The sequence below is a fragment of the Pseudomonas sp. lyk4-R2A-10 genome (genome assembly GCF_030209075.1).
In the GTDB taxonomy this organism is placed as follows: domain Bacteria; phylum Pseudomonadota; class Gammaproteobacteria; order Pseudomonadales; family Pseudomonadaceae; genus Aquipseudomonas; species Aquipseudomonas glycinae.
Window position 1 is genome coordinate 115,344 of record NZ_JARVSR010000010.1, and the last position, 54,266, is coordinate 169,609.

Below are 54,266 nucleotides of genomic sequence, written 5' to 3' on the forward strand. Positions count from 1 at the left end.
GTCGTACCACTCGAACACCGTGCCGAGGGACGACGCAAAGATGACCTTGCGTTCCTCTCGGCTGACGCTGTGGTGCGGGGCACTGCCGGTGGACATGCTGTCGAGTACTGCCATGGGTGTTCTCCGTCGTGCTTGTTTTTGTAGGCCGGAGCACTTCATCAACGTCGCGTACCCAAGGCCTGTGGCGGATGCCGGTTCAGGTATTTCGTGGAGCGTGCACAGAATCACGACCTCGCGGGAGGGCGGGGTTTCATTGAGCATAATTGGGATTGGGGGGATATCCAGTGGCGGGGATTGATCGACTGCTGCGGGGGCGGCAGGAGAGACCTGCCGCCAAGGGCCTTATTCCGTTGGCACAACGTTATCCAGTACCTGATTCACCGCCAGTTCCGCCAGCATCACGATTTGCGCGATGCCCTGCGCGGTTTTGCGGTGGGGGCCTTGGAGGAGGTCGACGAAGTTGTTGAGCATGACGTTGGCCGAGCCCAGGGTTTCGACGGCGTCGGCGAGCAGGGATTCGTTGTTGCTGGCCGGGTTGGCCTGGTAGAGGCGGTTGGGGTAGTAGGGCGCGGCCATCATGTGGGCTGATATCGGGCCGAGGTGGTAGTCGAGGGCGCGGTTGGCGGCTTCGTTGAATCTCTTGGAGTCAGGGCATTCGTAGGGGGAAGTTGGGTCGGTGATGCTGGACGGTTCGGTGACCGGAGGATTCGGCGTTACTTTGAACATGGTGATGTGCCTCGTTGAGGCTGCAACCGTCTCGCTGCTAAACGGAAGGTGGCAGCTGTGCGCAAGTTAGCAGACCGGTCATCACCAAACCCGGCGCACCCGAAGGTGCCATGCGCACAGCCACCGCAAAATGCAGGTAAAAACCTGACAAGGTGAGATGTGCAACCGTGGTAGATGAACCGGGCTGCTAAACCCGATCACTGGAAATCAGTGACCCGATCCAAGTTACCGACCGCCCCCAAGGCGCACAAGCCGGCGGATTCTGGCGTAGCGGTAGGCTCTGGCGCAAGGATTTGTAGGCATCCGGAAGCATTCCGACATGTCTTTAAACGGCGTGATTCAAACCTGTTTATCGATCCTCACCCAAGGAGGAGAAGCCTGACGCTTTACGCCCCAAAGCCATTCGTCGCCCGCCTCGCACTCATCACGCCGACGCTCGCTCAAAAGCTGCATGACCAAAACCATCAACACCCAAGACTTGCACATCGACCTGCATCCGCTGAACGAATCAGCCCTGTTCAAATGGCTGCTCGCCAGTTTCCTGATGGGTAAACCAATCCAAACGGGCAGGGTACTGTTTTGATTGCGTCGTCGATCTTCATCGGTTGCGCCGGCTGGAGCCTGCCCCGCGAATACTGGCCGGACTTCCCGGAGCAGGGCACCCACCTGCAACGCTATGCCGCGCTGCTCAATGGTGTGGAAATCAACAGCTCCTTTTACCGTCCGCACAAGCTGCAAACCTATGCCCGATGGGCCGAGTCGGTGGCGGACGGATTTCGCTTCTGCGTGAAGATGCCAAAGTCGATCAGCCATGAGCGACGCCTGCGGGACTGTGAGCGTGAGCTCGACGCCTTTCTCGAACAGTGCTCGGGGCTGCGCGATCATCTGGGTTGCCTGCTGCTGCAGTTGCCGCCGTCGCTGACGTTTGACGAAGCGCTTGCAGAGGCCTTTTTCATCGGCTTGCGCCAGCGTTATTCCGGGGCCGTGGTGTTGGAGCCGCGCCACGCATCCTGGGCCGCCGCCGAACTGTTGTTGATGGCGTATCGCATCGCACAAGCGGTGGTCGATCCCTCGCGCATCAGCACCGACACGGCTCCGTGCGGCTGGCCGGGCGTGCGCTACTGGCGGCTGCACGGTTCGCCACGGATTTATCACAGCCCCTATGATTCGGCGTATCTGGAAACGCTCGCCGGCGATTTGCAGGTGGCGGCTGTCGATGGCATCGATACCTGGTGCATTTTCGACAACACCGCCAGCGGCGCGGCACTCGGCAATGCGCTGGAGCTGCGGCGGATACTGGCGCAGGGCTGACACACCGCGTCGGGACTTCCCACCGGCGACCGGGTCTGTAAACTGGCCGCCCGAAACGGCGCGCGATGGCGCCGTCCTCACTGCCAGCGAAGGACTTTCTCATGGCCAACCAAGACATCACCTACACCCCGGATCCGGATGCAGACTCGATCTCTTCGGACGTCACCGAATTCAACGGCATCCTGATGTCGACCCAGATTCCGACCCGTGCCGACGGCAGCCTGGAACTGGGCGACGTCACCGCGCAAAGCGAATGCACGTTGCAGGCGCTGAAAGTGGCGCTGGAAAAGGCCGGCAGTTCGATGGATCGGGTGCTGCACCTGACCATTTATCTGACCGACATGGCTGATCGTGCTGCGTTCAATGAGGTGTACAAGCGCTTCTTCGCCAAGCCATGGCCGGTGCGCGCGGCGGTTGGCGTGGCGGCGCTGGCGGTTGAAGGGATGAAGGTGGAAGTGACGGCGATGGCCGCCAAGGCCTGACTTCAGCCCTGCTGAAAACCCTGTGGGAGCGGGCTTGCCCCGGGCGGCGATCCGACGATAGCGTCCTGTCAGCCAATACACCTCTAGCTGATATACCGCTATCGCTGGCAAACCAGCTCCCACAGGGAATGCGGTGCTAACGGCATTGTTGGCAACTGCCACCCGGCAGCACAGGCGTGCCGCCCACGCGTTTCGCGGCTACAATGCGCGCCTCGACCGTGACAGCCTGACTAAAAACTATATATGTCCTTGCCCAAACATCACCTGGAACTGCTCAGCCCCGCCCGTGACGTGGCCATCGCCCGCGAGGCCATCCTGCATGGCGCCGACGCGGTGTACATCGGCGGCCCGAGCTTCGGTGCGCGCCACAACGCGTGCAACGAGGTGAGCGAAATTGCCGAACTGGTGGAATTTGCCCGTCGCTATCACGCGCGCATCTTCACCACCATCAACACCATCCTGCACGACAACGAACTGGAGCCGGCGCGCAAGCTGATCCATCAGTTGTACGATGCCGGCGTCGATGCGCTGATCGTCCAGGACCTGGGCGTGATGGAGCTGGACATTCCACCCATCGAGCTGCACGCCAGCACCCAGACCGACATCCGCACCCTTGAGCGGGCGAAGTTCCTCGATCAGGCCGGTTTCTCGCAACTGGTACTGGCCCGTGAACTGAACCTCAAGGAAATCCGCGCGATCGCCGATGAAACCGATGCCGCCATCGAGTTCTTCATTCACGGCGCGCTGTGCGTGGCGTTTTCCGGTCAGTGCAACATTTCCCACGCGCAGACCGGGCGCAGTGCCAACCGGGGCGACTGCTCCCAGGCCTGCCGTCTGCCGTACACCCTGAAAGACGAAAAGGGTGGCGTGATCGCCTACGAAAAACACCTGCTGTCGATGAAGGACAACAACCAGAGCGCCAACATCCGCGCACTGGTCGAGGCCGGTGTGCGTTCGTTCAAGATCGAAGGTCGCTACAAGGACATGGGCTATGTGAAGAACATCACCGCCTATTACCGCCAGCGCCTGGACGACGTGCTCAACGACCGCCCGGACCTGGCCCGCGCCTCCAGCGGTCGCACCGCGCATTTCTTCATGCCGGACCCGGAAAAGACCTTCCACCGTGGCAGCACCGACTACTTCGTCAGCGAGCGCAAGATCGACATCGGCGCGTTCGATTCGCCGACCTTCACCGGTCTGGCGGTGGGCGTGGTCGAGAAAGTCGGCAAGCGTGACATGCAGGTCATCACCCACGAGCCGCTGTCCAATGGCGACGGCCTCAACGTGCTGGTCAAGCGCGAAGTGGTGGGTTTCCGCGCCAACATCGCCGAAGCCAAGGGCGAGTTCGAGGAAGAGGGCGAGAAGCGCTACCGCTACCGCGTCGAGCCGAACGAAATGCCGGAAGGCCTGTACAAGCTGCGCCCGAACCATCCGCTGAACCGCAACCTCGACCACAACTGGCAGCAGGCCTTGCTCAAGACTTCTGCCGAGCGTCGGATCGGCGTGAGCTGGCTGGCGAAGCTGCGTGAAGAGCGTCTGGAACTGACCGTGACCAGCGAAGAGGGCATCAGTGCCAGCGTTGCGCTGGAAGGCCCGTTCGGCGTCGCCAACAAACCGGAACAGGCGCTGGACACCTTGCACGATCTGCTCGGTCAGCTCGGCACCACCGAGTACCACGCGACCTCGATCAAACTGGATGCGCCCCAAGCGTTCTTCATTCCGAACTCGCAGCTCAAGTCGTTGCGCCGTGAAGTGATCGAAGCGCTGACCGCCGCGCGCGTTGCCGCTCATCCGCGCGGTTCGCGCAAGGCCGAGACCACGCCACCGCCGGTGTATCCGGAGGCGCACCTGTCCTTCCTGGCCAACGTCTACAACCAGAAGGCCCGCGACTTCTACCACCGTCACGGCGTGAAGCTGATCGACGCGGCGTACGAGGCACATGAAGAGGCGGGTGAAGTGCCAGTGATGATCACCAAGCACTGCCTGCGGTTCTCCTTCAACCTGTGCCCGAAACAGGCCAAAGGCGTGACCGGCGTGAAAACCAAGGTCGCGCCGATGCAGCTGATTCACGGCGATGAAGTGCTGACCCTGAAGTTCGACTGCAAGCCGTGCGAGATGCACGTGATCGGCAAGATGAAGGGCCACATCCTGAATCTGCCGCAGCCGGGCAGCGTGGTGGGGCATATCAGCCCTGAAGACCTGATGAAGACCATTCCTCGGGCTCCACACTGATTAGCAGGCAATAAAAAACCGGTGACGAAAGTCACCGGTTTTTTTATGCCTGCCAGAAACTCAACTGGCTTCGTAGCGCGATCCCGTTGCCGGCGCCGCTTCGCCGCTCAACGCATCGACCATCGGCGGATGGTCCTGCGCGGCCTGACGCAGATCCTCGGTCACTCGCAGCTCTGCGCCGGTTGGCGAGAAGGTCGCTGCCGCCGCAAACGGTGCCGGATTGGCCGGCACCGGACGCTTGCCGCGACGCCAGAAGAAGAACGTCACCATGGCCAGGTTGACCAGCGCGAAGGCCCAGAACAGGCCGGTTTCGCCATGGGCATTCATCGCCGGCGAGATCAGCAGCGGGCTCATCGCCGAGCCCAGCGAGTTGATCAGCAACATGCCCTGAATCATCGGCACCAACGTTTCGACCGGCGCACGGTCGGCCGCATGGCTGACCGCAACCGGGTACAGCGCGAACACGCCGCCACCTAACAGGAACAGCATCGCCGCGAGCAGGGCCGAGGACAGCGGCACCAGCACGATCACCAGCGACAGAACGGTGCACGCGGCGCAGAGCACGGTGAGCACTTGCAGGCGATCCTTGCGGTCGGACCAGCGCCCGACCGGGTATTGCAGCAGCATTGCGCCGAGGATCGTCCACGCCATCATGCTGCCGACTTCGCCCACGTTCAGGCCGATGCGTTGCAGGTACAGCGGCAGCAGGGTGTAGATCGCCGCGATGGTCACGCCGGAGCCGAAGCAGCCGACCAACCCGGTGGGCGAAACGCCAAGCAAGGCCCGAGGCTTGAGCGGTTCGACCTGTTCCAGCAGCGGCGAAACCCGCGGCAGGATCACGATCGGCAGCACCGACAGGGTTGCGAGCATGCCGGCGACCATGAACGGCGCGGTGTCGCCCAGCCCGGTGATTTTCCCCAAAAACGCCTGACCCAGCACGCCGGCGCCGTAGAGGACGATCATGTACAGCGCCAGCAGGCGGCCGCGAATCTTCGCGTCACCGGCCAGCAGCAGCCAGCTCTCGATCACCAGAAACACGCCGACCGTGGCCCAGCCGTTGATCAGGCGCAGCACGACCCAGCCCCAGGTGTCATAAAACAGCCCTTGCAACAGGATGGTCGCGGCGATCAGCGAGGCGAAGCTGCTGTAGGCGCGGATGTGGCCGATGCGCAGGATCAGCCGGTCGTTGAAGATCGCGCCCAGCGTCAGGCCGATGAAATAGGCCGAGGACACGATGCCGATCATCGTCGCCGATTCGCCGGCAGCGCCCAAACGCAGGGTGGTCAAAGAAGACAGAAAGCCGTTGCCCAGCGCAACAATGAACAGCCCGAGCAGGGGCGCCAGCGCCATGGCCAGCAAACGCGGTGTCATAAAAACCTCAAGTGATCGAACAGCGGAACGTGCGCCTCTGCGCATGCGAGTGCCAAGCCGAAGTGTGTTGAAGACAAACGACCGCCGAACGGGCAGGGCGATTGAGCCTGGCGCACTTCGTGAAAGTGGCCGGCTGTTCAAACCTGAGGGTTGTCATGGCTGCGGGCAGGCGCCGGTCGGGCGACTGCAAGAGGAGGCGCGATTTTAAGCCTTGTGTGGCGTTTGCCAAGGTTCCGGGCCTGCGACGTTGGGACGCAGGCCGGATCGATAACCCCAGGGCATTGACTGATCGTTCCCACGCAGAGCGTGGGAACGATCAAGGTCAACGGCGTGGGAGCGATCTCTGGATGGGTGCTAGCGTCGTTTGCGAGTAATTTGCTGCGGCGCCGGTTAGCATGGCGCCATAACAACGAGACGATGGACCCCACCTTGATCGAACGACGCCAATTCAGCGGTGGCATGAAAGGCAAGAACCTTCGCTACCTGAACGAGCCCGCCAGCGGGCCGGGACGCATGACCCGCACCGGGTTCGTGCTGCTGGAGCATTTTTCCCTGCCGGCCTTCACTCAGGCGCTGGACACTCTTGTCACCGCCAATCTGCTGCGCCCCGGTCTATTTTCCACGCGCACCTTTGGCCTGAGCGACGGCGAAGTGATCAGCGATCTGGGGCTGGTGATCCGCCCGGACTCGCGTCTGGAAACCAGCGTGTTGCAGGAACTGGATCTGCTGGTGATCTGCGGCGGTTACCGCACGGAATTGAAGGCGAGCGACGAGTTCATCAACCTGCTGAAAATGGCCGCCGAGGCCGGCGTGATACTGGCCGGGCTGTGGAACGGCGCGTGGTTCCTGGGTCGGGCAGGGGTGCTGGAAGGCTACCGCTGTGCGATTCACCCGGAGCATCGGCCGGCGCTGGCGGAGATTTCCAAGGCGACCCAGGTCAGCAGCGAACCCTACGTGATCGACCGCGACCGGCTGACCGCGTCCAGTCCGTCCGGCGCGTTCCACATGGCGCTGGACTGGATCAAAGGCCTGCACGACAAGGCTCTGGTGGAAGGCATCGAAGACATTCTGGCGTTCGAGGAGTCGCGCTACCGGCGGATCAAGCCGACCGAGAACCTCTGCGTCAGCGCGCCGTTGCGTGAAGTGGTGAAGCTGATGGACGCCAATCTGGAGGAACCGCTGGAGCTGGAGCAACTGGCGGTATATGCCGGGCGTTCCCGGCGTCAGCTGGAACGGCTGTTCAAGGAACAACTGGGCACCACGCCGCAGCGTTATTACATGGAGCTGCGCATCACCGAGGCCCGGCGTCTGCTGCAACACACCGAACTGTCTCAGGTGGACGTGCTGGTGGCGTGCGGATTCGTGTCGCCGAGCCATTTCAGCAAGTGCTACAGCGCCTATTTCGGTTATCGCCCATCCAAAGAAAAACGGCTCGTCAAATGACGAGCCGTTTGGCGTGCCGCTTCAGAGGTGATCGGCGTCGATGATCGCCTGAGCGAAGGCTTTCGGGTCTTCCTGCGGCAGGTTGTGACCGATGCCACCGTTGATCAGGCGGAACTGGTATTTGCCGGTGAAGCGTTTGGCGTAGTCCTCGGGCGCCGGGTGCGGTGCGCCGTTGGCATCGCCTTCCAGGGTGATGGTCGGCACGCTGATCGACGGTGCGGTGGCGAGTTTCTGTTCCAGTGCCTCGTACTGGCTTTCACCCTGCACCAGGCCCAGACGCCAGCGGTAGTTGAACACGGTGATGGCGACGTGATCCGGGTTCTGCAACGCCTTGGCACTGCGGTCGAACGTGGCGTCGTCGAAGGCCCATTTCGGTGATGCCAGTTGCCAGATCAGCTTGGCGAAATCATGGGTGTTCTTGGCGTAGCCTGCTTCACCGCGATCAGTGGCGAAGTAGAACTGATACCACCATTGCAGTTCGGCCTTGGGCGGCAGCGGGTTCTTGCCGGCGGCCTGATTGCCGATCAGGTAACCGCTGACCGACACCAGCGCCTTGACCCGCTCCGGCCACAGCGCCGAAACGATGTCAGCCGAGCGCGCGCCCCAGTCGTAGCCACCGAGCACGGCTTGCTTGATCTTCAGCGCATCCATGAAATCGATCACGTCACTGGCCAGCGCCGCCGGCTGACCGTTGCGCACGGTCTTGTCGGACAGGAAATGCGTGTCGCCATAACCCCGGGCGTACGGCATCAATACCCGATAACCCTTGGCCGCCAGCAGCGGCGCGACGTCGTCGTAGCTGTGAATGTCATACGGCCAGCCGTGCAGCAGAATCACCACCGGGCCATTGGCCGGGCCGGTTTCGGCGTAGGCCACGTCCAGCAGGCCGGCCTTCACATGCTTGAGCGGGCCGAAGGGCAGATCGGCCTTGACGCTGGCGGCTTCGGTCTTGACCGGCTCGGGGGCTGCGGTTTGTGCCTGGGCGAAGGCGCCGAATTGCAGCAGCGCGGTGGCTAGAATCGACAGGCCCAGCAGGCGACGACGGTTTTTCCCGGTGGTGACGGTGGCGTGTGGTGCGTGCTTCATGGCAAGTCTCCTTATGATCGGCGAGGGCCGGGTTCTGGCTGAACCCTTCGAATCTGGAGCCCATTAAAGACTGGCCACGTATCTGCGCTGTTTCCGTTTCCGATGGCTGATGCGCGGGCATGTATCCGGGAGGCGTTCGTACACACTGCGATACAAACCAGCGGCCAACAAAAAGCCCCGAATGTTCGGGGCTCTCGCTGACCTTGGGCTTCAGGCCTGAGTGACGTGCTTGGGCCCGGCCAGTGCCCAGGCGATCAGCCCGAACAGCGGCACAAATACGATCAATACGATCCAGACGCCTTTGTTGCTGGCTTTCCCCTCACTCTTGCGCACCCGGTTGATCGCCCACAATTCGATGAGCAAAAGCACGACGGCCAGTACGATCCACGTGGTTTCAATTTGCATGAGCTACCTCCTGATGGTCTCTGGCTTAGGCGGGCCGTGGCACTCAGGGTTCATTAAATTTGCTGGATGGCCTGCCTGGCTCACGTGCACAAATGTTCTAAACCCATCGGCAAAGTCGCGGTAACTTAGACGTCCTTGACGAACAACCACTGCCTTCGGAGCCTTGCGTGGACAAACGCAACTGGATCGACTTGTCTCAGGATGCCGACACCGGGATCGAGTCGATTCGTGCCCATTTCCAGGGCCATGCCTACGATCCGCACTGGCATGACAGCTTTCTGGTGGGCGTCACCGAGCAGGGCGTGCAGCAGTTTCATTGCCGGCGCGTGCGCCATCTGAGTACGCCAGGCAAGATTTTCATGCTGGAGCCGGGGGAGATCCACGACGGGCACGCGCCGACGGAGGAGGGCTTCACCTATTCCATGCTCTACCTCGACCCGCACTGGCTGGAGCGTGAATTGCGCGTGCTGTTCGAGCATGCGCCGGATAACAGCCAGCTCGGGTTCACCGATACCCTGAGTCAGGATTCGCGCCTGTCCACGGCCATCAATCAGGCCTTCAACGCCCTGCATCAAGGCGACTTGCGCATCGTGCGTCAGACCGCCATCGACACCTTGCTCGGCGCGCTGACATCCCACCTCGACTGGCGCAAGCGTCAACCGTTCGATCCGCGCCTGCCACGCGTGGCCCAGGTGGCGCGGGACTATCTGCATGCTCATGCCTTTGAGGACATCGGGCTGGACGACCTGGCCCAAGCCTGCGGGGTCGATCGCTTTCGTCTGACCCGTGCATTCAAGGCCGCTTTCGGACTGGCGCCGCATGCGTATCTGATCCAGTTGCGCCTGGCCCGCGCCCGCCAGTTGCTGGCGCGTGGCGAAACCCCCGCCACCGTCGCCAGCGCCCTCGGTTTCGCCGATCAAAGCCATCTCGGGCGCTGGTTCCGCCGTGCCTATCACCTGACACCGGCGGATTACCGCAAGCGCTGCTCAAACCTTCCAGACTGAACCCCGCGCAACCGCGACCATGGTCTCCTGTTTTGATTCGGGAGTCCTGTCATGGAATCGTTGCTGCCTTTTCTGCTGTTTTCATTCGTTGCCTCGATCACCCCGGGGCCGACCAATATTCTGGTGATGAGCCACAGCTCGCGACGCGGTCTGACGGCCACCGTGCCGATCATCTTCGGCGCGTGTGTTTCGGCGGCGCTGGTGGTGTTGGTGGTCGGACTCGGCGTGGGAGAAACCTTGTTGCGCTATCCCCTTGTGCAACAGGCGATGGCCTGGGCCGGGGTGTTGTGGCTGAGCTGGCTGGCGTGGCAGATCTTTCGCAGTACGCCGCCGTCGCTGGACTCGGCGACAGCGGCTGATGACGGCCTCAGCGTTGTCGGTGCCGCGGGCCTGCAAATGATCAACCCCAAGGTCTGGATGATGGCCGTGGCGGTGGTGAGTGTGTTTGGCGGCAACGGCGACGACAGCGCGCGGATGCTGCTGTTGTCGGCGGTTTTTCTAATGGTCTGCCTGCCGTGCATGACGGCGTGGGCGCTGCTGGGCGTGGGCAGCGCGCGGTTCTTTGGCTCGCCACGGGCGTTTCGGCGCATGAATGCCGTGCTGGCGGTTTTGTTGTTGCTGTCGGCCTGGTTGGCGGTGTTGGTCTAGGCATCGCGGTTGGTCACATAAATTTGAAATGCCCGCCGTTGCCCCCCAGAATCGCGCCCCGATCCGGCCACCAGCGCCGGGCGTTCAGAGTGAAAGGGGTTGCGGTTGAACGAACAGACATTGTCCATGCGCCTGGAGCGGGTGGCGGCGCACGTGCCCGCCGATGCGCGGCTGGCCGATATCGGCTCGGATCACGGTTACCTGCCGGTGGCCCTGATGCGCCGTGGCGCGATCGCGGCGGCGGTGGCGGGCGAGATGGCCGAGACGCCGTTCCGTTCGGCGCAACGCACCGTGCGCGACAACGATCTTGAGCAGCAGATCACCGTGCGCCTGGCCAATGGCTTGATGGCCGTCGAACCGGAAGACGGGATCACGGCAATTACCGTGTGTGGCATGGGCGGTGAAACCATCCGCGACATCCTCGAAGCCGGCAAGGCGCGCCTGAGCGGTCGCGAACGCCTGATCCTGCAACCCAACGGCGGCGAGCAACCGCTGCGCCAATGGTTGATGGACAACGACTACCGAATCCTCTGTGAGGAAATCCTTCGGGAGAACCGCTTCGACTACGAAATCATCGTGGCCGAGCGGGGCGGGCCGGTTTCCTATACCGCCGAGGAACTGTACTTCGGGCCGCTGCAGTTGCAGGCACGCAGTCCGGCGTTTGTCAGTAAGTGGCAGCACCGGCTGCGGCACAAGCAGCAGACATTGGCTAATTTTGGGCGGGCACGGCATGGCGTTTGCGAGCGCAAGGTGCAGGATCTGACGCAGCAAGTGCGCTGGATCACTGACGTGCTGGGGTGAAGCACGCCCAACGCTGATATCATCCAACCACTTTCAAGCAGGCCAAAAAACACCATGAACCGTCAGAAAAAACTGCAACAGCTCTTCAAGGAAAAATCCAGAAAGGCCAACGCCAAACTGGCACCCAAGAGCAACAAGCCGAGGTACATCAGTAAGGCGGATCGTTTGAAACTGGCGACTGAAGTGGTTCCAGAGTCAACTGACACCCCTGAGGCCTGATCAAGCAGGCGCGCAGCGGTACAGGCCCCATCAGGTTTTTCCTCAGGTACTCGGCGGTTTCGCCAGCTCAATCCCCGCTGCCCCCAGCCGCTTGAGAATCTCGAACAACAGATCACTCTTGGTCGTCCCGACAATCCTCGGGCTCGCAACATAGCCGGTCACCGTCAACGTAATCCCGTCCGGCGTCAGCTTGCTGAAGCGCACGAACGGCGCCGGTTTCTCGAGGATGGTTTCGTGTTCCTTGTAGGTGTCGAACAGCAGGTTCTGCACCTGTTCGGGGTCGATGTCCAGCGGGAACATCAGCTCCAGCGTCGCCACGCCTTGGGCGCTGCCGCCGAGGGTGACGTTGCGCAGGTTCTGCGAGATCAGTTGCGAGTTGGGCACGATCACGATCGAGCGATCGCTGAGCTGGATCTCGGTGGCGCGCACGTTGATCCGGCGGATGTCGCCCTCGACGCCGCTGATGCTGATCAGGTCGCCGACCTTGACCGGCCGTTCGGTGAGCAGGATCAGCCCGGAGACGAAGTTCTTCACGATCTCCTGCAAGCCGAAGCCGATGCCCACCGACAGGGCGCTGACGATCCACGCCAGGTTGGTCCACTGCACGCCCAGCGATGACAGGGTCAGCAGGATCACCACCGCATAACCGATGTTGGAAAACAGCGTGCTGAGTGAGGCGCACATGCCCGGGTCCATGTCGGTCTTGGGCAGGAACTCGTTGTCGAGCCAGCGGCGCAGGGCGCGGATCAGGTAGATGCCGATCAGCAGCGCCAGCATCGCGTTGAGCAAATGGCCGGGGACGATGTTCAGTTTGCGCAGGCCGGCGCCGCCGAGGATCGTGCCGATGTTGTTGGCCAGTTGGCCCAGGGTGGTGCCGATCCCGCCGACAAACAGCGTGATGACGGCCAACAGCAGCAGCGCAGCCCGACCGAAACCGGCCAGCAGGGTCGAGGCCTGTTCGAGACGCCGGTCGCCGACCCCCAGCAGCTGTTTCAGCGCCTTGCCGCTGGAGTGGCGGGGCGAGAAGAAGTACTCGCAGCTGTCCTTGAGCAACTGCATCAGCAGGTAAAACCCGGAAAACACGATAAACGCCCAGACCAGTTCGTAGGTGATGAACCGCGCCAGCGACACATACCCCGTCAGCAGGGTGCCGAACGACAGCACCATGGCCAGGGTGGCCACGGTGTAAATCACCCCGGCAAACGTGTTGCCCGCCACCTGCGTATCCCCGGCCGCCGCCAACACTTTGCGCACTTTACCGACGCGCATCAGCAACGTTGTGACGATGACCAGCACCACCAGCGCAATGATGCCTCGGCCTGCGAGCACGATCTGGCTGCTCATGCCGGAGGCATTGCTGACCTGCACCGCCGTCACCAGCACCAGCAGCGCGGCGGCGAGGATCCGCGCAAATGGCTGCAGCGCGTTTGCCACCTCGTCAGCCACCGCCGGCAAGCGCCACGACGGATGCTCGGTGGACAGCAGGGCGCGGCTGAGCCCTGTGATCAACACGCAGGCATAAACCACTTTCCCGAACTCATCGGAAAATGTCGCCAGCATCGGCGGCAACGGCACGTGACGGGTGCAGGCGTAATAGAGCAGTTGCAGGGCGATGGCGGTGGTCGCGAGTGTCGCCAGTGCCGAGGCGAACGCCAGTGAACTGCGGCGCAGTCGACCCTCCGGCATGCGGTGGATGCACACCCACGCCAGCCAGCGATCGGCCAGCCGCCGGCCCAGCGTCCAGACGACGAAGGCCAGCACCACCAGCAGGGCGGTGTAAAAACGCTGGCCGGGTTGCCAGGCTTCGGCACCGGTCTGTTGCACCTGTTCGACGAAAAAGCGCAGACGCTGGCGGTCGTCCGCTGACGGATTGACAAGGGGAGCCCAGAAACCGGGATTCAGAATGCTGTCGGTGCTGAGCGTCAGTTCGCTTTCGAGCAAGGTGCGGCGGATACCGGCGATCTGGGTGATCAGCTCCGTGGCGCTTTGCTTGAGGATGGCGAGGTTCTTCAACGCCGTATCGACTTTGGTTTTTTGCTCGATCAATGTCGCCCGCTGCGCCGCGATATCGGCTTGTTCGGCAGCGACCGCTTCGGCCGGCGCGGCACCGAGCACGCCCAGTTGCACGGCCATTTGCGCCTGCTGCGGCAACAGCGACGCCGACAGCCGATCAATGTCCAGAATGAACGTCTGCACCCGATCCTGCGGGCCTTCGAGCTGGTTGTAATTGTTGGCGGACGAGATCTGCTGCTTGAGTCCGTCGAGGCGCAGTTGCAAGGCTTGCAGATCGCTTTGCGAGACGCCGGGGAGCGGGGCGCCGGTGCTGACATCCGCTGTGCCGGACAGGTCGGCGGCCGACACCGCCACGAACCCCGAGCCGAGCAGGATCAAAGCGATGAACATCAATGACTTCAATGCATTACGCATGGGACTGGGCGATTCCGGTTGATCACACAAGCATTGAGGTTAGGTGATCGGGCGCCTGCTGCATCATTTTCTGCTGCTAATCCTGGCTTAATGCGTGTCCGGTGAGATCGCCGGGCGGCCGATTGTAGGCGCCCGTTTTCACGACTAGACTCCCGGCCATGAAACGCTATCTGCGGTTTTGTCTCGTTTTCCTGATCAGCCTGGCGCTTCCCCTCAGCGGGATGGCGGGCGTGCAGGCACCGACAGAACCGTGCCCGATGCAAATCATGGGCATGGCGATGATGGACGGCATGAACATGGATTGCTGCAAGGACATGAAGAGTCCTGCCGACCATGGTTCCCCCTGCAAACCCGGCCAGGAGTGCAAGACCGGCGGCCTGCTGCAAGTCGCGATCCTCAAGCCGCCCGTTACCGTGTTCAGTCCCGTCACGCATTCGTTCTTCAGTGATTCCCTGCCCGTAGCGGCCCCGTCCGGGGTCTGGCGACCGCCCCGCACCTGATTCCTGTCTCCCCTTGAAGCTCATTCCGCCCAGGCGGAGTGATTTGGCTGTGCGCGTGTTTTACGCCGCGCGCAGTGGACGATCACAGGAATCGTAAACATGACATTCAAGTGCAATTGCACGGGTTGGCCTCTGGTGGCCGGCCTTGCGGCAAGCGTGCTCGCGTGGCCGGGTTTCGCCACCGCGCTGACACTCGATCAAGCGCTGCGGCTGGCCGAAAACAATGCGCCGTCGCTGACCGCACAAGATCAGAAAATCCAGGCCGCCAGCAGCGCGGCCATTCCGGCGGGCGAGTTGCCCGATCCCAAGCTGTTGCTCGGTTTGCAGAACTACCCCGTGGGCGGCCCGGATCGCTGGAGCGTCGATCAGGACTTCATGACCATGCAGATGGTCGGTTACCGGCAGGAGATGCCCAACGCAGACAAACGCAAGGCGCGCATCGAAGTTGCCGACGCCGCTATTGAGCGCGCGGCGGCCGAGCGCAGGGTCGAGCGTTTGAAGGTGCGTCAGGCGACAGCGCTGGCGTGGATCAGCGGCTATTCGGTCGAGCGTAAGGAAGCGCTGTTCCGGGATCTCTTCAAGGAAAATCGCCTGCTGAGTGAGACCGTCCGGGCGCAGATCGCCGGTGGCCGCGCGCAACCTGCCGACGCGGTGACGCCGAAGCAGGAAGCGGCCCGACTCGCCGAGCAACAGGACAACCTGACCCTCGAGCGTACTCTGGCCCGAGCCGCGCTCAAACGCTGGATCGGCAGCGCCGCCAACGACAAGCCCGAGGGCGGTTTGCCCGTGTGGCCGGTCGATGCCTCGACCTTCAATCATCAACTGCAACACCATCCCGAACTCGCTGCTTTCGCGCCCATGACCCGCGAAGCCCAGGCCAGGGTGCAAGAGGCGGTGTCCGAGAAAAAGTCCGACTGGAGCTGGGAGGTAGATTACCAGCACCGGGGGCGCGAGTTTGGCGACATGGTCAGCGTGCAGTTTTCCTGGGATCTGCCGCTGTTTCCCGAGACGCGGCAGAACCCGAAAATCGCCGCCAGACAGGCCGAGGTCAGCCAACTGCAAGCCGAGCGCGAGGCCCTGTCCCGCGAGCACACCGAACAACTGGAAAACCAGTTGGCCGATTACCAGCGCCTCGATCGGGCCGTACGCCGCACCGAAGAAAGCCTGGTGCCGCTGGCCAGAGAGAAAGTCGATCTGAGCCTGGCCAGTTATCGCGCCGGCCAGGGCGATTTGAACGCGGTGGTCAACGCCCGCCGCGAACTCATCGAGGCCCGCCTCAAACAGATCGACATGGAAGAACAACGCGCGCTGACCGCTGCGCGTCTGCATTTCGCTTATGGGGAGACCAGCCTGTGAACCGTAAACAATGGAACGGCGTGTGGCTGGCCGGCCTCGCGCTGGCGGTGGGCGTGGGTGGCGGTTACGGATTGGCTTATCAGCGAATGAACGGAGTAGCGGCTTCAGCCCCAGCCCCAGCGCCGAGCACTGAGCCCAAGGCCTTGTACTGGTATGACCCGATGTACCCGCAGCAGAAGTTCGACAAACCGGGCAAGTCACCCTTCATGGACATGCAACTGGTGCCCCGATACGCCAGCGGCGAGGAGGGCAGTGCGACCGTCAGCATTGATCCGGGGCTGAGTCAGAACCTCGGTCTGCGTGTGGCGCCGGTCAGTCGCGGCGCCTTCACCTCAAGCCTCGATGTGAGCGGTGTGCTGGGGTTCAACGAGCGCGATGTCGCGGTGATCCAGGCGCGCACCAATGGGTTTGTCGAGCGGGTTTACGCCCGTGCGCCGGGGGACGTGCTCACGGCTGGCACGGCGTTGGCAGACATTCTCGTGCCGGAATGGACGGCGGCCCAGAGCGAGTTTCTGGCGCTCAGACGCAGCGGCGATGCCGACCTGATCGCGGCGGCGCGCCAGCGCTTGCGGCTGACCGGGATGCCAGCAAGCTTGATTGCTCAAGTGGAGCGCAGCGGCAAGGTGCAGTCCGAACTGACGGTCACCAGCCCTTTGGGCGGTGTGCTGCAAGCACTCGACGTGCGGGCGGGCATGACCGTGGCGAGCGGTGAAACCCTGGCGCGGGTCAACGGGCTGAACAGTGTCTGGCTCGCTGTGGCGGTGCCGGAATCGCAGACCGGTTCGGTTGCCGTGGGGCAGGCCGTCGAAGCACGCCTGCCGGCCTTTCCCGGCAGAGTGTTCAACGGAACGGTCAGCGCGATTCTGCCGGACACCAACCCGGACAGCCGAACCCTGCGCGTCAGGGTTGAGCTGACCAATGCCGACGGTCGATTGCGGCCGGGGATGACGGCGCAAGTGCGGTTGAACCGATCGACCGGGCAAGACAGTTTGTCGGTGCCCAGCGAGGCAGTTATTCGCACCGGCAAGCGGGCATTGGTCATGCTCGCCGAGGACGCGGGGCACTATCGCCCGGTGGAGGTGCGCCTCGGTCAGGAAAGCGACGGCAGAACGGTGATCCTCGAGGGCCTGGCAGAAGGGCAGAGCGTCGTGACGTCCGGCCAGTTCCTGCTCGATTCGGAGGCCAGTCTCAAGGGCATCGTCGCCGAGCCGCTTGAATCGGGCGGGAACGTTTTGGGGAGCCAGCCATGATCGCCGCGCTGATTCGCTGGTCCGTCGCCAATCGTTTTCTGGTGCTGCTGGCGACGCTGTTCGTCACGGGTTGGGGCGTGTGGTCGGTGCAGAACACACCGATCGATGCGCTGCCGGATCTGTCCGATGTGCAAGTGATCATCCGCACGCCGTACCCCGGACAGGCGCCGCAGATTGTCGAGAATCAGGTGACCTATCCGCTGACCACCACCATGCTCTCGGTGCCGGGGGCGAAAACCGTACGCGGTTATTCGTTCTTCGGTGACAGCTTCGTTTACGTGCTGTTCGAAGACGGCACCGATCAATACTGGGCGCGCTCGCGAGTGCTGGAGTACCTGAGCCAGATCCAGAGTCGCCTGCCTGCCGGCGTCAAACCGGGATTGGGTCCGGATGCGACCGGCGTCGGCTGGATCTATCAGTACGCGCTGGTGGATCGTAGCGGCGGGCATGATCTGGCGCAGCTTCGGGCGTTACAGGACTGGTTCCTCAAGTTCGAGCTCAAGACCCTGCCCGACGTCGCCGAGGTCGCTACCGTTGGCGGCATGGTCAAGCAGTATCAGGTGCAGCCCGATCCGGTGCGGCTGGCCAGTTTGGGTATCACTCTGGCGCAGGTGCGCGAAGCCATCGGCAAGGCCAATCAGGAAACCGGTGGCGCGGTGCTGGAAATGGCCGAGACCGAATTCATCGTGCGCGCTTCCGGCTACCTGAAGACGCTTGATGATTTTCGGGCGATCCCGTTAAAGCTCGGTGCTGGCGGGGTGCCGGTAACTCTCGGCGATGTCGCAACGGTTCAGACCGGGCCGGACATGCGTCGGGGCATCACCGAGCTGGACGGCCAGGGCGAAACCGTCGGCGGTGTGGTAATCCTGCGCAGCGGCAAGAACGCCCGCGAGACCATCGCGGCGGTCAAGGCCAAACTCGATGACATGAAAAGCAGCCTGCCGCCCGGCGTCGAGATCGTCACCACCTACGATCGCAGCAAACTGATCGATCACGCCGTGGAAAATCTCAGCCACAAACTGCTCGAAGAGTTCATCGTCGTCGCGCTGGTGTGCGGGATCTTCCTCTGGCATTTTCGCTCTTCGCTGGTGGCGATCATTTCGTTGCCGGTGGGCGTGCTGATCGCCTTCATCGTGATGCGTTATCAGGGCTTGAACGCCAACATCATGTCGTTGGGCGGGATCGCCATCGCCATTGGTGCGATGGTCGATGCGGCGGTGGTGATGATCGAGAACGCCCACAAGAAAATCGAAGCGTGGCACGCGGCCAATCCGGGGCAGGCGCTCAAGGGCGAGCGCCATTGGCAGGTGATGACCGACGCGGCAGCGGAGGTGGGGCCGGCGCTGTTTTTCTGTTTGCTGATCATCACGCTGTCGTTCATTCCGGTGTTCACCTTGCAGGCCCAGGAAGGGCGGCTGTTCGGTCCGCTGGCGTTCACCAAGACCTACGCCATGGCAGCAGCAGCGGGACTTTCTGTGACGCTGGTACCGGTGCTGATGGGCTACTGGATTCGCGGGCGGATTCCGGATGAGCGCCACAATCCGCTCAACCGCTGGTTGATCCGGATTTATCAACCGGCGCTGGATGCGGTGTTGCGCCGGCCGAAATTCACTTTGCTGGTGGCGCTGTTGGTGTTTGTCAGCGCTGCCTGGCCGATTTCGCAGCTCGGTGGCGAATTCCTCCCGCCGCTGGACGAGGGCGATCTGCTGTACATGCCTTCGGCCTTGCCGGGTTTGTCGGCGCAAAAAGCCGCGCAACTGTTGCAGCAGACCGATCGGCTGATCAAGTCAGTGCCCGAGGTCGAGCATGTATTCGGCAAGGCTGGTCGTGCGGAAACCGCTACCGACCCGGCACCGCTGGAAATGTTCGAAACCACGATCCAGTTCAAGCCCCACGATCAATGGCGCCCAGGCATGACCCCGGAAAAACTCGTGGAAGAACTGGATCGCGTGGTGCGCGTGCCGGGCCTGACCAACATCTGGATTCCACCGATCCGCAACCGCATCGACATGCTCGCCACCGGGATCAAAACTCCCATCGGCGTGAAAGTCGCCGGCAACGATCTGGCCCAGATCGACGCCGCGACCCAGGCCGTCGAGCGGGTGGCCAAAGGTGTGCCCGGCGTCAGTTCGGCACTGGCCGAGCGCCTGACCGGTGGCCGCTACATCGACGTGGATATCGACCGCAACGCCGCCGGCCGCTACGGGCTGAACATCAGCGATGTGCAATCCATCGTCTCCGGTGCCATTGGCGGGGAAAACATCGGGGAAACCATCGAGGGGCTGGCGCGGTTTCCGATCAACATCCGTTATCCACGAGAGTGGCGTGATTCGCCCGGCGCGCTGGAGCAATTGCCGATCTACACGCCTTCCGGCAGCCAGATCACCCTCGGCATGCTGGCGAAGATCAAGGTCACGGACGGCCCACCGATGCTCAAGAGCGAGAATGCCCGGCCTTCCGGTTGGGTGTACATCGACGTGCGCGGGCGGGACATCGCTTCGGTGGTGGCCGATCTGCGTCGCGCCGTCAATGAACAGGTGAAATTGCAGCCCGGTATGAGCCTGAGCTATTCGGGGCAGTTCGAGTTTCTGGAACGGGCCAATGCGCGGCTGAAACTGGTCGTGCCGGCCACGCTGCTGATTATCTTCGTGCTGCTCTATCTGACGTTCGCTCGCTTCGATGAAGCGCTGCTGATCATGGCCACGTTGCCGTTCGCATTGAGCGGCGGTGCGTGGTTCCTGTATTTGCTGGGCTACAACTTGTCGGTCGCGACCGGTGTGGGCTTTATTGCACTGGCCGGGGTTTCGGCCGAGTTCGGCGTGATCATGCTGCTTTACCTGAAGAACGCCTGGGCCGAGCGCGAAGAACTCGGTGATCACTCCGAACGCGGGCTGGTCGCGGCGATTCGCGAAGGCGCTGTGCAACGCGTGCGCCCCAAGGCGATGACCGTGGCCGTGATCATCGCCGGCCTGTTGCCGATTCTGCTGGGCAGCGGCACCGGCAGCGAAGTCATGAGCCGCATCGCCGCGCCCATGGTCGGCGGCATGGTCACGGCGCCGCTGTTGTCCCTGTTTGTCATACCGGCGGCGTATCGCCTGATGCGCCGTCGACGGTTGCCCGCTGAAAACAAGTCACCTCAAAGCGACGATGCTTCCATCCAGCCGTAACCCGGCGACGAAAAAAAAACCGGTGCGAACGTTCGCACCGGTTTTTTATTGTGAGGTCTGGTCATCAGATCGACCGCTGATTGACCCGCTGCATCAACTCTTCTGCCGATTCCTTGCGCTCCGAGTAGCGATCCACCAGTTCCGGGCGATCACGCAGCAACAGCGTGAATTTCACCAACTCTTCCATCACGTCCACCACCCGGTCGTACAGCGCCGACGGTTTCATGCGGTTGCCTTCGTCGAATTCCAGATAAGCCTTGGGCACCGATGACTGATTGGGGATGGTGAACATGCGCATCCAGCGGCCGAGCACGCGCAGTTGATTGACCACGTTGAACGACTGCGAGCCGCCGCAGACCTGCATCACCGCCAGGGTCTTGCCCTGGGTCGGGCGCACCGCACCGAGGGCCAGCGGCACCCAGTCGATCTGCGCCTTGAACACCGCCGACATGGCGCCGTGGCGTTCCGGCGAGCACCAGACCTGGCCTTCGGACCATTGCATCAGCTCGAGCAGTTCCTGGACTTTCGGGTGATCGCCCGGCGCATCGTCCGGCAGCGGCAGGCCCGAAGGGTTGAAGATTCGCGTCTCGGCACCGAAGTGCTCCAGCAGGCGGGCGGCTTCTTCGACCAGCAAACGGCTGAAGGAGCGCGGGCGAGTCGAACCGTACAGCAACAGGATGCGCGGCTTGTGGGCGCCTTCGTCACACGTGGTTGTTTGAACCAGTGAAGGATCGAGGTTGGGCAAGTTGGTCATGTTAGCTCCGGTTACAGCGTGCTGATGCGGTCGAGCTCGCGCTTGAGGGCATCACGGTCAAGTTCGGCGAAGGGCAGGGCGAGGAAGGCCCGGCAGCGGGTTTCGATTTGGGCGAGGGTGGCGCGGAAGGCGGCATCAATGGTGCGTTCATCGCCGACCACATCCGACGGATCTTCCAGCCCCCAATGGGCTTTCAGGGCCGGGCCGAAATACACCGGGCAGGCTTCACCGGCGGCCTTGTCGCACACGGTGATGACGATGTCCGGCGGATTGTCTTCGAAGGCCTCGTTGCCCTTGCTGCTCAACCCGGCGATGGAAATGCCGGCCGCCTGCAACGTGGTCAGGCTGCGCGGCAGCACCTGGCCCTTGGGGAAACTGCCGGCACTGACTGCTTCGAAACCGGCCGGCGCCAAGTGATTGAACATCGCCTCCGACAGAATGCTGCGGCAGCTGTTGGCGGTGCACATGAATAGAACGCGCATGATGATTCCTCTTTCCAGACAGGCGTTAAACGCTCAGGCGCAGGGCCAGGGCAGACAAGGTGATGAACAGAATCGGCAGGGTCAGCACCACGCCGGTCATGAAGTAATAACCCCAGGTGATGCGGATCCCTTTGCGCTCCAGCACGTGCAGCCAGAGCAGCGTTGCCAGACTGCCGATGGGGGTGATTTTCGGGCCCAGGTCCGAGCCGATGACATTGGCGTAGATCATCGCCTCGCGTATCACGCCGACGGCATCACTGGCCTGGATCGACAACGCGCCCACCAACACTGTCGGCATGTTGTTCATCGCGGACGACAGCAGGGCGGTCAGAAATCCCGTACCCAGCGCCGCGGCCCAGAGCCCGGTACCGGCCAGATAATTCAGTGCCGTCGCCAGATAATCCGTCAGCCCGGCGTTCTTCAGCCCGTACACCACCAGGTACATGCCGAGCGAGAAAATCACGATCTGCCAAGGGGCTTCGCGCAGCACGCGCCGGGTCGAAATCACATGACCCCGCGCCGCCACCGCGAACAGCAGCGCCGCGCAGACTGCGGCAATCGCACTGATGGGAATGCCCAGCGGTTCCAGGGCGAACAGACCGATCAGGAGCAGCCCCAACACGATCCAGCCGACCCGGAAAGTCAGCCCGTCGCGGATGGCCAGTCGCGGATCCTGCAAGTCATCCAGTGAGTAATGTGTGGGTATGTCACGCCGGAAGAACCAGTACAGCACCCCCAGAGTGGAGGCCACGGCAACCGCGTTGACCGGCACCATCACCGAGGCATATTCGCTGAAGCCAAGGCCGAAATAATCGGCGGAAACGATGTTGACCAGGTTGGACACCACCAGTGGCAGGCTCGCGGTATCGGCGATGAAACCGGCCGCCATGACGAACGCCAAAGTGGAAGCCGCCGAGAAGCGCAGGGCGAGCAGTATCGAAATCACAATCGGCGTCAGGATCAGCGCCGCGCCATCGTTGGCAAACAGCGCAGAAACGGCCGCGCCCAACAACACCGTAAAGACGAACAGACGCCGGCCATCGCCCTTTGCCCAACGGGCGACGTGCAACGCGGCCCACTGGAAAAAACCGGCTTCGTCGAGCAACAGGCTAATGATAATGACGGCAATGAACGTCGCGGTCGCGTTCCAGACAATGCCCCACACCGTGGGAATATCGCCCAGGGTCACAACCCCGCTGAGCAGCGCCAGCACCGCGCCGAGCGTCGCACTCCAGCCGACACCCAGCCCCTTCGGCTGCCAGATGACCAGCACAATCGTGAACAGAAAAATAGCAAAAGCAAAAAACATGGGAATCCCGAAAGCCTGAGGCTTAGCAGCAAGCGGAAGTATTGAGCGGGCGATCGCCCATGGCCGCCAGCCGCGCGCTGTTTTCTTCCAGCCAGGCGGTGTTGGCGGCGAGCGTGGTATCGAGCAGAGTGCGAATCCATGCGGGCAAATCAGGGTTGAGCCGGTAATAAACCCACTGGCCCTGACGACGATCCAGCAGCAGACCGCATGTGCGCAGCTGCGCGAGATGGCGGGAGATTTTCGGCTGACTGTCGTCCAGCGCGCAGACCAGTTCGCAGACACACAGCTCACCTTCACGGGTGATCAGCAGTGTGGCCCGGGCGCGGGTTTCGTCGGCGAGGCATTTGAAAACGGAGGCGGGGTTGAGCATGACGATGTCTTCAGTACATATGGTTGTCCGAATATACGGATATCCATATGTGCTGGGCAAGCCTTAGTTTGATGAGGTGGCAGCTCTCGACCGAAGGTGTGTTTAGCGCAGGCGCCTCAACGCTTGCTGAACGCCAACCTCGCAGCAAACAACACGAAAATCATCCCGGTGGTGCGATCCATCCAGCGAATCACCTTCTCGCGCCGCAGGAACCCGGACAGTGGCTGCGTCGCGCCAATCAACACCAGCGACCAGATCAGCCCGAGCACCACATGAATGCTCACCAGCCCGAACGTCCACGGCACCAGCGGCTGACCTTGCGGAATGAACTGCGGCAGAAACGACACGTAGAAAATCCCGATCTTCGGATTCAGCACATTCCCCAGCATGCCCTTGAAAAACCAGTTCGCCCCCGGCTTTCCGTCGGCCTCGGCCGGTGCCAGCGAACGACGAGGGCGCAGCAGCATGTTCAACCCCAGCCACGCCAGATACGCCGCGCCGCAATACTTCAACAGGTTGTAGGCCAGCTCCGACACCGCAATCAACGCCCCCAACCCAAACGCCACCGCCGCGCCCCACAACAGACAACCGGCGTTGATCCCCAATGCTGCTCGCAACGCCTGCTGTTTGCCCTCGACGGTGGCGGTGCGCAGCACCAGCGCGGTGTCGAGACCGGGCGTCAGGGTCAGCAGCGTGGCAGCGAAAGTGAAGGCGAGGAGATTGTCGGCGATGGACATGGCGCGTAGGTTCCCGGTACTGGATGCGGGAACGGTAGCGGTTTCAGGCAGGGGGATCCAGCAGGGAAATCAGGCGCGGTTCGATGTGGTCGGGTTGTATCTCGAGGATCGCCAGCGTGACCGGCAATTTGAAACGCCGAGGGCCGGCGCTGCCGGGGTTCACGTAGAGACGATCACCGCGCCATTCGATGCGGGGTTTGTGGGAATGGCCGGTGATGATGAGCTTGATGCCCGGATCGAGATCGGCGGGGACGTCGGCGATGTCGTGGACGAGGAGTGCTGGCCAGCCGTTGAGGATGAAGGTCAGGAGGTCGGGGAGGTTTTCGGCCCACGGGCTGTTGAGATCGTTGTTGCCGCGCACGGCGTGGACGGGGGCGATTTTTGCCAGTTGGGCGAGGATGTCCGGGTTGCCGATGTCGCCGGCGTGGACGATCTGGTCACAACCCTGGAGCGCGGCAAGGGCTTCGGGGCGCAGGAGGTTGTGGGTGTCGGAGATCAGGGCGGTTTTCATGGATATCTCCGTTGATGTTTTGAAAGACGAATTGTTGGTTCGGTTATATATGAAGCCATTTAACGGTATCAAATAATTTGAACCGCTTCAGGACGCTCTCGCCTAATGATCAGCTTGTGGAAAATTTCACAGGCAATGTGCCAATACCGGCACTTCGAGAGGTGGTCGACGTGGCTAAAGAAGAGAAGAAAAATAAAGGTGAGTCCTCGAAAAATGCCAAGGAATTGAAAGACAAGAAATCGTCCCCAACGAAAAAGTCAGCGGCTGCCTCGGCTCTTGCCAAATCGCCCGAAAAGAAAGACAAGAAAAAAGATGCCGAACCAAAAAAATCTGCAAAAAAAACTGACAGCAAGACAACCAAGGCTAAAAAGTCAGACAAAGCAGAAAAACCGGCGAACAAGAAAAAGTGATATCAGCTAGGGCTACTCGCCCTAGCGTCCTACGCTTGTATTTCCAATCATTATTACCTCTCGCAGCAATTGCCGATTACTGACTCACTTCCGCTATTTGCAATCACCTCACCCCCTACTCATGCAGAGTGCATGCTTATATTTTGCCATCACATTGCGCAACTCCTTGATATTTAATGCCATTTAAAAGCTGTGATGCTGGCACAAAATATGCGAGATCTGTCCGGAATAACGCGAGAATTGCCGACCTTGATCGGCGAACAATCATCCGTGATAGAGGCCTGAAATGAACGCCATCGACCTTCTGAAAACTGACCACGAAAAAGTTAAAGGCATTCTGAATCAACTCAGTGAATCCACCGATCGCGCATTAAAAAAGCGTGCGGAGTTGCTGGACAAGCTTGAACTGGAAATTACCATTCATACTCAGCTCGAGGAGCAGATTCTGTATCCGGCTTTCAAGGAGGCAGGCGATAAGGAACAGGATGAGATGTACTACGAGGCGAAAGAAGAACACCGCACGGTAGATTCACTGGTATTGCCTGACCTGAAATCCACCGATCCTTCTACACCTGAGTTTGCCGGCCGCGTGAAGGTGGTCAAAGAGCTTCTGGAACACCATATTGAGGAAGAGGAAACTGAGATGTTTCCTCAGGCCAGAAAGCTGCTGGGCAAGGCAAAGCTCGAGGAGCTGGGCAAGGAAATGGAAGTGATGAAGGCTTCACTCAAGAAAAGCCTCGGCGGGGCGAATATGGCAGCCTGAACAATTAGATGATTCTGCTGCGTAATCACAAGCCCGGCTCAATGCCGGGCTTATCTATTTCAGCCCCTGCGCGAGGGGAGGTCGATGTGATCAGGCCACCTGGATGTACACACCCCAAAAGCCGAGCAGCACCCAGAATGACGCGAAAATCCACGGCGTGCGCACCGAAAACAGCAGTGCCTTGCGATAGCCTTTGTGCGTTGACTCGCGCTCATAGAACAGAGGGAATTCGTCATAAGCCATACCCATTACGGGCTCGCTGCGTAACAGTTCACTCTGTTTGTAGTACCAGTGGTCGATGATGTCGTAAGCGGCGCGGATGAACAGTAAGCGAGCGCAAGGGAGAGGACTGGACGGGTACATCGACGAGGCATTATGAGGTGCGCTCATCAGTCCTGCAGAACCGTTGAGCGCGAAGTGATTTCAGTCGCCTGCGAGGTTTTCTCGAACCCACTGTTCTGCGCTGGTGACCTGAATGGATTGCTGCTCGTTGAACGTGCCAGCTTTCGGCCAGGCCACGCCTCTGCCTTGTGCAAACACGGCGCGATACTTTTTGATGTGGTGGGTGGGATCTTTTTCGAGTTCCAGGATCAGGTGCTCGACAGTCCAGACGTTGCGTTTGAACGGACGTTCCAGCACCCGTTCAAGGATGCTCGCCACTTGTCCGTAGGTCACGGTGTCACCGGAAAGGTAGACGATCTGATTGCGAAAACGAGGTTCGAAGAAGACGATTTCGGCGGTCAACCTGCCGATGTCTTGCGGTGTCGTGAGCGTCACGCTGTTGTCGAGACTGCCCAATGCGTTCACGGCGTCGTTGTCGAAGTCCACGACCTCAAATACCGGCTCGAACAGGAAACTGGTGAACATGCCCGTCGAGATGATGACCCACTCGGTTTTATCCTGGGCGCGAAGCAACTCGCGCACATCGAGCTGAGCATCAAACAGGTCCTGAGGACTGCCTCGCCCGATCACTTCGAAATCCACACCAAACTGCCATGGGAAGTAGCGCTTCACGCCGGCCTTGAGCGCTGCGGTGGCAAGCTTCATCGGCGTTTCCCGACCCGCGACCATGCCTGCACAGCCGATGACGGTATCGAATCGTGCGAAAACTTCAGCCAGTTGATCGATCGAATCGCTCACCAGATCGGCGGCGACCATTTGAATACCCAGACTCCGCAGCTCATCGATTTCTGCCTTTTTCTCGGGCACCTGAGTACCGATGGTTGAGGCTCTGAGAAGGACACTGATTGTGGAACCGGGTGCGCGTTTTGCGACCTGTGCGAGATTGCGCAAAACCGGCAGGCCGAGTTCGCCGGCGCCCAGTACGAGAATCGATTGGGGGGAAAGCGGTATGACTTCGGTCATGATGTCTCCTGAAACCTGCTGTCTGTAAGATGGGCAAATACTTGCACCATTCGCCAGCACCAGTAAGAAGGCACACGTGTGATACCGGGAGGAGAAATGACCGACCAAGAGACTCTTGGCCAGGCAGAGAGGATCTGCCAGACGCTCAGAGACGATGATGATGGCGTCCGGCGAGAAGTCCTCACGCATGCCGGCAGTCGCTGGTCGTTGGGCATCCTGCACGCGCTGGGTGTGTACGGCACGATGCGCCATGCCGAGATCAAGCGACAGATGAGGGGCGTGACTCAGCGCATGTTGACCAAGACGCTGCGCTCACTGGAGCGTGATGGTCTTCTGATTCGACGGGAGTTCGGTGAAGTTCCGCCACGTGTCGAATACGAGCTGACGCCACTGGGCATGGGACTTTTGGTCCGTATGTCGCCTGTGTGGACGTGGGTGGTCGAAAACGTCGACGACATTCGCAAGGCACGTCGTGCTTTCGACAGTCAGGTTGACCAAAAACCTTCATGGCAAGTCCCTACGCCCATGGCGGTCGATTCAGAGGTGCCTTAGGACGCTATTGTCCTGCCTGACTACGACGACTCACCGCGAGCATAAACCTCACAACTCGATCGCCCATGTCTGACTCACCAGCTCTTTGCCGAAGCTGTGAATCGGCTCTTCCTCGACCAACTCAAACCCCGCCCGCTGATACAACCGGCGGGCATCCACCAGATTGCTGGTGGTCCACAAAATCATCTTCTTGTAACCGACATCCCGGGCAAAACGCAGACATTCTTCGACCAGCCGATTGCCGATCCCCAGGCCCCGCGCGCTGGCATCCACGTAGAGCATGCGCAGTTTCGCGGTGGTTTCGTCGTGGCGGATGACGAATACCGAACCCACCACCTTGCCGTCCTTTTCCGCGATCCAGCAGCGCTCGCCGCTGGGGTCGAATTCGCGCAGGTACTTGGCAACAACCTCTGCCACCAGCGCTTCGAACTCTGAATTCCAGCCGTATTCACGGCTGTAGATTGCGGTCTGTTGATGCACCACCAGGCCCATGTCACCGGGCTGCGGATCGCGCAACAGATAGGTCGTCGACTGGCCGCCCTCGAGTAGCGTCTGTATTTGCTTCATCGAGGCGATCAGTTGCAGTTGCTGCGGTTCAGACAGGCGTTCGAGCAGGGTGATGACTTCTTGTCGCGAGGCCTGTTCCAGCGGGGCGAGAGTTTCGCGGCCGAGGTCGGTGATGTGCAATTGACTGGCGCGGGCGTCGGTGGCGGAGGGGACTTTCTGGATCAGGCCCTTTTTGTCGAAACCGCTGATGAGGCGACTCATGTAGCCCGCGTCGAGGCCGAGCATCTGGCGCAGGTCGGCGCTGGTGAGGTCACCGCCGGACGCGAGTTCGTAGAGGATGCGCAGCTCGGTCAGCGAGTAATCGCTTTGCAGCAGATGCTCCTGCAACACGCCGATCTGGTGAGTATAGAAGCGGTTGAATTGCCGAACGATGTCGGCGCGGTCGGTGATTGTGGACATTACGGTATGCTCATATATTTGCCTTAGGCAACTATATAGTTGCCTAAGGCAATCAAGTCAAATGAATGATTCCACGATCCCGAACGCAAAGTCTCCCGGATCGAACCGCTCGGTCGTGTCCATTTTTATGTTTCTGAGGCTCACCGTTTCCAGATGCGTTGAGTAGAGCGATTCGGAAAACCAGGTAATCAACAGGGTTCGTCGGGCTGCACCGCTGGAGTTCAAGCTGCCGGCGTGGATCAGGTCGGCATCGAAGATCAGGATGTCGCCCGCGCTGCCCGTCAGCTGCACGGATCGGGACTCGTCAGTGAAATCGAATGGGGGCTCGCTCAGAGCAGGGCGATGGCTGCCGGGGACGATGCGGGTTGCACCGTTTTCCGGGCCGTAATCGTCGAGGTACACCAGCGCGTTGACGGTGTCGCCGGGGCGTTGCGCCGACAAGTCGCGGTGCAGTTGTTGGTGGCCGCCATTGATGAGCGGTTCGCGGCCCTCGACCTGAGAGAGGAAGAAGCGTTCGCCGATCAACTCGCCCACCACCGCCAGCAGTGGTGGCAATCGGCAGAGGGCCTGAACAACCGGGTCAGTGTCCAGCTGAGAATGGCGCCAATCGATGCCGCGGGGCACGGGCCATTCGTTTGAGGGTTTGATACCGGTATCGAAAGCGAGGCGAAGGGCGGCCAGCCACATGGTCGGAACTGCTCCAAAGAGCAGGGTGTAGCCTTTGCTATGGAGTAGTTCGCGGCTCGTCATGGCTTCATCAGTCTCCCTTTGTACAATCAGGGCGAGTATTGCCGATCGTGATCAAGCCAACGCGAACCTCGGTATCGCTGCCGTAACCCCAAGACAATCGGTTCCCGTAACTCACAAGATCATAGATTTCGCTTTCGCCAAGTAGCTGATCATCGCGATTGTCGTACAAACGGAAAAACGCGGGAGATTCCCAGCGGACGAACCATTGAGTTTCGAAGGGGGCGTCTGGAGGCGCCTGCGGGTGAAGGAAGTTGGGCAGTAACCAGAAAGGTCTGAAAGTTTGCACCCTGAAGCAGCCATCGGGGCTGATATGAGCTGCGTAGTCAGGCTTCGCCAACGCCTTCTCCCACCACTCGGAAGCACCCCATAGCCCAACACAAAACACTAGCCCGGCCAGGAAGATTTTCATCCGTCGAGAAAAGGCCGAAGGCCGACTATTTGAGCGCGTAGACATAGGCATCCATCGTCGTTCCGTTATCCAGCTTCACCTTGGTCAACACCCGCTGATACTCAGCCCCTTCAAACTCATCCAGTGCCGCCCAGTGTTCGTGGAAACTCTCGGAAGCGAACACGTAGCCTTCGATCACATCGCCATCCTCGGCAATCACCAGACCGGGAAAACCCATCGCCGCGCCCCATCCGGCCTGCGACAGACGCCCCTTCAGCGAAGCGGCCTGCCACGTGCCGCCGATTTTCGGCATCACATGCTCATTCGGTCGGCCAGGACCCAGGGTTCCATAAACGAAAAGACGTTCCACGATTGCTGCTGCCAGTCAAAAAAGGGAGGGATCCTGACGGATGAACGATACGCAGGCAAGACCGCGATCAGTTCTGCGCCGACCGGCTAATTAACGCAACCACCTGTTGCTGGATCACCTCACGGGAACGAGCGCCGCCGTCCGCACAGATGATGCCGTCGCCGGGCGAGTCCTCTTCGAGCAGGGGAATGGCCGGCGACTGCAATTCGCCCCTTCGAAACCGTGCCAAATTGCCGTTTTTCATTGTTTTTATCGTCCTTGATCAAATCGGGCAAACGGGACGTTCGCCCAGACGTTCTACCAGTCTTACGAGATAGTCGTCCGGATCCTGAACGAGAAATTCACGCTGGCCGACTTCGACATCATCAGCGCGATACCAGGTGTCTTTGCAGGTTTTATAGAGTGAGACCTGAGCGGTGCCCAGTCTTTCGATGATGGGGGCAACCGCCTCAACGTCAATCTGCAGATTGACGCCTCTTCCGAAGGGCTTGCTCAGTTCCGCCGTCAGCCATTGGCCTGCATCCGGATCAACCTGTTCGAGCATGACTTGAGCGCCATTCAGGTCGAGGTAGGCAAAGCCCTCTTCCGGGCGTTGATAAGCGATGTTGAAGCCCAGGCAGGAGACCCAAAACGCGAGGCTGGCCTGCAGATCCGTGACCATCAATTCTGGAACCAGTTTGTTCCGTTCGAACATGGGGTGAATTCCTTTTCGTTGAAGTCGGGGCGGCGGTGCCAGACTTCTTTCCCGCGATAATACGAGTCGGGCGCATGGTAAGCGCGAATCGGGGAGCACCGAAAGCTGCACGCATCGAGAATCGTCACAAACCGCGATGACAGGGCCATCTCTCCATGCCTGTAAAAAAAACTGACTACAATCCACACACACATTCTTTCTAGGAACGACCCATGTCCGGTTTACGCACGTTGATTGCGACCACGACCTGTATTGCGCTGTTGAGCACTTCGGTGTCCGCGCTGGCCGATCCTGGCAACGGAAAGGGGCAGGGCAAAGGCAACCCGCATAACAGCCAGGATCATGGCAATCAGGGGAAAAAAGGCGGGGGCGGTTATCAGGGGCACGGCCCGAGTATTGATCGCGGCGGGGTGATCGGGATCGTGGACGGCTATCGTGGCTACTGGACCCCGGGCCCGGCGTTGCCGCCCGGCATCCAGAAGAACCTGGCGCGGGGCAAACCGCTGCCGCCCGGTATTGCGAAGAAGCTCGATGGTCGACTGGTCGGCAGACTGCCGCACTACGACGGCTACGAATGGCAGCAGGTCGGTACCGATCTGATCCTGGTCGCGCTGGCCACCGGGCTGATTTATGAAGTGCTCAATGGCGCCTTCGATTGAGTCATCAGCGCAGCGGGCGACTCGATGAACTGATCATTTGAAGGCGCTGCGCAGTTCCTCAATCACCTCTTCAACAGAGCGTCCCTGGATCACCGGCGGTTTGGGGTTCTCGGCAAATTCTCGCCAAACGAACAGCGTCAGTTCTGCACCATCGGTTGATGGCAAAGGATTCTCGACCTAGGCAAAAGATTCGAGCAGGCGAAAGCGGGAGTCTTTCCAGAACAGGTCTTCGACCCAGGCATAGACCGGTATGAAATGGAAATGGAGGGGAAGACCGGGTTCATGACCGAAGCGGCCGATATAAAGGCGCTTGGGCTTCAGATGGCGCTCAATGATTTGCTGAGTTCTTGCGAGCAGCCCTCCGTCCGACGGTGAGTTGACCGTTCGCGTTCCCCTGTCGCAGCATGCATTCACTCAAAACGCCTTACCCGGAAAACCTATGCACACGCCTGTAGATCTTGATGAATTGTTAGCGCTTGTCAGAGATGAGCAGTCGTTCATTCGATTTGTCGAGGCGCTGGGGGCTGATTTTGCCAGTGAACGTTTGTTGGAACATAACGCTCCCTCATCAATAGATCGATCAGATAGCCAGGAATGGGAAAACGGAACGGTTAATGCGTTTCTCGATGCGGCAGCTGCATGGGCGCATGCCAGCAACCGATCTCCTTTGGACGATAATGCCCAATCGAATGTATGGCAGCGCTGTGCAGCGATTCTGTTCGCTGGAAAGTTTTATGAGTGACAGTTGTATTGTCGCGCACAGAGGTGACAGGTTCTTCTCCCCCGACAAAAGATCCGTCCTCTTTAAGCCGGTTCTCCGATCTTCAGAAAAAGCTCGCGATGACGACAACTGTTACGTCCTGAAGAAGCTTTACACCTGCCGATCTATTTTCAGGAGGACATCACGGACGCAATAAAAATTGAAGCCAGCGGGGCTGGTTTGCAGCCGCAGGTCAAGGTTTAAAGGAAAAGCTATTCATGGTCATTGATAAAACCGGGCGCTCTCTGATGAGGTCCGGTTTTGGCGTAATGCACGCCACAAACCGCTTCCGCTTGCTGGCGATAGTCAGCGTAGTCGTTGCTGGCTGCTCCAGCTCCAAGTCGCCGCCTCCGGTCGAGCGTGACGCGTGCCTGGCGGCTGGTCCGGCCAAAAGTGTTGATTACGATAATTGTGTAGCGAATCGAGAACGCAGAAGCAGGGCGGCGCTCGAAGCGCTTCTCGACGACAAATTCGTTTATCCCCCACAGCAGCAAATTGTCGAGGCCTCTGAAAGCAAGTATCAGCCATCCGATTTTCCAGAGTCCCCCGCACCCATGATCTACAAGGGGCTGGACTCGATATCGCTGACTGAGAAACGAGCGTTGTCTTTCAAAATCAGGATCGTCTGGAAGTACACATCGACAGGCGTGATACCGGAGCGTCGGGACGCCATCCGCATGGCTGATATGGAGAAGTTGATAGTGCCGGCGGTAGAGGAGAAGGAACTGGCGAAGTGGGTCTGCACGGTGACGGGTGGACACCAGCGGGAGTGGATTTTCTATACGCAAAACGATGAAGCGTTTACCGCCAGGACGCGGTCGGCGCTCTCGCAGGGCGGGCCATACCCTATCGAGTTGAGTGCACGCCGGGATGTGGTGTTGAGTACCGGTTCGCAGCCTGCTGACAACCTGGCGGAGGTGATTCGCATCAAAGGACAGGGCGATACCCTTCAGACATGAAAAAGCCCGGCGGATAAGGCCGGGCTTTTGTCGAGTGCTGCGGTAAAACCCCGCATTCAGACGTTACGACGTTCGATCAGACGGTCAGAACCACCTTCGGCAACCGCATCGCTGAACAGCGGATCGGTTTCAGTCGCGGCTACGGCATCGCTGAACAGCGGATCGGTTTCAGTCGCGGCTACGGCATCGCTGAACAGTGGATCGGTTTCGGTCGCGGCTACGGCATCGCTGAACAGTGGATCGGTTTCGGTCGCGGCTACGGCGTCACTGAACAGTGGATCAGTCTGAGTCGCAGAGGCAACTGCATCGCTGAACAGTGGGTCAGTCTCGGTCGCCGCAAAAGCATTCAGGGCGAAGAGTGAGAAAGCGATACCGAGGATAGTTTGGCGTTTCATGGTTCTGTACTCCGTGTGCAGTGGGTTGGTATGGAGCAGATCCTACGCTTTGGATTCGATATGAGAACTTCATTGAATTAATGGTTGTTATTGATGTAGTCAATGATTGAGCTCGGTGGCCTGAGATGCGCTGAACGGCACCGATGACAACAACCTGCTTGTCAGTCACTGCGCAATAAACCTGCGAATCGCTTGAGTGGTTTCCACTGGCGCTTCCTCCATCAGCCAATGCCCCGCGTCGGCGATCACCAATTCGGTGACGTGGTCGGCGGCATTGCGCATCACCATGGCTTCGTTGTTGCCGAAGGACTTCTCGCCGCCCACCGCCAGTACCGGCATTTTCAGTTTGGTTTTCATCGACGTTTCGTTGTCCACCGCGTCTTGGCGAATCGCACGGAACTGGGCGAACGCCGCGTGCATGGCGCCGGGGCGGGCGTAGAGTTTGGCGTAGTGCTGGCGGGTGGCCTCGTCGACTTTTTTCGGGTCGCCGGCGAACTCGTTCCAGAAGCGGTCGAGGTAGATGCGCTCACGCCCGGCCACCAGCCGTTCTGCATCCGGCCCGCCGAAATCGAAATGCCAGAGCATCGGCGAGCGGACGATTTCGTTCCAGGGCGGGATCCCCGGAACGGGCGCGTCCATCACCACCAGGCGATCGGTCTGCTGCGGATACCGCGAGGCGTAGGCGAAGGCGACCATGGTGCCGATGTCGTGGCCGACCACCACCGAATGCTCGATGCCCAGCGAAGCCAGCACCGCGCGGATATCACCGGCCTGGGTCTTCTTGTCGTAGCCATCGGCCGGGATCGACGACAGGCCCATGCCCCGCAAATCAGGCACCACCACGGTGTGATCCTTCGCCAGATCCGCCGCCAGCGGCGCCCACATATCACCGGTGTCGCCGAAACCGTGCAACAGCACCACCGCCGGGCCTTTTCCGCCGATGCGCGTGTGGATTTTCGCACCGTCGACGGCGATGTCCTGAGTGCGGAACGAGGCGGGGAAGGGCGTCACGTCCGCATGGGCCGGAACACTCATGACCAGCAGCAGGGAAGCGGTGAGCAGGGCGCGGATCATGGCGTTCACTCCAGAGGGGGTGGCTGGAGCGTAGTCGGCTTTGATGTTTCAGACAGTATTCATACGAAATCCGGCAACAGTGTTTGTTCAGCTGGCCGATTTTTCAGCACTACCCGAACCCTTAGCATCGTCTCCAATCCGTGAACAAACACGGTCCTCAACGAGACGGTGAACATCATGAATCTCAAGAAAATCGCGCTGGTTTTAATGCTTGGCAGTTTCGGTGCGCACGCTTACGCCGATAACGCGGACGCGGCGAACATCCCGGTCGAGACCTACAGTTCTTCGACCAATCTGGACATCGAACACGTCATCTCCATCACCGAACCGGCCAACGAATGCGCCCCGGTGCCGGTGCAGATGACCTACGAAGATTCCCATGGCGAGCGCCACGTTCTGCAATATCAAGTGATGGGCACTGGCTGTTCCAGTTGAGTCGGGCGCAGGGGATGGAGGGTCGACACTCCATGTCTGCGGTACTCAAACCGCTTTCTTTCCAACGATGTCTTCATCCGATGCCAGCAATTGCGGGATCGACTGCTTCAGAAACTCCACCCAGGTCTTGATCTTCGCATCGACGAACTTGCGCGACGGATAGATCGCGAACAGGTTCAACTCCTCCAGCCGGTACTCCGGCAACACCCGCACCAAAGTTCCCGCCCTCAAACCATCCACGGCCGAAGCAATCGGCTGAATACCGATGCCCATGCCTTTTCTGATCGCGATGGTCATGCCGTCGGCGGTGTTGATGTGGAAGGGTGATACGGGAATGCTGATGGTTTCCATGCCTTCGGGCCCTTCGAATGTCCAGTTTTCCACCGGCATCACCGTGTTGACGATGCGCAGACACTCGTGTTCGCAAAGCTCGCCCGGTGTTTGCGGCAGACCGCGTTTGGCCACATAGGCGGGCGAGGCGCAAAGAATGCTGTAGGTGATGCCCAAACGTTGCGCGACGAAGCCGGAATCCGGCAGGTCGCGGGCCAGCACGATGGACATGTCGAAGCCTTCTTCGAGCAGGTCGGGGACGCGGTTGGTCAGGGTCAGATCGAACATCACCGTGGGGTGAATGTCGCGATAGCGGGCGATGGCGTCGATCACGTAGTGGTTGCCGATGGCCGACATGGTGTGAATCTTCAAGCGGCCGACGGGCAGGGTCTGGGCGGTGCCGGCTTCTTCGTCGGCTTCGCGCACGTCATCGAGGATTTTTTCGCAGCGTTCCAGATAGCGCACACCGGCTTCGGTCAGGGCCAGACGGCGGGTGGTGCGATTGATCAGCCGCGTGTGCAGACGTGCTTCGAGAGCAGAGATCGCTTTGGAGACGTTGGTGGTATTGGTGTCCAGCAGCTCGGCGGCGGCGGTGAAGCTGCCACTTTGGGCGACGGCGATGAAGAAGCGCATGCTTTGGAAGACGTCCATCGGTGTCGTCTCAACAGTCAGGTGGAAAGAGTATAGGGGCGACCTCACAGGAGGCCGCCCCTTTGCCATGTGTCACTTTTTACGGGGGATGAAACCAGGTACGCCGGTCTCGACCACCGAGTTGAAGCGGATTCGCGTCGTGATCTCTTCCTTGATCTCGCGCATCGCCCGGTGCGGCAACGTCGCGATATCGAAGTTTTCCTGAATCCGGCTCGGATTGGCCGAGGTCGTCAGGAACGCCGTCCCACGCTGCACCGCCCAGGCCAAGGCCACTTGCGCCGGGGTTTTCTGTACGTGCCGGGCGATTCCGGTGAGTACGGAGTCCTCGAGCACATTCGGCTCCATGCCATGACCCAATGGGGCGAAGGCGAGCAGGATGATGCCGTGCTCCTTGCAGAATTCCAGCATCTCCCACTCCGGCAGGTACGGATGGGATTCGATCTGCACCACCGCCGGTTTGATCCGTGCGGCGGCGACGATGTCCTTCAGTGCACCGAGGGTGATGTCGGAAAGGCCGATGGACCTGCAGCGTCCTTCATCCACCAGCGCTTCGAGCGCTCGCCAGGTGTCGATCAAACGGGTTTCGCCATCGTAGATAACGTGGCCGAACACATCCCGCGGGTCCTGATCGTCGCCGTGCTGGAAGGCGAATGGCGTGTGGATCAGGTAGCTGTCGAGATAGTCGACTTGCAGCCGCTGACAACTGGCTTCGAACGCCGGTTTTACTCGCTCGGGGCGATGGTTGGTGTTCCACAGTTTGCTGGTGACGAACACGTCTTCGCGGCGGATGTTGCCCGCCGAAAACACCTGCGCAAAAGCCTCGCCAATCTGCGCTTCATTGCGATAGCGCTCGGCGCAGTCGAAGTGGCGAAAGCCCACTTCCAGCGCGCACTTGACCGCATCGGTGGTGGTGCTCAAGTCGCGAAACAACGTGCCGAATCCCACGGCCGGCATCGAGCCTGCGCCGTTGTTCAGCGGTAGGCGGGTGTTGCGAAGTTCATCGTGAAAGGCTTCGTAGGTCATGTCGTGTCTCCGGTATCTGCCGTTAAAGAAGGAATGAGGTTTTGCGGGTGGCGAGCTTCTGGTCGAGCACACCCACCGAGTTGCCGCCGAGCGCCACGAACAGGCGCACCGAGTCGAGATAACGCGCGGTCTTCACCTGAATCTGCCCGAGCAGCGCCTGTTGGTAGGCGCGTTCGGCTTCCAGCACCTGCAACAGACTGGTTTCGCCCTGGGCGTAGGCCTGGCGATTGAGACGCTGGCTGGTGTCGGCTGCTTGCAAGGCGTCGTCCTGCGCCAGGTTTTGCTCTGCGCCGTGGTTGAGCGCCTGCAAGGTGTCCGCGACCTGGCCGAAGGACTGAATCACCGTCTGTTGATAGCGGGCGAGTGACGCGTTGTAGCCTTCGACGGCGCCTTCGCGTTCAGCCTTCAAGGTGCCGCCATTGAAGATCGGCGCCGTCAGGCCGGCGGCAAATCCCCAGAGTGCGGCGCCGCCATTGCCCGACGCGGCTTGCATCAGCGAGGCCGACAGCTCGACATGCGGGTAAAGATTGGCGGTCGCGACACCCACCGCCGCGCTGGCGATGTGCAGTTCGGATTCAGCCTGGAGAATGTCCGGGCGGGTACGGGCCATTTCCGAAGGCAGGCTGACCGGGATGTTTGACGGCAGGGCGAATTCGTCGAGGCTGAAGTCCGGCGCAATCCAGTCCGCCTGGCCCTTGCCGGCCAGAATCGACAATGCGTGACGCGCTGCATCGCGCTGCTGGGCGAGGGGTGGCAGCAGCGTGCGATCCTGGGCGAGCCGGGTTTCGGCCAACGAGATATCGATTTGTGTGGTGCTGCCGCTCGCCTGGGCCCGGCGCACCAGATCGAGGTTTTTCGCGTCGTTGGCCAACAGGGTTTCCACGGCCTGGATCTGCGCGTTGGCCGAGGCCAGCAGCAATGCCTGGCTGGCGACGTCGCCGGTCAAAGTCAGCCAGGCTGCTTCGTAGAGATGCTTTTGCAGATCGGTCAGCGCTTGTTGTTGCTCGACCGCGCGTTTGTTGCCACCAAAAACATCCAGATCGAACGCGACCCGTGGCCCGATCCCGTAGAAATTGGAGACCACCGGCTCTGGCCCATTGTGGGTGCGCTGGCGCCCGGCAGAAGCAGCGAAATCAACCTGCGGATACAACACGCCTTCCGCCGCCGCGACTGAAGCGGCGGCCTGACGAAGGGTGGCGTCAGCGGCGGCCAGTTCGAGGTTGCCGTCGATGGCGCGGCGCACAACCTGATCGAGTTTTGGTGAACGGAACGCCGACCACCAATCGCCGTTGAGCCGCCGGCCCATCGCAAAATGCTGTTCGGCTGCTTGATCGTAATGCTGCGACGGGCTCTCGGCAGGCCGCTGAAAATCAGGGCCGACGGTGCAGGCGGACAACATCACCAGCATCGCCAGCGGGGTGAAGCGCATAGAAGCTTTCATGGTTCAGACTCCACGTCATTAGTTGGCCGCAACAGGTTTGCGCAGGAACATCACCAGCGGACTCGCCACGAGCATCGCCAGCATCAGAATCTTGAATTGGCCCATCACCGCGACGAACGCCGCCTGGTGGGTGACCAGATGGTTGAGGCCTTCGAGCGCCGGCAAGGAGGTCGGCAGGGCCACGCGATAAGGCGTCAGCTGACTGACCAGCGCCGAGTGCATCGCCTGGGTGTTGTTGAAGAAAAAAATCTGCACCACGGCCACGCCGAGGGTGCTGCCGTAAACCCGCATCAGGTTGAAGAAACCGGTGGCTTCCGGGCGCAGTTTCGGGTCGATGGTGCTGAACGCGGTCTTGCTCAGCGCCGGCATCAAGACGCCCAGACCGACGCCCTGGATAAACCCGGTGACGGCCACGGGCGTCCAGTCCATCAGCGGCGAGTACCCGAGCATCAGCCAGTTGGCATACACCACCAGCGCGATGCCGGCGGCAACAAACAGCCGAGCGTCGATCCATGCTGGCGCGCGCATCATCAGCAAAAATGCGCCTACCAGTCCGATGCCGCGCGGGACGGTCAGCAACCCGGTGGTGTCCGGCGGATAGCCGAGGATTTCATCGAGCATCGGCGAGGTCAGGGCCATGGTCGACAGCAACACAAATCCCAGGGCGAAGAACATCACCGTCGACAACATGAAGTTGCGGTCGCCGAACAAGCCCTTGCTGAGAAAGTGGGTCTTGCGGGTCAGCGCATGGACGACGAACAGGTACAGGCCGAGGGCGCTGGCCAGCGCTTCGATCCAGATTTCCGGCGAGTCGAACCAGTCCAGCCGTTCGCCTCGATCGAGCAACATCTGCAGGCTGATCATGCCGACCGTGAAACTGGCGAAACCGAAGAAATCGAACGTCGGACGCGGGTCTGCTTTCTTCTCGACGAGCAGCAATGTCACCACCATCAGGATGTACGCAGTCAGCGGCAGGCTGAGGTAGAACATCGGGCGCCAGTCGAAGTACTCGCAGATCAAGCCGCCGATGCTCGGGCCACTGACGATGCCGAACAGCACCAGCGCCGTCCATTTCGGACCGAACGCGGGGCGCTTTGCTGCTGGCAACGTCTCCAGGGCGATGGCCATCGACAACGGCGCAATCACGCCGCTGGCCAGACCTTGCAGGAGGCGTGCGCCGATGAATTCCAGCGGTGTGCCGGCCAGCGTGCCGAGCCACAGACCGAGGGCGAACAGCACCAGTGCTGTCTGGTAAACCCGCTTCAACCCAAAGCGTCCGGCGAGCCATTGCGCGACCGGCATCGTGATCGCGCTCGCGGCCAGATAAGAGGTGAAAATCCATCCGGCCTGATCGTCGGTCATCGACAGACTGCCCTGAATCAACCGCAGCGCGGCGTTCGGCAACGGCAGGTTGGCCGACTGCATATAGGTGGCGAGCAGGGCGACAAACCGCAGTGCCCGCGCATCGGCTGCTGAGCTGTTCATCACGAATTACCCGCAGACAACAACGATTTGAGCGGCTGCCACCAGGGCGAGCGATGCCCGGTGTCGACTTTGACCGTGGCGCTGGTACCGGAAAACAGCGGCAGGGCAGGGTCGCTATCGTCCAGTTCCAGACGCACCGGCACTCGCTGCACCACCTTCACCCAGTTGCCGGTGGCGTTCTCCGGCGGCAACAGCGCGAAGTCGGCACCGGCGCCGGGGCTCATGCTGATCACGTGTGCCTTGAACGGGCGATCCGGGTAGGTATCGAGGGTGACTGTCGCGGTCTGACCGGGGCGCATGTGCGTCAACTGGGTCTCGCGAAAGTTGGCCTCGACCCAGATTTCCCGGTCGGAAATCAGCGCAAACGCCGGTGCGCCGTTGTTGACGTAGTTGCCCACCTGCAAATCATCGACCCTGGCGACGATGCCGTCGTCCGGCGCCGTCACCGTGGCGTAAGACAGATACAGCAGCGCTTCATCGAGCTGAGCCTTGGCCTCGCGCACGGTCGGGTGATTGTCTAGGGCGATGTCCGGGTTACCGTTCAACGCGACGACGGTGTTGGCAATCTGTTGCTCGATGGACGCGATGCGTTGGCGCGAGACTTTCAGGTCAGTTTCGGCGCGCTCGAAAAGCGCCTTCGACACGAACTCGGTGGCGATCAAGGCTTTCTTGCGGGCGAACTCCTTCTGGTCATATTCCGCCGAGGCTTTCGCCGATTGCAGCTCGGCTTGCTGCTGGCGATAACTGGCCTTGAGCCCGTCGATGCGCAGGCGCGCGTTGGCCAGTTGCGCTTCGGCCCGGTCGACGGCGATTTGCAATGGCTTGGGATCGATGCGAAACAGCACCTGGCCTTTGCGTACTGGCTGGTTGTCGTCGACCGCGATCTCGACCACTTGCCCGGAAATCCGTGCGTTGATCGAGGCCTTGGCCACGCGGGCATAGGCGTTGTCGGTGGAAACGAAGGGCTCGTTGGCGACGTACTGGCCGTAGCCAATCGCGGCGAAAAGCGCGGGGACGCCCCACATGAAGACCGGGCGCAGTCTCTGCTTGAGCGGCATTTTCGGCGGCGCGTCGACGGGGTGCGCGCGGGCTTGTCCTGCGGTGAGATCGAATTGCTGAGTCATGAACGGCTCTCCAAAAGGCTGGGCGCCTGGACGGCATTGAATGCGTGAGTCATCAAATCCATTCGCGGTGGGGGAGGATCACTCCGTACCGCTGTTTTCGTCGCCGCGGGACCCGGTTCGAGCGCTGTTACAACAAACCTGCCGATCAAGGAATTTCTGATTCCTTAATTTTGTGCGATGGTGTAAGAATATGAGCGACTTCATTTCCCCGCAAGGAATTTGTACGACATGGCACAAAATAAACCGACAGAAGGAAAAGGCCGTGGCCGTCCACGGGCCTATGACCCGCAAACCGCGCTGCAACAGGCGCTTGGCGTGTTCTGGAACACCGGCTATTCCGGCGCGTCACTGGACAGCATCGCCAGCGCCGCCGGCATGAACCGCCCCAGTCTGTACGCCGCGTTCGGAGACAAACACGCGCTCTACATCAAGGCTCTCGACCAATACTGGGCCACCGCCCACGCCGCCATGCAGGCCGCGCTGAACGACAGCAGCCTGACCCTGCAACAAGCCCTGACCGGTTTCTACGAAGGGCAACTGGCGATCTATTTTTCCGGCGACGGCCAGCCACGCGGCTGCTTCGCCATCGGCACCGCGACCACCGAAGCGGTCGAGGACCCGGAAATCCGCAACGTGCTGTCCCAGCGCTTGAGCCAGCTCGATGCCGATCTCGAAGCTCGTCTGCAACGGGCGATCGAGTCCGGCGAACTGAACGGTGATGTGGACGCAGCCGCGCGGGCCATGCTCGCGTCATCGCTGCTGCACAGCATCTCGATCCGCGCCCGCGCCGGTAAATCCCGCGAAGAACTGGCCGGGCAGGCGCGCGATGCGGTGAAGGTGATCTGCGGTTGAACGGGCTTGAGGACATCCTCACGCAAGGCCTGTCCGTGGTGTTCTGCGGAATCAATCCGGGATTGGTGGCGGCAGAGCAGGGCCATCACTTCGCCGGACGCAGCAACCGCTTCTGGCGCACGCTGCATCTGGCCGGCTTCACGCCTCATGAGTTACGCCCGGAAGACGACCGCTCGATCCTGCAATTCCACTGCGGCCTGACCGCCGTGGTCGAGCGTCCGACGGCGAGTGCGGATCAACTGTCGGCGGAGGAATTCACCGCAGCCGCCGCCAGCTTCGAACGCAAGATCGCTCGTTACGCGCCGCGCTTCGTGGCGTTCCTCGGTAAGGCGGCGTATGCCGGGTTATCCGGCAAGAAGTCGATTGAGTGGGGGCTGCAAGAGGAGACGTTCGGCGGCGCTAAAGTCTGGATTCTGCCCAACCCCAGCGGCCGTAACCTGGCGTTTAATCAAGCGCAACTGGTGACGGCGTATCAGCAGCTTCAGCGGGCGTCGAGCGCCACCACATAAGCACTGAACATGTCCGCCATCCCCTCGGCTCGATCCGTAATTTCCGCGTCGGTGCGCGGGCTGAGTGAAAATTCCTTCCCCACCGAGCTGAGCGTGGCCAGGATCAGATCGCAGGCCTGCGTGCGAACGGATTCGCTGGCCCCGGGCAGTAACTCCTCCATGAACGTCGCAAAGATCCGCCTGCCCGCCGCCCGCACTTCATGGGCCTCCGGCGCATCGCGATAAAGCGGCGCCGCATCACTCAATGCGCCGCGCATTTGCGCTTCTTCGCACTCCGAACGAATGAACGCGTGCACCAGCGTGCGCAGGCGTTCCAGCGGCGGTTGCTGATGATTTTCCAGAATCCGCTGCAGCATCCCGGTGGTCTGCAACCACTCATCACTCTGCAAGCGAAACAGAATCGCCGCCTTGTTGGGAAAGTACTGATACAGCGAGCCGACACTCACGCCAGCCTTCTCCGCGACCCGCGCCGTGGTGAAACGCGCCGCGCCTTCCTTGGCCAAAACCTGAATAGCCGCCTGCAGAATCGCCGCCACCAGCTCGGCGGAGCGTGCCTGCTGCGGCTGTTTGCGTGAGGAAATACGGGCGGTCTGGCGATCGGTCATGGCTAGCTCGGGCGTCGGGTTGGAATGCGAATAGCGAACAGGGCCATTCGCTTGCATCATTTAAATGCGACGAATCATTCGCATATTAGCTCTCAACCCACGGAAAACCATCATGACAACCCTGACCACCGAACCGCTGGCGACCCTGATCGAACGCCTCTACGCCCAGGCCAGCGCCGCCACCAGCCCGGCGCTGAACAACGTATCCGGCGAAGAACGCGAACGCCTGATGCACAGCAAAACCGAATACCGCGAACTCTACGCCATGCTCAAAGACCTGTGGCTGCCGGTCTCCCGCGACACCGGCAAACTGCTGTACATGCTGGCGCGCAGTACAAAGGCCAAAGCCATCGTCGAATTCGGCACCTCGTTTGGTCTGTCGACCCTGCACCTGGCGGCAGCGCTGCGGGACAACGGTGGCGGTGTGCTGATTGGCAGCGAGTTCGAACCGTCGAAGATTGAACTGGCTCGGCGTCATTTTGTTGAGGGCGGGGTTAGTGATCTGATTGAGATTCGGGAAGGGGATGCGCTTGTGACGCTGGCTCGCGACCTGCCACCGACTGTGGATTTACTTCTGCTCGATGGTGCGAAAGCGCTGTATGGCGACGTGCTGAAACTGGTTGAAAAACACCTGCGGCCGGGTGCGCTGGTGGTGGCGGATAACACCGATTATTGCCCGGAGTATCTGGCGCATGTGCGTTCGCCGGGGAACGGTTACGTGAGCGTGCCGTTTGCGGATGATATTGAGGTGTCGATGCGGTTGGGGTAATAGCCGTCGCTGTCCACGCTTCAAAAAGTAGGGGACTGATCCACGGATTAATGGATCACTCCCCATTTTTCGCTACGATCAAGTGAAGACGCGCAAGGAGCGGCCCTTGATGGATTACCTGATTCGAAACGCTACGAATGCAGATGCGCCAGCGATCAGTCGAACGATCCTCAGTGCTTTGCGCGAGTCGAACGTTCAGGACTACTCCGCCGAAATCATCGAGCAAGTGGCGCAAAGCTTTTCTCCCCCGTCGATTCTTCATCTGTTGACTGAGCGTCAAGTCCTGGTGGCTACAGCCTGCAGTCATATCGTTGCAACCGCGAGTCTGGATCACGACATTGTCCGAAGTGTGTTTGTCGACCCGCGCTATCAAGGAAAGGGTATCGGAAGACAGCTGATGGAGAGGCTTCAATCACTTGCCATCAATGCAGGTCTGGAACGGCTGCGTGTGCCTTCTTCAATTACCGCAGAGGGCTTCTATGCTTCGCTTGGGTTTGAAAAGGTTCGAGACGAGTTTCACGGGGCTGAGCGCACGGTCATCATGGCGAAGGCATTGGAGCTGTAGCGCTCCAGAGTGCAGAGAGGCATGAGGCCAAAGAATGGATTACATCCTCGATATCTTGCTCAACCGCTTGGCTCATCGAATCGGGGTCTGCGGGCTTGGCTTGCTGAGTGGCGGCCAATTCAAGGGTGAACGTGGTTTTGCCTGGGGTTGGGCAGTCGCCGTCGGTGGGGTGATGCTGTTGGCACCGTTCGTGGCATTCATCGCTTTGCTCATCCTGTCTCGCAGCGGGTAAAAGCCGCTGATCCTGAGTCAGGATTCGTCTATCGTCTAAAAAATCATCACAGGGTCAAGATCAGGGAGCTGATCATGAATCGTCAGGAAGACCTGAACATCATCTGGAAGCGGATATTCTGGATTTTCATAGCTCTGTTGGTGCTGGCGATTATCGTCACCTACAGTCTGCCCGACTACAAAGTGCCCTTTATCGTTTGTATCGCCGGGAATATCGGGGGCTACGTTGGGTTTCACAGGCGACTGTCGATACTCACTGATCCGGAAATCGAAAACCTCTCCAGATCATGGTTCGCCTTGATCCTGCCTTCATTCATAGGCGGGATTTTGGCGGGGCTCCTTTATCTTTTGTTCCTTTCCGGCGTTATCAAGGGCGACCTGTTTCCGGTGATCGTTCCAGACGACGATCCGCAGTGTTTGAGGCAAATCTTCAACGATATCTTTTGCCAACACGCGGAGGGGTATGCAGCCTATGCCAAGTTGCTGTTCTGGTCATTTGTGGCGGGCTTCAATCAAGACTATGTCGTTGACCTGATCGAGAACATAAAAGGCTCCGACAAAAAGGCGGGCTGAAGCAGAAGGAGGCTGTTGTCCGGCTTCATTTAAATGGGGGCAGTTTTATTTTCAGATTTGCTGCCGGGGGCTCCCGGCAGCTAGTGAACACTGAAGACTCAAAAAATGGGGATCGTTACATTAGAGGTCGTTGCAGCTTGATCCACTCTTGTACGGTCGGGCGCTGCCATTGGCGTTGAGCGTAATTCTCCAGTTGAGCCGGCACCGTGTCCCCGTTGAGTATCAATCGGTTCAGCATCAACGCGAGATCAACGTCGGCGATCGACCATTCACCAAAAAGGTAGTCCGGATTGTCGGTAAGCAGCCATTGAGCGACATCAATCAACTTTTGCTTGGCAGCCTCAGCCGACGCTGACAACGGTCCGTATTTCTGACCATAGAACACGACAAGGGTAGAGCGCTCCTGTCGGATCGGGAGTAAATCACTGCGCAGCCACGCTTGAACTTGCCTCGCTGCCGCGCGCTTCTGTGGATGCCGTGGGTAAACAGCTGTCTGGGGGAACACATCTTCCAGGTATTCCGTGATCGCCGATGACTCCGACAACGCAAAGTCGCCCTGCACGAGGGTGGGCACTCTTTGAGTCAGCGAAAGACGGGCGTAATCGCTCGCCTGGTTCTCCAGTTTGTCCAGGTCCAGGGTACTCATTTCGAACTCGATTCCCTTTTCTCGAAGGGCCACAAAGCACGACATTGCGTAGGGACTGGTGAATTGAGCATCGACGTAAAGGCGCAGGCTTGAGTCATTCATAGCGTCATCTCCATATGCGGAATGGCCACGCTAAAAGATTGAGCGCCTTAAATAAAATTCATGTTTTTTATGGGGGCATTCCTGTCAGGAATGCAGTACCACAGGAATGGGGACGGATCTATTTTTTCACCACCGGATAAATAGATCTGTCCCCATTTTTGATTCATTTTCGACGTACGTCGCGTACAGCTCGTTGATTTGATTTGTACAAGCCTTTGGTCTTTCCATCCAGCGATGAGCAGCGAACGGCAAAACCAAGGTCCAGGACCTTATGAACCATTGTCGCTTCATCAACTTCCTCGCCTGCCTCCAGCGTGTTTCCGTTAGCCCCCCCACGAGAAATTCGATAGGCGACAATTCCGGTACTCCTGCGCTTCATTTGCACTGGAAACAGTTCGGTGCCGTTGTTAAGAACAAAGCTGAACGCGCGTGAAAAACGATCCTGATCCGCAGCCATAGATGACAATCCTTGGAGATGGGTAAAGCAAACTGTAGTTGATCTATGTGCGCGCAGAGGGGGAGTCATTAGTTTGTAGATTCAACCGAGCTTTCGATTCATCGCCGTCATTGAGATTGCGGCCACAGATCCCGAATCTCATACCAGCACGCCTTGGACGCGACCTCGACATGGCGTTGCTTTTCGGCCGTAAAAGCGGTGTCCAAAGTCCCCAGTGCAACGGAAACCCAATCGGCATGATCGCCTTTGCTTTTCGACCAGAACAACGACGAACCGCATTGGCTGCAAAACTGCCGAAGCCCTGATTCAGAAGAGCGGTAAGCCGTCATGTACTCAGCACCCTGGATGAGGTGCAAATCCTTGCGCGGCACGCTGCCATAACTGGCAAATGCAGCCCCATGGCTTTTGCGGCACTGACTGCAATGGCAATGCGAAAGCGCTTTGGGGCGCGAGGTGATTTCGTATTTGATGGCGCGGCAGAGACAACTGCCCTGGAACGTATCGGTCATGGTGGATGCAGCCTGATCGTGAAAATGAGGCAGACCTGTTATCCCGTTACCGGACTAAAGATCTGCCTCATTCTTATTTGTTCGTATGGGAAATCACACCGCTCATATATTGATGCAAGTCGCGAAAGTCGTTAACGCTCCAGGCGTGCGGGGGGATCTTCACGCCATTCTCCCGCAAGGTCTTTGGTATCAAATCCCCGTTGGGGCGGAGTATTACCGAGGACACGATGACGCCCGGGTAATCACTCAGTCGCTTTTTGAAGGCAGCGGTGGTCAGGTCAGGCGTTGGCGGATTGCTTTTCCTGGCCAGCGGCCCGGTGCCCTTGATGTCGGCTCCGTGGCACACGGCGCATCGCTGGGAGTAGAGGGCTTTTCCATTGGCAGTATCGGCGAGGGATAGCGCCGTTTGGGTGAGGGCAAAGAAGCCTGACATGGCGATGAGGAATGTTTTGAATCTCAGGCGTCCCGGTATGGACACGCCCGCGCAAAAAGCCCCTGTCCTATAAATCCGCATTTTTCCTCCATGAATGCACGTCGATTCCGAGGCCGGCACGATATCCCATCGCGGCTGGTAAATCAGCGGGGCAGAGTCATCCAAGGCGCACCCTCGGCAAAAGCGCCCTCGATCCACTCCTTGAACGCCGTAGTGGTCGCCGTGTTGAACCGGGCCGAAGGCCGCACCAGATAAACCCCCGTGTCCGCATCCAGTTGCCACTCGGGCAGCACCCGCACCAGGCGCCCCTCGCGCAGGTCTTTGGTCATCAGCCAGTCGCCGCCGGCCAAAATCCCCACGCCCATGCGCGCGGCACACAGCTGCGCTTCGTTGTCGTTGCTGACCAGTCGGCTGCGAATTTTCAGAGTGTGTTTCTCGTCGCCACGGGTCAGTCGCCATTCGGGATACGAATGCAACCCGGTAAACCCCAGGCAATGATGATCGGCAAGATCCGCCGGCGTTTTCGGCTCGCCATGCTGTTGAAGATAGGAGGGCGCGGCACACAGGATTCGGCGGTGATCGCAGAGCTTTTTCGCCACCAGCCGATTGTCCGCCAGCTCGCCAATGCGGATCGCTGCGTCGAAACCTTCAGCGACGATATCGACAAAGCGCTCGGCATATTCAACCTCCAGCGCCACGTTCGGATGGGCCAGGGCAAACGCCGAAACGATATCCCCCAGCCACAGCCGCCCCATGGCGGCCGGCAGGGCGATGCGCAAACGCCCGCGAACTTCGTCGGCACCCTCGCGCGCATCCTGCTCCGCTTCGGCGATCAGGCTGACCGCATGCCCGAACCGCGCCACCAGCCGCTGCCCCTCATCGGTGAAACGCAATTGCCGGGTGGTGCGCTCGATCAGCCGCACCCCCAGCCGCGACTCCAGCGCGCTGAGCCGTTTCGACAGCACCGAGGGATGGCGCTGCAACGTCCGGCCCGCCGCTGCAAACGAGCCGTGCTCGGCCAGGGCCAGCAGGGTGGCGACTTCATCGGCCTGACGGCTATCGAACAGATCCATGCAACGACAACCCTCGTGGATGACCCGAAAAAAGACTCAAGGCACCAGCACAATAGCCCCCGGCAAACCGCCCCGGTGCAGATCGGCATGGGCCCGGGCGGCGTCCGCCAGCGGATAACGACGCCCGACATTGGGCTGGATGATACCGGCGTCAATCGCTTGCAACACGTCCTTTGCGCGCTGCTGGTATTCCTCCGGCGTGGCGGTGTGGGCGGCGAGGGACGGTCGGGTCAGGAACAACGAGCCCTTGGCATTTAAGGTGCTGATCTCGACCGGCGCCGGCGCCCCCGACGCCATGCCGAACGACACCAGCAACCCGCGCGGGCGCAGGCAATTCAACGACGCCTCGAAAGACACCCGGCCAATCGGGTCGTACACAACATCCACTTTCTTGCCCTGGGTGAGGTCGACCACCGCGTCGGCCAGCGTCGCCGCATCGAACACCAACACCTCATCACAACCCGCCAACCTAGCCCGCTCGACACTCTCGGCGCTGGACACCACACCGATCACCAACGCCCCCAAATGCTTCGCCCACGGCACCATGATCTGCCCCAGCGCACCAGCCGCGCCGTAGATCAGCACCGTCGAACCCGGCCCGACCGGGTAAGTGGACTTGAGCAAATACTGCGCGGTGATGCCCTTGAACAGCACCGCCGCCGCGTCCTCGAAACTCAGGCTGTCGGGGATCTTCACCAGCCGATTGGCCGGGTAGAGGCGGGCGCTGGCATAAGCGCCGACAGGGCCCGTGGCATAAGCGACGCGGTCGCCGACGGCCACGTTGGTCACATCGGCTCCCACCGCCACAACCCGCCCGGCACCCTCAAGCCCCAACCCAGAAGGCAACACCAGTGGCGCGGCACCGGAACGTTGGCTCAAGTCGAGCGGGTTGACGCCAATAGCGAACTGCTCAAGCCAGACCTCGCCGGGGCCGGGTGCTTGCGCGGTGGATTGCTCAAGCTGAATGACTTGAGGCTCACCGGTTTGATGGATGACGGCGCTGGTGACCATGTTGAACGCTCCCTTATGTTGATCGTGGGGAAGAGTCTAAAGGCCTGCGTTTGGAGCACTAGTCGGGTTGAATGCAGTTCATATGTGCATTCAATGCAGCAATTGGATCTAGGCCTCGTGGTTCGAATTCAACGCCCTTTACTGAAACGCAAACAGCCCGGGCCGACGCCCTTCGTCGTTAACGAGGGTGTCGGCCCGGGCTGTTTTGCATTCCATAACCTCTTGAGCCGCGCTTTTTCCTGCAACGGGAGACTCAATAAGTCGCGCTGTAGAAGCCGCCACGAACGGCTCCTACAGCCATCGCCGACTTACGCGACCTCGACGTGATCCAGCGCCTGATTCACCGCCAGCTCGGCAATCATCACGATTTGCGTAATACCGATCGCCGTCTTGCGATGCGAGGGATCGAGCGTGGCCGCGAAATTGCTCAGCATCTCACTGGCCGCCCCCAGGTTTTCGCTGGCATTGGCCAGCAGGCATTCGGTGTTGAATTTCGGATTGGCCAGATACATCCGCTCGGGCTCGTTCAAGGACGACATGATCCCGGCAGCGGGGAAGAGGTAGTGATCCAGCGCGCGCTCGGCGGCGTCGTGGAGTTTTTTGGAGTTTGGGGATTCGTAGGGGGAGGTGGGGTCGGTTTCGGGTGGGTTAGGTGTTGGTTTGATCATGGTGAAACTCCTTGTGTCGTCATCAGGAGCCATCACCCACACGCTACCAAACGTTGGGTGGTGGCCATACGCAGGTTGGTAGACCGGGACACAAGGAGACCGGCGCGCCCGAAGACGCCCTGTGCATGGCCACCATAAAGCCGAGGCGATTGACCGCCGCGATGGTGTGCTCTGCATCTTGTGTTTATCTCGGGCTACCAAACCCGATCACTGTTTTTCAGTGACCCGGAAACGATAAAACCCGCGGTGTAGACACACAAGCCGGCGGATTCTGGCGTAGTCGTAGGCAATGACGCAAGGCGTTGTAGCCTTGGGGAAGTTGCGGCGGGTTGCTTTAAACGGAGATGTTTAAGAGCTCAAAGCCTGGAGGAAATCTCCTTCCAGATGTAGTCGTAGTTGTATTGCAGCCAGCGAACCAACGCCTTATCAAACTGCCTGCGAAACCAGTTGTTCTCCCTCGCTGCCAACCTTTCCTCGATCATTACCCTGAGCGAGTCCGGATCAAAGCCAGTCCATACCGGAGGCACAGCGGCCACAAGGTTGGTGAAGCACACCGGCGCGACCTCTGAATAAAGGATTTCGTAGAGCACGTCAGGATCGATGCCTCTGACCTCCGCCGCTACATAATCGTATTCGACCGGAAAATCGTTGAAAGGCCAGGAGAGTGCAGCTCTGACGTCGGTCAGCTGAGGCTCAGTCAGAAGATGTCCCAAAACCAAAACTCCTTGAGTTCGCCACTCAGTGGATGAGGACAAGAGGCGGGGATATTTCTTGAAAGATAGTACTGGGCTTTATTGGCAGAAAGGGAACGGCGGGATTTTCAGAATTTCGGAAAATGCGGGATTTATGCGAGCCATTCGCGGTGGGCGAGAGCGCTTGGCTGGAACCAAGCGCTCAGGGTAGGGAGGGGCACTTACGGCTCCACCCCGATGTTTCAGTTTTTGCTGGCGTTCAGCTTGCGCAGTTCTTCGTAGGTCGCCGACTGGACGAACCAGAAGCCGGAAATGATGCACCAGCACAGGGTGCCGGCCACGAAAATACCCAGCGCCGGCAAGAACCCGCTGGTGAAAATCGCGACGATAGCGACCAGCCAGATGAATGCCAGGGAGAGATAGAGGACGGTGTTGTTGACGCTGATGACGAAGTCTTTCACGAGGGCATATTCCTTGCGGGATGTAGAAAAATTCCCCCTCTCCGGGGGAGGCGCAAGCATGCTATCACAATGCCTTCATGCTTCAAGGAACGGGACGGACTCGTTATTCATAAAATAGATTTTTCCCATTTTTTATATGGTCGATAACAAGGGAATTACTGCGACGTCTCTCCACAGACATTTCAAACTCTCAAAGATAAATTTGGCGTTCAATAAGCCAATACTTGGAAGGATAAATCGAGCTTCCTTCACTTTCCTTGTAGGCCTAAGCTATTAGGAAAGTGAAGGAGTCAAGACCGAAGAACTCACGAGGATTCAACGAGGCGAGGCTTTCGTGCATAGAACAGCCAAGCCATGATGCTGGTGTGTGCGACCGCAAACGGTCTTCTATGTGCGTGAAGCATCAACCTCAATATACTTCTTGACTCACCTTGGCGTCTAGCTCTCTAGAAAAATCAAAATCTCCCCATTTGGTGAACCAATTTTTGCTATATCTTTGAATTCTCTGCAAATTATTTTTAGGAACGCCATACAGTTGCAAAATTATTTTTTTAGTATCATCGCTCACAAATGGGCATGCTATGAGATCGAGCGCCAAATGCACCATTTCAGAGTCACCTACCAGCGAGTCCTGCTTCTGATGGAACCTCTCCAATACATGCTTTTCCAAAGCTGTCCTGAGCCGTGAGTAACGAGCTTTATTCTCTATGTAGAAAAATATGGTTACTACAGAGAAGTAGTTTAGATTAGATTTCGCTTGGAATTGGCCATCTTTGAGCTCGAAACCAAAGCTGTAGCCGAGTACTTTTTCATCTATGCGATAGTTTCTACCTAGCTGGCGCATTAGAACTAAAAGGTACATGATCTCAATTTTTGCGCCGTTTCCATCTGAGTGGTGATCCATTACGCTTCGGCATCTCTCGTATATTATTTGGGAAATCAGTGCGCCGTAGCTCAAACCAATTGGCTCGTTTTTGTAAAATGAAAGAATGCGCTGGCATATGCGGCATAGCTTAATGGTGGTGTTAACTTTTGGAGAGACTGCATAGATAAAAAATACAAAACCTAAAAGGGATTCCATTGACTTGGAAAAGCTTTTGTCAGTGCTGCCGATTTTCTCTATTTTTTGATAGTCGTCGATCAATGAGCCGATTTTGCGCTCAATAACTGATAGTGAATAGTTAAGGATTTCGCCATAGTTGACGCCAGAGGTGGCTAGGATGGACTTGAAGTCCGTAATTAGCGAAGATCTTCCAATGTATATTTCTCCCCTTGGCAGTGTTTCTCCTTCCTCAACTGTTGGTGAGATTTTGTAGGCGAGGGTTTGGTCGAAGAGATCCGATATGCGTTTTTTTGCTATAGAGATTGGCGTTATTATCGGGCGGGTTAGAGTCTCTTCTTTTCCTTTGTTCAGAGATAGTTTATATAGCTTTAAGCTCTCCTGAAGTGTCATTTTTATTTGGTGGCATACATCATCATTGTTGTAGAAAACAAAGTAGTCGTCTACATAGCGGTAGATTTTGAAGTCCGAATTATGGATGTATCCTTTTTCAAGTAACTTTGCGGAAATTTCAATGTCAACGGCCTGCAGAATTATTTCGGCAAAAATTCTTGAAACCTCAGGGCCGATAAGGATTCCATTTGTTTCGTTATGATTTAGCTTCTGCATGAGTGAATCAAAACTTCCTGCAAATGAGCCAATTATGGGTCTGAGGTTCTGTTTGGAAAAGTCTTTTCCATATATCGCCCACGCTAACGAGTGTGTGTAAATGCTATCAAAGCATCCTGAAATATCAAACTTAGTAAGGCTCCTGAAATCACGCTCGCTGCGGAGGTGCTCTCTGGATTCATAAAATTTAAAAACATTGCTGAATCGCTCATAAACGAAGAATGATTTCAAGTTTTCATAGTTTTCTCCGTCTACTTCTACCAGCGTGTCAGATTTGTCCTGACGTTCTATCTGCGAGCGAAAATCGATAAAAGTACAGCCCGCCACACGCCTTGGCGAGCGCAAGCTGAACTCGCTTTGGCCAGTGTAGTAAATCATCAAGTCTTTAAATTGATCGTAGAAATCCACTACAAGCAGTTGCCCCTTGGGATGCATCAGTGACAATTGTCGTAACTGATCTTGCTTATGCGTGGTGGAGAATATAAAGGGAACAGTGTGTACGAAGTCTGATTTGTCCAAGTCAAGTATGGAAATAGACCTGTGGCCTTCAGTTACGTGCCTAACAGGTTTTGAGGGCTGAATGCCAAATACCATTTTGACAAGGTTGTCTAGCACTTCGTCGTGATAGTTCCAAAAGATCTTATTGGTGGTGAATTTTATGGAGTGATCACATAAGAATCTGTAAAAGTATCTATTTGAAAAGACTATTGGAACCTCATATGGGAGCACATCGGATAATACGACTCTCTCTATGGGGAAGTTTATAGACAAAGCTTTCTTTTTAGACATGTTTCCATCCTCGTGAAAGCTCTGAAAGTTGTTTGGAGTCAAAATTTCTAAATAGTTTCTCCTTGAAGCCTTTTTCAAAGGATAGCTTCGAAAGCTTTCTAGTGAGTGAGGGGTTAGTGATGCTTCTGAGTTTGCTCCGGTAGAAATTGTCCAACCCCGATAGTTGCTTCGTATCTGTTATATGCTTGTTGCTAAAGTAGATTCCAATGAAAGCGTTACTTTTTCTATTAAATAGTCGCATGTTCCCGGTTAAGAAAAGACATCTTAGAATCAATTCCTCCGCCGATTTTTTAGGTATAAATGAGCATTTTGACGAATAGTCGGTGAAGGCCTTATCAATACGGGACTTGTATTTCTCAAATTTCCTTTCGCTTAATCGAACGCCTCGAGAGCTGTTAGAAACATCAAAGGTATATCCAAGATAGTCAAATTTCCCCTTTTGCTCCTCAAGCAGATCAATTGCTTTG

62 protein-coding genes and 3 pseudogenes (2 of these 65 cut by a window edge) are annotated in these 54,266 nt (G+C 59.2%); 26 read left to right on the forward strand and 39 right to left on the reverse strand.

Annotation, left to right across the window (positions count from 1 at the left end):
- On the reverse strand, window positions 1–114 hold the 5' end (the start) of the coding sequence (locus QRN46_RS13890) for an MFS transporter (protein ID WP_041475232.1). Its footprint begins 1,563 nt before the window's first position; 114 of the gene's 1,677 nt are visible here — the first part of the coding sequence; the start codon lies at window positions 112–114; its stop codon lies beyond the left edge, outside the window.
- A 228-nt stretch (window positions 115–342) separates the two neighbouring features.
- Window positions 343–726 carry a DUF6124 family protein gene (locus tag QRN46_RS13895; protein WP_011333803.1) on the reverse strand — a complete coding sequence of 128 codons (384 nt, stop codon included), beginning with the start codon at window positions 724–726 and terminating at the stop codon, window positions 343–345.
- A 451-nt stretch (window positions 727–1,177) separates the two neighbouring features.
- Between QRN46_RS13895 and QRN46_RS13900 the strand changes: the two genes are divergently transcribed.
- The 4 genes from QRN46_RS13900 (at window position 1,178) to QRN46_RS13915 (ending at window position 4,751) form a co-directional block, all read left to right on the forward strand.
- Window positions 1,178–1,309, forward strand: coding sequence for a hypothetical protein (locus tag QRN46_RS13900; protein ID WP_260411492.1), 132 nt, complete (start codon window positions 1,178–1,180; stop codon window positions 1,307–1,309).
- Complete coding sequence (locus QRN46_RS13905) at window positions 1,306–2,037, forward strand: DUF72 domain-containing protein (RefSeq protein WP_221614884.1); 732 nt, start codon at window positions 1,306–1,308, stop codon at window positions 2,035–2,037. Before QRN46_RS13900 ends, QRN46_RS13905 begins: the two co-directional genes overlap by 4 nt.
- Before the next feature lie 101 nt (window positions 2,038–2,138).
- Window positions 2,139–2,519 (forward strand): RidA family protein, encoded by a 381-nt coding sequence (locus QRN46_RS13910; RefSeq protein WP_065261325.1) that lies wholly within the window; start codon window positions 2,139–2,141, stop codon window positions 2,517–2,519.
- 243 nt (window positions 2,520–2,762) lie between these two features.
- Window positions 2,763–4,751: a peptidase U32 family protein gene (locus QRN46_RS13915; protein WP_011333806.1), complete on the forward strand. Its 1,989-nt coding sequence runs from the start codon at window positions 2,763–2,765 to the stop codon at window positions 4,749–4,751.
- A 60-nt stretch (window positions 4,752–4,811) separates the two neighbouring features.
- Here QRN46_RS13915 and QRN46_RS13920 read toward each other — a convergent pair whose 3' ends face one another.
- Window positions 4,812–6,122, reverse strand: a complete 1,311-nt coding sequence (locus QRN46_RS13920) for an MFS transporter (RefSeq protein ID WP_011333807.1) — start codon at window positions 6,120–6,122, stop codon at window positions 4,812–4,814.
- A gap of 417 nt (window positions 6,123–6,539) precedes the next feature.
- Here QRN46_RS13920 and souR point away from each other — a divergent pair, with 417 nt between their 5' ends.
- Entirely contained in the window at window positions 6,540–7,565 is a 1,026-nt protein-coding gene (gene souR / locus QRN46_RS13925) for a transcriptional regulator SouR (RefSeq protein WP_011333808.1), read from the forward strand.
- 21 nt (window positions 7,566–7,586) lie between these two features.
- Here the strand turns inward: souR and QRN46_RS13930 are convergent, their stop codons facing one another.
- Window positions 7,587–8,651: an alpha/beta fold hydrolase gene (locus QRN46_RS13930; RefSeq protein ID WP_285355277.1), complete on the reverse strand. Its 1,065-nt coding sequence runs from the start codon at window positions 8,649–8,651 to the stop codon at window positions 7,587–7,589.
- Between the two features lie 210 nt (window positions 8,652–8,861).
- Window positions 8,862–9,056, reverse strand: coding sequence for a PLDc N-terminal domain-containing protein (locus QRN46_RS13935; RefSeq protein WP_041475233.1), 195 nt, complete (start codon window positions 9,054–9,056; stop codon window positions 8,862–8,864).
- Between the two features lie 167 nt (window positions 9,057–9,223).
- On the opposite strand from QRN46_RS13935, the gene QRN46_RS13940 reads away from it, so the two are divergent.
- From QRN46_RS13940 to QRN46_RS13955, 4 genes are all read left to right on the forward strand, one after another.
- Entirely contained in the window at window positions 9,224–10,060 is an 837-nt protein-coding gene (locus QRN46_RS13940; protein ID WP_134333788.1) for an AraC family transcriptional regulator, read from the forward strand.
- 51 nt (window positions 10,061–10,111) lie between these two features.
- Window positions 10,112–10,708: a LysE family translocator gene (locus QRN46_RS13945; RefSeq protein WP_221614880.1), complete on the forward strand. Its 597-nt coding sequence runs from the start codon at window positions 10,112–10,114 to the stop codon at window positions 10,706–10,708.
- 105 nt (window positions 10,709–10,813) lie between these two features.
- Window positions 10,814–11,509: a tRNA (adenine(22)-N(1))-methyltransferase gene (locus QRN46_RS13950; RefSeq protein WP_285355282.1), complete on the forward strand. Its 696-nt coding sequence runs from the start codon at window positions 10,814–10,816 to the stop codon at window positions 11,507–11,509.
- Between the two features lie 54 nt (window positions 11,510–11,563).
- Window positions 11,564–11,728: a DUF2986 domain-containing protein gene (locus QRN46_RS13955; protein WP_201818133.1), complete on the forward strand. Its 165-nt coding sequence runs from the start codon at window positions 11,564–11,566 to the stop codon at window positions 11,726–11,728.
- A gap of 42 nt (window positions 11,729–11,770) precedes the next feature.
- Here the strand turns inward: QRN46_RS13955 and QRN46_RS13960 are convergent, their stop codons facing one another.
- Window positions 11,771–14,155 carry a DUF3772 domain-containing protein gene (locus QRN46_RS13960; RefSeq protein ID WP_285355285.1) on the reverse strand — a complete coding sequence of 795 codons (2,385 nt, stop codon included), beginning with the start codon at window positions 14,153–14,155 and terminating at the stop codon, window positions 11,771–11,773.
- Window positions 14,156–14,313: 158 nt separating this feature from the next.
- Here QRN46_RS13960 and QRN46_RS13965 point away from each other — a divergent pair, with 158 nt between their 5' ends.
- The 4 genes from QRN46_RS13965 (at window position 14,314) to QRN46_RS13980 (ending at window position 20,428) form a co-directional block, all read left to right on the forward strand.
- Window positions 14,314–14,655, forward strand: a complete 342-nt coding sequence (locus QRN46_RS13965) for a hypothetical protein (protein WP_221614877.1) — start codon at window positions 14,314–14,316, stop codon at window positions 14,653–14,655.
- A 99-nt stretch (window positions 14,656–14,754) separates the two neighbouring features.
- Window positions 14,755–16,011, forward strand: coding sequence for a TolC family protein (locus QRN46_RS13970; protein WP_011333817.1), 1,257 nt, complete (start codon window positions 14,755–14,757; stop codon window positions 16,009–16,011).
- Entirely contained in the window at window positions 16,008–17,261 is a 1,254-nt protein-coding gene (locus QRN46_RS13975; protein ID WP_285355288.1) for an efflux RND transporter periplasmic adaptor subunit, read from the forward strand. Before QRN46_RS13970 ends, QRN46_RS13975 begins: the two co-directional genes overlap by 4 nt.
- Window positions 17,258–20,428 (forward strand): efflux RND transporter permease subunit, encoded by a 3,171-nt coding sequence (locus tag QRN46_RS13980; RefSeq protein ID WP_285355291.1) that lies wholly within the window; start codon window positions 17,258–17,260, stop codon window positions 20,426–20,428. The genes QRN46_RS13975 and QRN46_RS13980 overlap by 4 nt, the downstream gene beginning before the upstream one ends.
- A gap of 64 nt (window positions 20,429–20,492) precedes the next feature.
- On the opposite strand, the gene arsH is transcribed toward QRN46_RS13980, so the two are convergent.
- The 6 genes from arsH to QRN46_RS14010 form a co-directional block, all read right to left on the reverse strand.
- Window positions 20,493–21,182 (reverse strand): arsenical resistance protein ArsH, encoded by a 690-nt coding sequence (gene arsH / locus QRN46_RS13985; protein ID WP_011333820.1) that lies wholly within the window; start codon window positions 21,180–21,182, stop codon window positions 20,493–20,495.
- A gap of 11 nt (window positions 21,183–21,193) precedes the next feature.
- Window positions 21,194–21,664 (reverse strand): arsenate reductase ArsC, encoded by a 471-nt coding sequence (locus QRN46_RS13990; RefSeq protein WP_011333821.1) that lies wholly within the window; start codon window positions 21,662–21,664, stop codon window positions 21,194–21,196.
- Between the two features lie 25 nt (window positions 21,665–21,689).
- Window positions 21,690–22,973, reverse strand: coding sequence for an arsenic transporter (locus tag QRN46_RS13995; RefSeq protein ID WP_011333822.1), 1,284 nt, complete (start codon window positions 22,971–22,973; stop codon window positions 21,690–21,692).
- A 22-nt stretch (window positions 22,974–22,995) separates the two neighbouring features.
- Window positions 22,996–23,343 carry a metalloregulator ArsR/SmtB family transcription factor gene (locus QRN46_RS14000; RefSeq protein ID WP_007955340.1) on the reverse strand — a complete coding sequence of 116 codons (348 nt, stop codon included), beginning with the start codon at window positions 23,341–23,343 and terminating at the stop codon, window positions 22,996–22,998.
- 116 nt (window positions 23,344–23,459) lie between these two features.
- The gene (locus QRN46_RS14005) at window positions 23,460–24,080 is read right to left on the reverse strand and encodes a LysE family translocator (protein ID WP_285355297.1); all 621 of its coding nucleotides are present in this window, start codon (window positions 24,078–24,080) and stop codon (window positions 23,460–23,462) included.
- A gap of 43 nt (window positions 24,081–24,123) precedes the next feature.
- Window positions 24,124–24,591 carry a metallophosphoesterase family protein gene (locus tag QRN46_RS14010; protein WP_011333825.1) on the reverse strand — a complete coding sequence of 156 codons (468 nt, stop codon included), beginning with the start codon at window positions 24,589–24,591 and terminating at the stop codon, window positions 24,124–24,126.
- Between the two features lie 170 nt (window positions 24,592–24,761).
- On the opposite strand from QRN46_RS14010, the gene QRN46_RS14015 reads away from it, so the two are divergent.
- Together QRN46_RS14015 and QRN46_RS14020 are read left to right on the forward strand one after the other, a co-directional pair.
- Window positions 24,762–25,001, forward strand: a complete 240-nt coding sequence (locus tag QRN46_RS14015) for a hypothetical protein (RefSeq protein ID WP_011333826.1) — start codon at window positions 24,762–24,764, stop codon at window positions 24,999–25,001.
- Between the two features lie 286 nt (window positions 25,002–25,287).
- Window positions 25,288–25,764: a PA2171 family ribosome-binding persister protein gene (locus QRN46_RS14020; RefSeq protein ID WP_011333827.1), complete on the forward strand. Its 477-nt coding sequence runs from the start codon at window positions 25,288–25,290 to the stop codon at window positions 25,762–25,764.
- 90 nt (window positions 25,765–25,854) lie between these two features.
- On the opposite strand, the pseudogene QRN46_RS14025 reads toward QRN46_RS14020, so the two are convergent.
- Both QRN46_RS14025 and QRN46_RS14030 read right to left on the reverse strand, forming a co-directional pair.
- Window positions 25,855–26,085: pseudogene (locus QRN46_RS14025) on the reverse strand (hypothetical protein); the annotation flags it as partial.
- 102 nt (window positions 26,086–26,187) lie between these two features.
- Window positions 26,188–27,129, reverse strand: coding sequence for an aromatic alcohol reductase (locus QRN46_RS14030; RefSeq protein WP_201818163.1), 942 nt, complete (start codon window positions 27,127–27,129; stop codon window positions 26,188–26,190).
- A 96-nt stretch (window positions 27,130–27,225) separates the two neighbouring features.
- On the opposite strand from QRN46_RS14030, the gene QRN46_RS14035 reads away from it, so the two are divergent.
- On the forward strand, window positions 27,226–27,681 hold the full coding sequence (locus QRN46_RS14035) for a winged helix-turn-helix transcriptional regulator (RefSeq protein ID WP_041475235.1): 456 nt from the start codon (window positions 27,226–27,228) through the stop codon (window positions 27,679–27,681).
- A 48-nt stretch (window positions 27,682–27,729) separates the two neighbouring features.
- On the opposite strand, the gene QRN46_RS14040 is transcribed toward QRN46_RS14035, so the two are convergent.
- The 5 genes and pseudogenes from QRN46_RS14040 to QRN46_RS14060 form a co-directional block, all read right to left on the reverse strand.
- Window positions 27,730–28,647, reverse strand: coding sequence for a bifunctional helix-turn-helix transcriptional regulator/GNAT family N-acetyltransferase (locus QRN46_RS14040; RefSeq protein WP_011333831.1), 918 nt, complete (start codon window positions 28,645–28,647; stop codon window positions 27,730–27,732).
- A 57-nt stretch (window positions 28,648–28,704) separates the two neighbouring features.
- Window positions 28,705–29,397: a phytanoyl-CoA dioxygenase family protein gene (locus tag QRN46_RS14045; protein WP_011333832.1), complete on the reverse strand. Its 693-nt coding sequence runs from the start codon at window positions 29,395–29,397 to the stop codon at window positions 28,705–28,707.
- A 434-nt stretch (window positions 29,398–29,831) separates the two neighbouring features.
- On the reverse strand, window positions 29,832–30,155 hold the full coding sequence (locus tag QRN46_RS14050) for a gamma-glutamylcyclotransferase family protein (RefSeq protein ID WP_041475236.1): 324 nt from the start codon (window positions 30,153–30,155) through the stop codon (window positions 29,832–29,834).
- Between the two features lie 67 nt (window positions 30,156–30,222).
- Window positions 30,223–30,348, reverse strand: a pseudogene (locus QRN46_RS14055) (dienelactone hydrolase); the annotation flags it as partial.
- Between the two features lie 69 nt (window positions 30,349–30,417).
- Entirely contained in the window at window positions 30,418–30,849 is a 432-nt protein-coding gene (locus QRN46_RS14060) for a bleomycin resistance protein (RefSeq protein ID WP_201818169.1), read from the reverse strand.
- Between the two features lie 212 nt (window positions 30,850–31,061).
- On the opposite strand from QRN46_RS14060, the gene QRN46_RS14065 reads away from it, so the two are divergent.
- The gene (locus QRN46_RS14065; protein ID WP_011333836.1) at window positions 31,062–31,508 is read left to right on the forward strand and encodes an anti-virulence regulator CigR family protein; all 447 of its coding nucleotides are present in this window, start codon (window positions 31,062–31,064) and stop codon (window positions 31,506–31,508) included.
- Between the two features lie 33 nt (window positions 31,509–31,541).
- On the opposite strand, the pseudogene QRN46_RS14070 reads toward QRN46_RS14065, so the two are convergent.
- Window positions 31,542–31,871, reverse strand: a pseudogene (locus QRN46_RS14070) (HIT family protein); the annotation flags it as partial.
- 76 nt (window positions 31,872–31,947) lie between these two features.
- Here QRN46_RS14070 and QRN46_RS14075 point away from each other — a divergent pair.
- Both QRN46_RS14075 and QRN46_RS14080 read left to right on the forward strand, forming a co-directional pair.
- Window positions 31,948–32,250, forward strand: coding sequence for a DUF7660 family protein (locus tag QRN46_RS14075; RefSeq protein WP_084776980.1), 303 nt, complete (start codon window positions 31,948–31,950; stop codon window positions 32,248–32,250).
- Window positions 32,251–32,486: 236 nt separating this feature from the next.
- Window positions 32,487–33,227 (forward strand): DUF695 domain-containing protein, encoded by a 741-nt coding sequence (locus QRN46_RS14080; RefSeq protein ID WP_285355311.1) that lies wholly within the window; start codon window positions 32,487–32,489, stop codon window positions 33,225–33,227.
- 56 nt (window positions 33,228–33,283) lie between these two features.
- On the opposite strand, the gene QRN46_RS14085 is transcribed toward QRN46_RS14080, so the two are convergent.
- The gene (locus QRN46_RS14085; protein WP_201818181.1) at window positions 33,284–33,622 is read right to left on the reverse strand and encodes a hypothetical protein; all 339 of its coding nucleotides are present in this window, start codon (window positions 33,620–33,622) and stop codon (window positions 33,284–33,286) included.
- A 165-nt stretch (window positions 33,623–33,787) separates the two neighbouring features.
- Complete coding sequence (locus tag QRN46_RS14090; RefSeq protein ID WP_201818184.1) at window positions 33,788–34,696, reverse strand: alpha/beta fold hydrolase; 909 nt, start codon at window positions 34,694–34,696, stop codon at window positions 33,788–33,790.
- A gap of 177 nt (window positions 34,697–34,873) precedes the next feature.
- On the opposite strand from QRN46_RS14090, the gene QRN46_RS14095 reads away from it, so the two are divergent.
- A complete protein-coding gene (locus QRN46_RS14095; RefSeq protein ID WP_011333841.1) occupies window positions 34,874–35,131 on the forward strand; it encodes a DUF2790 domain-containing protein in 258 nt (85 codons plus the stop codon).
- 45 nt (window positions 35,132–35,176) lie between these two features.
- Here QRN46_RS14095 and QRN46_RS14100 read toward each other — a convergent pair whose 3' ends face one another.
- The 5 genes from QRN46_RS14100 to QRN46_RS14120 all read right to left on the reverse strand — a co-directional run bounded on the left by QRN46_RS14100 (window position 35,177) and on the right by QRN46_RS14120 (window position 41,185).
- Window positions 35,177–36,112: a LysR family transcriptional regulator gene (locus QRN46_RS14100; RefSeq protein ID WP_285355315.1), complete on the reverse strand. Its 936-nt coding sequence runs from the start codon at window positions 36,110–36,112 to the stop codon at window positions 35,177–35,179.
- A 72-nt stretch (window positions 36,113–36,184) separates the two neighbouring features.
- On the reverse strand, window positions 36,185–37,135 hold the full coding sequence (locus tag QRN46_RS14105) for an aldo/keto reductase (protein ID WP_201818188.1): 951 nt from the start codon (window positions 37,133–37,135) through the stop codon (window positions 36,185–36,187).
- A gap of 22 nt (window positions 37,136–37,157) precedes the next feature.
- Complete coding sequence (locus QRN46_RS14110) at window positions 37,158–38,576, reverse strand: efflux transporter outer membrane subunit (RefSeq protein ID WP_285355317.1); 1,419 nt, start codon at window positions 38,574–38,576, stop codon at window positions 37,158–37,160.
- Window positions 38,577–38,594: 18 nt separating this feature from the next.
- Complete coding sequence (locus tag QRN46_RS14115) at window positions 38,595–40,061, reverse strand: DHA2 family efflux MFS transporter permease subunit (protein WP_285355320.1); 1,467 nt, start codon at window positions 40,059–40,061, stop codon at window positions 38,595–38,597.
- Window positions 40,061–41,185 (reverse strand): HlyD family secretion protein, encoded by a 1,125-nt coding sequence (locus QRN46_RS14120; RefSeq protein WP_201818195.1) that lies wholly within the window; start codon window positions 41,183–41,185, stop codon window positions 40,061–40,063. The genes QRN46_RS14115 and QRN46_RS14120 overlap by 1 nt, the downstream gene beginning before the upstream one ends.
- 228 nt (window positions 41,186–41,413) lie before the next feature.
- Here QRN46_RS14120 and QRN46_RS14125 point away from each other — a divergent pair, with 228 nt between their 5' ends.
- Both QRN46_RS14125 and mug read left to right on the forward strand, forming a co-directional pair.
- Window positions 41,414–42,037: a TetR/AcrR family transcriptional regulator gene (locus QRN46_RS14125; protein ID WP_285355322.1), complete on the forward strand. Its 624-nt coding sequence runs from the start codon at window positions 41,414–41,416 to the stop codon at window positions 42,035–42,037.
- Window positions 42,034–42,546 (forward strand): G/U mismatch-specific DNA glycosylase, encoded by a 513-nt coding sequence (gene mug / locus QRN46_RS14130; RefSeq protein ID WP_221614858.1) that lies wholly within the window; start codon window positions 42,034–42,036, stop codon window positions 42,544–42,546. Before QRN46_RS14125 ends, mug begins: the two co-directional genes overlap by 4 nt.
- On the opposite strand, the gene QRN46_RS14135 is transcribed toward mug, so the two are convergent.
- The gene (locus tag QRN46_RS14135; protein WP_285355325.1) at window positions 42,519–43,151 is read right to left on the reverse strand and encodes a TetR/AcrR family transcriptional regulator; all 633 of its coding nucleotides are present in this window, start codon (window positions 43,149–43,151) and stop codon (window positions 42,519–42,521) included. The two genes, mug and QRN46_RS14135, sit on opposite strands and share 28 nt — an antisense overlap.
- Window positions 43,152–43,263: 112 nt before the next feature.
- Here QRN46_RS14135 and QRN46_RS14140 point away from each other — a divergent pair, with 112 nt between their 5' ends.
- The 4 genes from QRN46_RS14140 to QRN46_RS14155 all read left to right on the forward strand — a co-directional run bounded on the left by QRN46_RS14140 (window position 43,264) and on the right by QRN46_RS14155 (window position 45,289).
- A complete protein-coding gene (locus QRN46_RS14140; protein WP_201818202.1) occupies window positions 43,264–43,920 on the forward strand; it encodes an O-methyltransferase in 657 nt (218 codons plus the stop codon).
- Window positions 43,921–44,029: 109 nt separating this feature from the next.
- Window positions 44,030–44,485 (forward strand): GNAT family N-acetyltransferase, encoded by a 456-nt coding sequence (locus QRN46_RS14145; RefSeq protein ID WP_201818203.1) that lies wholly within the window; start codon window positions 44,030–44,032, stop codon window positions 44,483–44,485.
- A 34-nt stretch (window positions 44,486–44,519) separates the two neighbouring features.
- Window positions 44,520–44,717, forward strand: coding sequence for a hypothetical protein (locus tag QRN46_RS14150; protein WP_285355328.1), 198 nt, complete (start codon window positions 44,520–44,522; stop codon window positions 44,715–44,717).
- Window positions 44,718–44,791: 74 nt separating this feature from the next.
- Window positions 44,792–45,289, forward strand: a complete 498-nt coding sequence (locus QRN46_RS14155) for a hypothetical protein (protein WP_207986040.1) — start codon at window positions 44,792–44,794, stop codon at window positions 45,287–45,289.
- 115 nt (window positions 45,290–45,404) lie between these two features.
- Here the strand turns inward: QRN46_RS14155 and yfcF are convergent, their stop codons facing one another.
- The 11 genes from yfcF to drt3a all read right to left on the reverse strand — a co-directional run.
- Window positions 45,405–46,037 (reverse strand): glutathione transferase, encoded by a 633-nt coding sequence (gene yfcF / locus QRN46_RS14160; protein ID WP_221614854.1) that lies wholly within the window; start codon window positions 46,035–46,037, stop codon window positions 45,405–45,407.
- Window positions 46,038–46,200: 163 nt separating this feature from the next.
- Window positions 46,201–46,494, reverse strand: coding sequence for a hypothetical protein (locus QRN46_RS14165; protein ID WP_201818207.1), 294 nt, complete (start codon window positions 46,492–46,494; stop codon window positions 46,201–46,203).
- 107 nt (window positions 46,495–46,601) lie between these two features.
- Entirely contained in the window at window positions 46,602–47,003 is a 402-nt protein-coding gene (locus tag QRN46_RS14170; RefSeq protein WP_221614853.1) for a GFA family protein, read from the reverse strand.
- Window positions 47,004–47,076: 73 nt separating this feature from the next.
- Entirely contained in the window at window positions 47,077–47,436 is a 360-nt protein-coding gene (locus tag QRN46_RS14175; RefSeq protein ID WP_221614989.1) for a c-type cytochrome, read from the reverse strand.
- A 143-nt stretch (window positions 47,437–47,579) separates the two neighbouring features.
- A complete protein-coding gene (locus QRN46_RS14180) occupies window positions 47,580–48,509 on the reverse strand; it encodes a LysR family transcriptional regulator (RefSeq protein WP_285355339.1) in 930 nt (309 codons plus the stop codon).
- 36 nt (window positions 48,510–48,545) lie between these two features.
- Window positions 48,546–49,520: a quinone oxidoreductase family protein gene (locus tag QRN46_RS14185; protein WP_285355341.1), complete on the reverse strand. Its 975-nt coding sequence runs from the start codon at window positions 49,518–49,520 to the stop codon at window positions 48,546–48,548.
- A 308-nt stretch (window positions 49,521–49,828) separates the two neighbouring features.
- Window positions 49,829–50,188 carry a DUF6124 family protein gene (locus QRN46_RS14190; RefSeq protein WP_039773181.1) on the reverse strand — a complete coding sequence of 120 codons (360 nt, stop codon included), beginning with the start codon at window positions 50,186–50,188 and terminating at the stop codon, window positions 49,829–49,831.
- A 356-nt stretch (window positions 50,189–50,544) separates the two neighbouring features.
- The gene (locus QRN46_RS14195) at window positions 50,545–50,901 is read right to left on the reverse strand and encodes a DUF7079 family protein (protein ID WP_285355344.1); all 357 of its coding nucleotides are present in this window, start codon (window positions 50,899–50,901) and stop codon (window positions 50,545–50,547) included.
- A gap of 221 nt (window positions 50,902–51,122) precedes the next feature.
- Window positions 51,123–51,341, reverse strand: a complete 219-nt coding sequence (locus tag QRN46_RS14200; RefSeq protein WP_011333849.1) for a hypothetical protein — start codon at window positions 51,339–51,341, stop codon at window positions 51,123–51,125.
- A gap of 409 nt (window positions 51,342–51,750) precedes the next feature.
- Window positions 51,751–53,799 carry an antiviral reverse transcriptase Drt3b gene (gene drt3b, locus QRN46_RS14205; protein WP_285355349.1) on the reverse strand — a complete coding sequence of 683 codons (2,049 nt, stop codon included), beginning with the start codon at window positions 53,797–53,799 and terminating at the stop codon, window positions 51,751–51,753.
- A protein-coding gene (drt3a, locus tag QRN46_RS14210; RefSeq protein ID WP_285355351.1) for an antiviral reverse transcriptase Drt3a crosses the window boundary here: on the reverse strand, window positions 53,792–54,266 show its end. It continues 872 nt past the right edge of the window; only the last 475 of its 1,347 coding nucleotides appear in the window; its start codon lies off the right edge, out of view; the stop codon is at window positions 53,792–53,794. The genes drt3b and drt3a overlap by 8 nt, the downstream gene beginning before the upstream one ends.

Excerpts from the sequence above, each read along its gene's own strand:
- QRN46_RS13895 (WP_011333803.1), bottom strand. The coding sequence starts at position 726 with ATGTTCAAAGTAACGCCGAATCCTCCGGTCACCGAACCGTCCAGCATC.
- QRN46_RS13900 (WP_260411492.1), top strand. The coding sequence starts at position 1,178 with ATGACCAAAACCATCAACACCCAAGACTTGCACATCGACCTGCATCCG.
- QRN46_RS13910 (WP_065261325.1), top strand. The coding sequence starts at position 2,139 with ATGGCCAACCAAGACATCACCTACACCCCGGATCCGGATGCAGACTCG.
- QRN46_RS13915 (WP_011333806.1), top strand. The coding sequence starts at position 2,763 with ATGTCCTTGCCCAAACATCACCTGGAACTGCTCAGCCCCGCCCGTGAC.
- QRN46_RS13920 (WP_011333807.1), bottom strand. The coding sequence starts at position 6,122 with ATGACACCGCGTTTGCTGGCCATGGCGCTGGCGCCCCTGCTCGGGCTG.
- souR (WP_011333808.1), top strand. The coding sequence starts at position 6,540 with ATGGACCCCACCTTGATCGAACGACGCCAATTCAGCGGTGGCATGAAA.
- QRN46_RS13930 (WP_285355277.1), bottom strand. The coding sequence starts at position 8,651 with ATGAAGCACGCACCACACGCCACCGTCACCACCGGGAAAAACCGTCGT.
- QRN46_RS13935 (WP_041475233.1), bottom strand. The coding sequence starts at position 9,056 with ATGCAAATTGAAACCACGTGGATCGTACTGGCCGTCGTGCTTTTGCTC.
- QRN46_RS13945 (WP_221614880.1), top strand. The coding sequence starts at position 10,112 with ATGGAATCGTTGCTGCCTTTTCTGCTGTTTTCATTCGTTGCCTCGATC.
- QRN46_RS13955 (WP_201818133.1), top strand. The coding sequence starts at position 11,564 with ATGAACCGTCAGAAAAAACTGCAACAGCTCTTCAAGGAAAAATCCAGA.
- QRN46_RS13960 (WP_285355285.1), bottom strand. The coding sequence starts at position 14,155 with ATGCGTAATGCATTGAAGTCATTGATGTTCATCGCTTTGATCCTGCTC.
- QRN46_RS13965 (WP_221614877.1), top strand. The coding sequence starts at position 14,314 with ATGAAACGCTATCTGCGGTTTTGTCTCGTTTTCCTGATCAGCCTGGCG.
- QRN46_RS13970 (WP_011333817.1), top strand. The coding sequence starts at position 14,755 with ATGACATTCAAGTGCAATTGCACGGGTTGGCCTCTGGTGGCCGGCCTT.
- QRN46_RS13980 (WP_285355291.1), top strand. The coding sequence starts at position 17,258 with ATGATCGCCGCGCTGATTCGCTGGTCCGTCGCCAATCGTTTTCTGGTG.
- arsH (WP_011333820.1), bottom strand. The coding sequence starts at position 21,182 with ATGACCAACTTGCCCAACCTCGATCCTTCACTGGTTCAAACAACCACG.
- QRN46_RS13990 (WP_011333821.1), bottom strand. The coding sequence starts at position 21,664 with ATGCGCGTTCTATTCATGTGCACCGCCAACAGCTGCCGCAGCATTCTG.
- QRN46_RS13995 (WP_011333822.1), bottom strand. The coding sequence starts at position 22,973 with ATGTTTTTTGCTTTTGCTATTTTTCTGTTCACGATTGTGCTGGTCATC.
- QRN46_RS14000 (WP_007955340.1), bottom strand. The coding sequence starts at position 23,343 with ATGCTCAACCCCGCCTCCGTTTTCAAATGCCTCGCCGACGAAACCCGC.
- QRN46_RS14005 (WP_285355297.1), bottom strand. The coding sequence starts at position 24,080 with ATGTCCATCGCCGACAATCTCCTCGCCTTCACTTTCGCTGCCACGCTG.
- QRN46_RS14010 (WP_011333825.1), bottom strand. The coding sequence starts at position 24,591 with ATGAAAACCGCCCTGATCTCCGACACCCACAACCTCCTGCGCCCCGAA.
- QRN46_RS14020 (WP_011333827.1), top strand. The coding sequence starts at position 25,288 with ATGAACGCCATCGACCTTCTGAAAACTGACCACGAAAAAGTTAAAGGC.
- QRN46_RS14030 (WP_201818163.1), bottom strand. The coding sequence starts at position 27,129 with ATGACCGAAGTCATACCGCTTTCCCCCCAATCGATTCTCGTACTGGGC.
- QRN46_RS14035 (WP_041475235.1), top strand. The coding sequence starts at position 27,226 with ATGACCGACCAAGAGACTCTTGGCCAGGCAGAGAGGATCTGCCAGACG.
- QRN46_RS14040 (WP_011333831.1), bottom strand. The coding sequence starts at position 28,647 with ATGTCCACAATCACCGACCGCGCCGACATCGTTCGGCAATTCAACCGC.
- QRN46_RS14045 (WP_011333832.1), bottom strand. The coding sequence starts at position 29,397 with ATGACGAGCCGCGAACTACTCCATAGCAAAGGCTACACCCTGCTCTTT.
- QRN46_RS14060 (WP_201818169.1), bottom strand. The coding sequence starts at position 30,849 with ATGTTCGAACGGAACAAACTGGTTCCAGAATTGATGGTCACGGATCTG.
- QRN46_RS14065 (WP_011333836.1), top strand. The coding sequence starts at position 31,062 with ATGTCCGGTTTACGCACGTTGATTGCGACCACGACCTGTATTGCGCTG.
- QRN46_RS14075 (WP_084776980.1), top strand. The coding sequence starts at position 31,948 with ATGCACACGCCTGTAGATCTTGATGAATTGTTAGCGCTTGTCAGAGAT.
- QRN46_RS14080 (WP_285355311.1), top strand. The coding sequence starts at position 32,487 with ATGGTCATTGATAAAACCGGGCGCTCTCTGATGAGGTCCGGTTTTGGC.
- QRN46_RS14085 (WP_201818181.1), bottom strand. The coding sequence starts at position 33,622 with ATGAAACGCCAAACTATCCTCGGTATCGCTTTCTCACTCTTCGCCCTG.
- QRN46_RS14090 (WP_201818184.1), bottom strand. The coding sequence starts at position 34,696 with ATGATCCGCGCCCTGCTCACCGCTTCCCTGCTGCTGGTCATGAGTGTT.
- QRN46_RS14095 (WP_011333841.1), top strand. The coding sequence starts at position 34,874 with ATGAATCTCAAGAAAATCGCGCTGGTTTTAATGCTTGGCAGTTTCGGT.
- QRN46_RS14100 (WP_285355315.1), bottom strand. The coding sequence starts at position 36,112 with ATGGACGTCTTCCAAAGCATGCGCTTCTTCATCGCCGTCGCCCAAAGT.
- QRN46_RS14105 (WP_201818188.1), bottom strand. The coding sequence starts at position 37,135 with ATGACCTACGAAGCCTTTCACGATGAACTTCGCAACACCCGCCTACCG.
- QRN46_RS14110 (WP_285355317.1), bottom strand. The coding sequence starts at position 38,576 with ATGAAAGCTTCTATGCGCTTCACCCCGCTGGCGATGCTGGTGATGTTG.
- QRN46_RS14115 (WP_285355320.1), bottom strand. The coding sequence starts at position 40,061 with ATGAACAGCTCAGCAGCCGATGCGCGGGCACTGCGGTTTGTCGCCCTG.
- QRN46_RS14120 (WP_201818195.1), bottom strand. The coding sequence starts at position 41,185 with ATGACTCAGCAATTCGATCTCACCGCAGGACAAGCCCGCGCGCACCCC.
- QRN46_RS14125 (WP_285355322.1), top strand. The coding sequence starts at position 41,414 with ATGGCACAAAATAAACCGACAGAAGGAAAAGGCCGTGGCCGTCCACGG.
- QRN46_RS14135 (WP_285355325.1), bottom strand. The coding sequence starts at position 43,151 with ATGACCGATCGCCAGACCGCCCGTATTTCCTCACGCAAACAGCCGCAG.
- QRN46_RS14140 (WP_201818202.1), top strand. The coding sequence starts at position 43,264 with ATGACAACCCTGACCACCGAACCGCTGGCGACCCTGATCGAACGCCTC.
- QRN46_RS14145 (WP_201818203.1), top strand. The coding sequence starts at position 44,030 with ATGGATTACCTGATTCGAAACGCTACGAATGCAGATGCGCCAGCGATC.
- QRN46_RS14150 (WP_285355328.1), top strand. The coding sequence starts at position 44,520 with ATGGATTACATCCTCGATATCTTGCTCAACCGCTTGGCTCATCGAATC.
- QRN46_RS14155 (WP_207986040.1), top strand. The coding sequence starts at position 44,792 with ATGAATCGTCAGGAAGACCTGAACATCATCTGGAAGCGGATATTCTGG.
- yfcF (WP_221614854.1), bottom strand. The coding sequence starts at position 46,037 with ATGAATGACTCAAGCCTGCGCCTTTACGTCGATGCTCAATTCACCAGT.
- QRN46_RS14165 (WP_201818207.1), bottom strand. The coding sequence starts at position 46,494 with ATGGCTGCGGATCAGGATCGTTTTTCACGCGCGTTCAGCTTTGTTCTT.
- QRN46_RS14170 (WP_221614853.1), bottom strand. The coding sequence starts at position 47,003 with ATGACCGATACGTTCCAGGGCAGTTGTCTCTGCCGCGCCATCAAATAC.
- QRN46_RS14175 (WP_221614989.1), bottom strand. The coding sequence starts at position 47,436 with ATGTCAGGCTTCTTTGCCCTCACCCAAACGGCGCTATCCCTCGCCGAT.
- QRN46_RS14180 (WP_285355339.1), bottom strand. The coding sequence starts at position 48,509 with ATGGATCTGTTCGATAGCCGTCAGGCCGATGAAGTCGCCACCCTGCTG.
- QRN46_RS14185 (WP_285355341.1), bottom strand. The coding sequence starts at position 49,520 with ATGGTCACCAGCGCCGTCATCCATCAAACCGGTGAGCCTCAAGTCATT.
- QRN46_RS14190 (WP_039773181.1), bottom strand. The coding sequence starts at position 50,188 with ATGATCAAACCAACACCTAACCCACCCGAAACCGACCCCACCTCCCCC.
- drt3b (WP_285355349.1), bottom strand. The coding sequence starts at position 53,799 with ATGTCTAAAAAGAAAGCTTTGTCTATAAACTTCCCCATAGAGAGAGTC.